At 63.7% G+C, this 57,273-nt stretch carries 52 protein-coding genes (1 of these 52 running past the window's edge); 32 read left to right on the top strand and 20 right to left on the bottom strand.

Translation table 11 applies throughout. The features are described 5' to 3' along the window. Window positions 1-48 precede the first annotated feature (48 nt). From DEM27_RS07685 to DEM27_RS07660, 6 genes are all read left to right on the top strand, one after another. The gene (locus tag DEM27_RS07685) at window positions 49-1,014 is read left to right on the top strand and encodes an acetylxylan esterase (protein ID WP_109457598.1); all 966 of its coding nucleotides are present in this window, start codon (window positions 49-51) and stop codon (window positions 1,012-1,014) included. Beyond that, window positions 1,011-1,739: an esterase family protein gene (locus DEM27_RS07680; protein WP_109457597.1), complete on the top strand. Its 729-nt coding sequence runs from the start codon at window positions 1,011-1,013 to the stop codon at window positions 1,737-1,739. Before DEM27_RS07685 ends, DEM27_RS07680 begins: the two co-directional genes overlap by 4 nt. Window positions 1,740-1,868: 129 nt before the next feature. After that, on the top strand, window positions 1,869-3,296 hold the full coding sequence (locus DEM27_RS07675; RefSeq protein WP_109457596.1) for an aldehyde dehydrogenase family protein: 1,428 nt from the start codon (window positions 1,869-1,871) through the stop codon (window positions 3,294-3,296). A 212-nt stretch (window positions 3,297-3,508) separates the two neighbouring features. Further along, window positions 3,509-4,402 carry a DMT family transporter gene (locus tag DEM27_RS07670; RefSeq protein ID WP_109457595.1) on the top strand — a complete coding sequence of 298 codons (894 nt, stop codon included), beginning with the start codon at window positions 3,509-3,511 and terminating at the stop codon, window positions 4,400-4,402. A 101-nt stretch (window positions 4,403-4,503) separates the two neighbouring features. After that, complete coding sequence (locus DEM27_RS07665; RefSeq protein WP_245445706.1) at window positions 4,504-5,364, top strand: MurR/RpiR family transcriptional regulator; 861 nt, start codon at window positions 4,504-4,506, stop codon at window positions 5,362-5,364. 14 nt (window positions 5,365-5,378) lie between these two features. After that, window positions 5,379-6,695 carry a glutamine synthetase family protein gene (locus DEM27_RS07660; protein ID WP_109457594.1) on the top strand — a complete coding sequence of 439 codons (1,317 nt, stop codon included), beginning with the start codon at window positions 5,379-5,381 and terminating at the stop codon, window positions 6,693-6,695. Between the two features lie 18 nt (window positions 6,696-6,713). On the opposite strand, the gene DEM27_RS07655 is transcribed toward DEM27_RS07660, so the two are convergent. From DEM27_RS07655 to DEM27_RS07645, 3 genes are all read right to left on the bottom strand, one after another. Then, on the bottom strand, window positions 6,714-7,538 hold the full coding sequence (locus tag DEM27_RS07655) for a MerR family transcriptional regulator (RefSeq protein ID WP_109457593.1): 825 nt from the start codon (window positions 7,536-7,538) through the stop codon (window positions 6,714-6,716). 145 nt (window positions 7,539-7,683) lie between these two features. Continuing rightward, a complete protein-coding gene (locus DEM27_RS07650) occupies window positions 7,684-9,063 on the bottom strand; it encodes an aspartate aminotransferase family protein (protein WP_109457592.1) in 1,380 nt (459 codons plus the stop codon). A 147-nt stretch (window positions 9,064-9,210) separates the two neighbouring features. Beyond that, entirely contained in the window at window positions 9,211-9,699 is a 489-nt protein-coding gene (locus DEM27_RS07645; RefSeq protein WP_109457591.1) for an Lrp/AsnC family transcriptional regulator, read from the bottom strand. Between the two features lie 320 nt (window positions 9,700-10,019). On the opposite strand from DEM27_RS07645, the gene DEM27_RS07640 reads away from it, so the two are divergent. The 11 genes from DEM27_RS07640 to DEM27_RS07590 all read left to right on the top strand — a co-directional run bounded on the left by DEM27_RS07640 (window position 10,020) and on the right by DEM27_RS07590 (window position 23,224). Continuing rightward, window positions 10,020-11,531: an alkaline phosphatase family protein gene (locus DEM27_RS07640; protein WP_109457590.1), complete on the top strand. Its 1,512-nt coding sequence runs from the start codon at window positions 10,020-10,022 to the stop codon at window positions 11,529-11,531. Between the two features lie 32 nt (window positions 11,532-11,563). After that, a complete protein-coding gene (locus tag DEM27_RS07635) occupies window positions 11,564-13,120 on the top strand; it encodes an amidase (protein WP_109457589.1) in 1,557 nt (518 codons plus the stop codon). 71 nt (window positions 13,121-13,191) lie between these two features. After that, window positions 13,192-13,848 carry an exopolysaccharide biosynthesis protein gene (locus tag DEM27_RS07630; RefSeq protein WP_109457588.1) on the top strand — a complete coding sequence of 219 codons (657 nt, stop codon included), beginning with the start codon at window positions 13,192-13,194 and terminating at the stop codon, window positions 13,846-13,848. A 90-nt stretch (window positions 13,849-13,938) separates the two neighbouring features. Continuing rightward, window positions 13,939-14,892, top strand: a complete 954-nt coding sequence (locus DEM27_RS07625) for a sugar-binding transcriptional regulator (RefSeq protein WP_109457587.1) — start codon at window positions 13,939-13,941, stop codon at window positions 14,890-14,892. A 147-nt stretch (window positions 14,893-15,039) separates the two neighbouring features. Beyond that, on the top strand, window positions 15,040-16,353 hold the full coding sequence (locus tag DEM27_RS07620) for an ABC transporter substrate-binding protein (RefSeq protein WP_109457586.1): 1,314 nt from the start codon (window positions 15,040-15,042) through the stop codon (window positions 16,351-16,353). A gap of 140 nt (window positions 16,354-16,493) precedes the next feature. After that, window positions 16,494-17,366, top strand: a complete 873-nt coding sequence (locus tag DEM27_RS07615; protein WP_109457720.1) for a carbohydrate ABC transporter permease — start codon at window positions 16,494-16,496, stop codon at window positions 17,364-17,366. 3 nt (window positions 17,367-17,369) lie between these two features. Next, window positions 17,370-18,200 carry a carbohydrate ABC transporter permease gene (locus DEM27_RS07610; protein WP_109457585.1) on the top strand — a complete coding sequence of 277 codons (831 nt, stop codon included), beginning with the start codon at window positions 17,370-17,372 and terminating at the stop codon, window positions 18,198-18,200. Between the two features lie 11 nt (window positions 18,201-18,211). Further along, on the top strand, window positions 18,212-19,222 hold the full coding sequence (locus tag DEM27_RS07605) for an ABC transporter ATP-binding protein (RefSeq protein ID WP_109457584.1): 1,011 nt from the start codon (window positions 18,212-18,214) through the stop codon (window positions 19,220-19,222). A gap of 219 nt (window positions 19,223-19,441) precedes the next feature. Continuing rightward, complete coding sequence (locus DEM27_RS07600) at window positions 19,442-20,923, top strand: mannitol dehydrogenase family protein (protein WP_109457583.1); 1,482 nt, start codon at window positions 19,442-19,444, stop codon at window positions 20,921-20,923. Window positions 20,924-20,944: 21 nt separating this feature from the next. Further along, window positions 20,945-21,622: an HAD family hydrolase gene (locus DEM27_RS07595; RefSeq protein WP_109457582.1), complete on the top strand. Its 678-nt coding sequence runs from the start codon at window positions 20,945-20,947 to the stop codon at window positions 21,620-21,622. 18 nt (window positions 21,623-21,640) lie between these two features. Further along, window positions 21,641-23,224, top strand: a complete 1,584-nt coding sequence (locus tag DEM27_RS07590; RefSeq protein ID WP_109457581.1) for an FGGY-family carbohydrate kinase — start codon at window positions 21,641-21,643, stop codon at window positions 23,222-23,224. An 8-nt stretch (window positions 23,225-23,232) separates the two neighbouring features. On the opposite strand, the gene DEM27_RS07585 is transcribed toward DEM27_RS07590, so the two are convergent. The 3 genes from DEM27_RS07585 to DEM27_RS07575 are packed head-to-tail and all read right to left on the bottom strand — an operon-like array spanning window position 23,233 to window position 26,932. Then, window positions 23,233-24,708 carry an aldehyde dehydrogenase family protein gene (locus DEM27_RS07585; protein WP_109457580.1) on the bottom strand — a complete coding sequence of 492 codons (1,476 nt, stop codon included), beginning with the start codon at window positions 24,706-24,708 and terminating at the stop codon, window positions 23,233-23,235. Window positions 24,709-24,721: 13 nt separating this feature from the next. Then, a complete protein-coding gene (locus DEM27_RS07580; RefSeq protein WP_109457579.1) occupies window positions 24,722-25,984 on the bottom strand; it encodes a nucleotide disphospho-sugar-binding domain-containing protein in 1,263 nt (420 codons plus the stop codon). Window positions 25,985-26,002: 18 nt separating this feature from the next. Next, complete coding sequence (locus DEM27_RS07575) at window positions 26,003-26,932, bottom strand: GntR family transcriptional regulator (protein ID WP_109457578.1); 930 nt, start codon at window positions 26,930-26,932, stop codon at window positions 26,003-26,005. 210 nt (window positions 26,933-27,142) lie between these two features. Between DEM27_RS07575 and DEM27_RS07570 the strand changes: the two genes are divergently transcribed. From DEM27_RS07570 to DEM27_RS07530, 9 genes are all read left to right on the top strand, one after another. Continuing rightward, the gene (locus DEM27_RS07570) at window positions 27,143-28,225 is read left to right on the top strand and encodes a polyamine ABC transporter substrate-binding protein (RefSeq protein ID WP_245445704.1); all 1,083 of its coding nucleotides are present in this window, start codon (window positions 27,143-27,145) and stop codon (window positions 28,223-28,225) included. A 120-nt stretch (window positions 28,226-28,345) separates the two neighbouring features. Further along, the gene (locus DEM27_RS07565; RefSeq protein ID WP_420028803.1) at window positions 28,346-29,215 is read left to right on the top strand and encodes an ABC transporter permease; all 870 of its coding nucleotides are present in this window, start codon (window positions 28,346-28,348) and stop codon (window positions 29,213-29,215) included. Further along, window positions 29,205-29,996 carry an ABC transporter permease gene (locus tag DEM27_RS07560; protein WP_109457577.1) on the top strand — a complete coding sequence of 264 codons (792 nt, stop codon included), beginning with the start codon at window positions 29,205-29,207 and terminating at the stop codon, window positions 29,994-29,996. Before DEM27_RS07565 ends, DEM27_RS07560 begins: the two co-directional genes overlap by 11 nt. Beyond that, window positions 29,993-31,045, top strand: coding sequence for an ABC transporter ATP-binding protein (locus DEM27_RS07555; RefSeq protein ID WP_109457576.1), 1,053 nt, complete (start codon window positions 29,993-29,995; stop codon window positions 31,043-31,045). The genes DEM27_RS07560 and DEM27_RS07555 overlap by 4 nt, the downstream gene beginning before the upstream one ends. 23 nt (window positions 31,046-31,068) lie before the next feature. Then, window positions 31,069-32,367, top strand: coding sequence for a glycosyltransferase (locus tag DEM27_RS07550; protein WP_205908872.1), 1,299 nt, complete (start codon window positions 31,069-31,071; stop codon window positions 32,365-32,367). Further along, window positions 32,360-32,722: a cupin domain-containing protein gene (locus DEM27_RS07545; protein ID WP_245445702.1), complete on the top strand. Its 363-nt coding sequence runs from the start codon at window positions 32,360-32,362 to the stop codon at window positions 32,720-32,722. Before DEM27_RS07550 ends, DEM27_RS07545 begins: the two co-directional genes overlap by 8 nt. A 35-nt stretch (window positions 32,723-32,757) precedes the next feature. Continuing rightward, window positions 32,758-33,105: a cupin domain-containing protein gene (locus DEM27_RS07540; RefSeq protein ID WP_109457574.1), complete on the top strand. Its 348-nt coding sequence runs from the start codon at window positions 32,758-32,760 to the stop codon at window positions 33,103-33,105. Between the two features lie 216 nt (window positions 33,106-33,321). Continuing rightward, on the top strand, window positions 33,322-34,830 hold the full coding sequence (locus DEM27_RS07535; RefSeq protein WP_109457573.1) for an aldehyde dehydrogenase family protein: 1,509 nt from the start codon (window positions 33,322-33,324) through the stop codon (window positions 34,828-34,830). Window positions 34,831-34,854: 24 nt separating this feature from the next. Then, window positions 34,855-36,051: a saccharopine dehydrogenase family protein gene (locus tag DEM27_RS07530; RefSeq protein WP_109457572.1), complete on the top strand. Its 1,197-nt coding sequence runs from the start codon at window positions 34,855-34,857 to the stop codon at window positions 36,049-36,051. 8 nt (window positions 36,052-36,059) lie between these two features. Here DEM27_RS07530 and DEM27_RS07525 read toward each other — a convergent pair whose 3' ends face one another. The 14 genes from DEM27_RS07525 to DEM27_RS07460 form a co-directional block, all read right to left on the bottom strand. Further along, window positions 36,060-36,437, bottom strand: a complete 378-nt coding sequence (locus DEM27_RS07525) for a hypothetical protein (protein ID WP_109457571.1) — start codon at window positions 36,435-36,437, stop codon at window positions 36,060-36,062. 182 nt (window positions 36,438-36,619) lie between these two features. After that, entirely contained in the window at window positions 36,620-38,134 is a 1,515-nt protein-coding gene (locus tag DEM27_RS07520) for an aldehyde dehydrogenase family protein (protein ID WP_109457570.1), read from the bottom strand. Then, a complete protein-coding gene (locus tag DEM27_RS07515; RefSeq protein WP_245445726.1) occupies window positions 38,131-38,643 on the bottom strand; it encodes a (2Fe-2S)-binding protein in 513 nt (170 codons plus the stop codon). The genes DEM27_RS07520 and DEM27_RS07515 overlap by 4 nt, the downstream gene beginning before the upstream one ends. Before the next feature lie 2 nt (window positions 38,644-38,645). Continuing rightward, window positions 38,646-41,825 (bottom strand): molybdopterin cofactor-binding domain-containing protein, encoded by a 3,180-nt coding sequence (locus tag DEM27_RS07510; protein ID WP_109457569.1) that lies wholly within the window; start codon window positions 41,823-41,825, stop codon window positions 38,646-38,648. Beyond that, window positions 41,825-42,694, bottom strand: coding sequence for an aromatic ring-hydroxylating oxygenase subunit alpha (locus DEM27_RS07505; protein WP_109457568.1), 870 nt, complete (start codon window positions 42,692-42,694; stop codon window positions 41,825-41,827). The genes DEM27_RS07510 and DEM27_RS07505 overlap by 1 nt, the downstream gene beginning before the upstream one ends. Window positions 42,695-42,711: 17 nt before the next feature. Then, window positions 42,712-44,091, bottom strand: coding sequence for an amidohydrolase family protein (locus DEM27_RS07500; RefSeq protein WP_109457567.1), 1,380 nt, complete (start codon window positions 44,089-44,091; stop codon window positions 42,712-42,714). Window positions 44,092-44,134: 43 nt separating this feature from the next. Next, a complete protein-coding gene (locus tag DEM27_RS07495; RefSeq protein ID WP_109457566.1) occupies window positions 44,135-45,697 on the bottom strand; it encodes a GMC family oxidoreductase in 1,563 nt (520 codons plus the stop codon). Further along, window positions 45,697-46,305 carry a thiamine pyrophosphate-dependent enzyme gene (locus tag DEM27_RS07490; RefSeq protein ID WP_109457565.1) on the bottom strand — a complete coding sequence of 203 codons (609 nt, stop codon included), beginning with the start codon at window positions 46,303-46,305 and terminating at the stop codon, window positions 45,697-45,699. The genes DEM27_RS07495 and DEM27_RS07490 overlap by 1 nt, the downstream gene beginning before the upstream one ends. After that, window positions 46,302-46,802, bottom strand: coding sequence for a thiamine pyrophosphate-binding protein (locus tag DEM27_RS07485; protein ID WP_109457564.1), 501 nt, complete (start codon window positions 46,800-46,802; stop codon window positions 46,302-46,304). The genes DEM27_RS07490 and DEM27_RS07485 overlap by 4 nt, the downstream gene beginning before the upstream one ends. A 93-nt stretch (window positions 46,803-46,895) precedes the next feature. Beyond that, window positions 46,896-47,828, bottom strand: a complete 933-nt coding sequence (locus DEM27_RS07480; RefSeq protein WP_109457563.1) for a LysR family transcriptional regulator — start codon at window positions 47,826-47,828, stop codon at window positions 46,896-46,898. Further along, the gene (locus DEM27_RS07475; protein WP_109457562.1) at window positions 47,829-49,631 is read right to left on the bottom strand and encodes an adenine deaminase; all 1,803 of its coding nucleotides are present in this window, start codon (window positions 49,629-49,631) and stop codon (window positions 47,829-47,831) included. 17 nt (window positions 49,632-49,648) lie between these two features. Continuing rightward, window positions 49,649-50,281: a glutathione S-transferase family protein gene (locus tag DEM27_RS07470; protein ID WP_109457715.1), complete on the bottom strand. Its 633-nt coding sequence runs from the start codon at window positions 50,279-50,281 to the stop codon at window positions 49,649-49,651. Further along, on the bottom strand, window positions 50,281-50,991 hold the full coding sequence (locus DEM27_RS07465; protein ID WP_109457561.1) for a Rieske (2Fe-2S) protein: 711 nt from the start codon (window positions 50,989-50,991) through the stop codon (window positions 50,281-50,283). Before DEM27_RS07465 ends, DEM27_RS07470 begins: the two co-directional genes overlap by 1 nt. Window positions 50,992-51,021: 30 nt before the next feature. Next, the gene (locus tag DEM27_RS07460) at window positions 51,022-51,255 is read right to left on the bottom strand and encodes a hypothetical protein (protein ID WP_109457560.1); all 234 of its coding nucleotides are present in this window, start codon (window positions 51,253-51,255) and stop codon (window positions 51,022-51,024) included. A gap of 488 nt (window positions 51,256-51,743) precedes the next feature. Between DEM27_RS07460 and DEM27_RS07455 the strand changes: the two genes are divergently transcribed. The 6 genes in view from DEM27_RS07455 to DEM27_RS07430 are tightly spaced (at most 32 nt apart) and all read left to right on the top strand, a layout consistent with a single transcriptional unit that may run on beyond the window. Further along, the gene (locus tag DEM27_RS07455) at window positions 51,744-52,856 is read left to right on the top strand and encodes a BMP family ABC transporter substrate-binding protein (RefSeq protein WP_109457559.1); all 1,113 of its coding nucleotides are present in this window, start codon (window positions 51,744-51,746) and stop codon (window positions 52,854-52,856) included. 32 nt (window positions 52,857-52,888) lie between these two features. Beyond that, window positions 52,889-54,487 carry an ABC transporter ATP-binding protein gene (locus tag DEM27_RS07450; protein ID WP_245445700.1) on the top strand — a complete coding sequence of 533 codons (1,599 nt, stop codon included), beginning with the start codon at window positions 52,889-52,891 and terminating at the stop codon, window positions 54,485-54,487. 2 nt (window positions 54,488-54,489) lie between these two features. Then, window positions 54,490-55,542, top strand: coding sequence for an ABC transporter permease (locus DEM27_RS07445; protein ID WP_109457557.1), 1,053 nt, complete (start codon window positions 54,490-54,492; stop codon window positions 55,540-55,542). A 12-nt stretch (window positions 55,543-55,554) separates the two neighbouring features. Beyond that, complete coding sequence (locus DEM27_RS07440) at window positions 55,555-56,490, top strand: ABC transporter permease (RefSeq protein WP_109457556.1); 936 nt, start codon at window positions 55,555-55,557, stop codon at window positions 56,488-56,490. Window positions 56,491-56,500: 10 nt separating this feature from the next. Then, window positions 56,501-56,764: a hypothetical protein gene (locus tag DEM27_RS07435; protein ID WP_109457555.1), complete on the top strand. Its 264-nt coding sequence runs from the start codon at window positions 56,501-56,503 to the stop codon at window positions 56,762-56,764. A 13-nt stretch (window positions 56,765-56,777) separates the two neighbouring features. Further along, window positions 56,778-57,273: the 5' portion of an aromatic ring-hydroxylating oxygenase subunit alpha gene (locus DEM27_RS07430; protein ID WP_109457554.1), read on the top strand. 362 nt of this gene lie beyond the right edge of the window; 496 of the gene's 858 nt are visible here — the first part of the coding sequence; its start codon is at window positions 56,778-56,780; its stop codon lies off the right edge, out of view.

Raw genomic sequence — 57,273 nt, 5'->3', positions numbered from 1 at the left:
CCCGCTCGTTGCCTTGCATTGCCGCCCGTTTCGCGAAACAAGGGCTGCATGAGCATTCCGACGCCCCATCCCTTCGCCTTCGATCCCGCCTATGGCCTGACGCTTGCCGATCTTCGGGCCATCGCGCCGCCGGAGGCGCCGGCGGGTTTCGAAGCATTCTGGCAGAAACGCTACCTTCAGGCACTCGCGGTCGATCCACATCCGGAACTGAAGGCGAGCGACAGCAAGCATCCGGATTGGCAGGTGCTGGATATCGTCTACACCTCGACGGGCGGCGTCCGGATCGGCGGCTGGCTGCTGTTGCCGAAGGACGGGCCGGTGCGTCGGGGACTTGTCGTCGGCCACGGTTACGGCGGCCGCGACCAGCCGGATTTCGACCTGCCGCTGGAAGAGACGGCGATCCTCTTTCCCTGCTTTCGCGGCCTGTCGCGCAGCCCGCATCCGCCGATCTCCGCGAATGCGTTCTTCCATGTGCTGCATGACATCGACAAGCCGGAACGCTACGTCATCGGCGGCTGCGTCGAGGACCTGTGGCTCGCCGTCTCGGCCCTGCTTGCCCTTTATCCCGGGCTCGACGGCCATATCGGCTACAGCGGCATCAGTTTCGGCGGCGGCATCGGCGCGCTCGCCATTCCCTTCGATGAACGTATCCGGCGCGGCCAGCTGACCGTGCCTACCTTCGGCGACCGCAAGCGCTGGCTCGGCCTGCCGACTACCGGCAGCGCTGCCGCGGTGCAGGCCTACCAGAAGCACCATGGCAGTGTCTTCGAGACCTTGCGCCTCTACGATGCGGCCTGCGCGGCACGCCGGATCACCGTGCCGATGCTGGCGGCGGTCGCCCTCTTCGATCCGGCGGTGGCGCCGCCCTGCCAGTTCGCCGTCGCCAATGCCCTGCCGCAATCAAAATTTAATGAAATCTTCATCCTGGATGCCGGGCATTTCGACTATCCTGAGGCGGCACGGCAAAATGCCGTGCTTCTCGACAGGCTCAGTCTTTTCTTCAAGGCATTATGAATCGCGAATATTTTCGTTGGTACAGCCATCGCCTGAACCGGGATATGGAACTGCTCGTGTTCGGCCACGCCGGCGCGAATGTGCTGATGTTTCCGACGCGCGACGGCCGTTTCTGGGAATACGAGCAGTTGGGAATCGTCGCCAGCCTGGCGGACAAGGTCCGCGCCGGCCAGTTGCAGCTCTATTGCATCGAGGGACTGGCGAACGAGAGTTTTTACGGCCGCCACAGCCATCCGGCCGACCGCATCCGCCGCCATGCGGCACTTGAAGATTACATCCTCCACGAAGTCCTGCCGTTGATGGCCCAGAAGAATGGGCATGACTGCACCATCGTCCAGGGCTGCAGCCTCGGCGCGTTCCAGGCGGCAAGCCTCGTCTTCCGCCATCCGCACCTGTTTCGCAAGCTCGTCGCCTTTTCCGGCCGATACGACCTGACGATGAAGGTCGAAAGTTTTGGCGATCTTTTCGACGGTTATTACGACGATGTAGTCTATTACCACACACCGGCGCATTTCCTGCCCGGCCTGCATTGCGAGCAGCGTCTCCGGCACCTGCGCCAGGTGGACATCGTGCTGACGATCGGCAACGGCGATCCTTTCCTCGACAACAATCATCATCTGAGCCGCATCCTGACCGAAAAGCAGGTCGGCCATCGGCTGCATCTCTGGGATGGCCGCGCCCACCGCGGCAGCGCCTGGAGGCAGATGGCGCCGCTTTACATCTGAGCCCTGCTGCGGGGCGACGACGCGTCGCGCAGGAAAATCTTGCTCTTCGGCTTGCGATGCGCTTGCGCCTGCACGATAGTGCCGGCCGAAATCAGAAGCCGAGGATATTCGGCCAAACGGGAGTGCACGATGAGCAATCACCAGAAATTCTTCATCAACGGCGAATGGGTCGATCCGGTGATCCCGGCAACGCTCGATGTGATCAATCCGGCGACCGAAGAAGCCTACACGCAGATTTCCGTCGGCTCGAAGGGTGATGTCGACAAGGCCGTGGCTGCGGCCAAAGCCGCCTTCGAGACGTTTTCCCGCACGACGCAGGCCGAACGCCTGGCGCTGCTGAAGCGTATCCTGGAAGTCTACAACGAACGTTTCGAAGACATCGCCCAGGCTGTTTCCGATGAAATGGGCGCACCTCTGTCCTTCGCCCGCGATGCCCAGGCCTGGGCCGGCCGCGCCCATATGGAATCGACCATCGCAGCGCTGGAAAACTACGAGTTCAGCCATCAGCGTGGCAAGACGATGGTGGTCAAGGAGCCGATTGGCGTCTGCGCGCTGATCACGCCGTGGAACTGGCCGCTCAACCAGATCGTCTGCAAGGTGGCGCCGGCCATCGCGGCGGGCTGCACCGTGGTGCTGAAGCCGTCGGAAATCGCCCCGATCAGCGGCATCGTCTTTGCCGAGGTCATGGAAGCCGCCGGCGTGCCGAAGGGCGTGTTCAACCTTGTCAACGGCACCGGCCCGGATGTCGGCCAGGTGATGTCCGGCCATCCGGATGTCGACATGGTGTCCTTCACCGGCTCGACCCGCGCCGGCATCATCGTCGCCAAGACGGCGGCCGATACGGTCAAGCGCGTGGCGCAGGAGCTCGGCGGCAAGTCGGCCAACATCATCCTGCCGGACGCCGATCTCGAAACGGCGGTCACCAAGGGCGTCGAAGGCTGCTTCGGCAACACCGGCCAGTCCTGCGATGCGCCGACGCGCATGCTGGTTCCGGCCGATCGCCATGACGAGGCGCTGGATATTGCCCGCAAGGCGGCCGAACCCTTCAAGGTCGGCGATCCGAAGTCGGAAGACACCGTGCTCGGCCCGGTCGTCAGCCAGCTGCAGTTCGACAAGGTGCAGCGCCTGATCGAAAGCGGCATCAAGGAAGGCGCCACCGTGGTCACCGGCGGCCTCGGCCGGCCGGAAGGCCTGAATCGCGGTTATTACATCCGTCCGACCGTCTTCGGCCACGTCACGCCTGAGATGACCATCGCCCGCGAGGAAATCTTCGGACCGGTGCTGTCGATCATCTCCTACAAGGACGAAGAGGACGCCATCCGCATCGCCAACGACACGGTGTACGGCCTTGCCGCCTACATCCAGTCGGGGGATATCGCCCATGCCCGCAAGGTCGCCTCGCGCATGCGCGCCGGCTCGGTCTACCTGAACTATCCGGACTGGGACACCAACTCTTCGTTCGGCGGCTACAAGCAGTCGGGCAACGGCCGCGAATATGCCGATTTCGGCATCCACGATTTCCTCGAAATCAAGAGCGTCGTCGGTTACGAGTCGTAATCGCATCCATCAGTGGCGCCGGCTTCGGCCGGCGCTGCCTCGTCCCTGCCGGGGATGATTTCAGCACGCCGCCCGGCCCGAGCCACTGACATCGAGCGTTGCTTTAAAAGACACACCCGAACGCAATTCTTCTGCAAAGCCTGCCGCCTGCTTGTCGCAACCGTGCGGTGCGGCTAACACGTTGAGGCCTCAAATAGTTTGAAAGCCTTATCATGACGCTGACCGAGCAGAAGCAATATCGCCTGGGCTTGACCTATGTGGCGTTGTCGGCGCTTGCCTGGTCGTCGTCGGGGCTGTTCATGCGGGCGATCCAAGCCGACCTGATGACCATCGTCGCCACCCGCGGCATCGTCTCCGGCCTCGCCACCTTCCTGTTCTTCCTCTATCTCGAACGCAGCCGCGCCTGGGCGATCCTGCGGGCCGTCCGCTGGCCGACCATTGCCGCCACCTTCTTTTCGGCGGCGAGCATGATTTCCGGCCTCGGTTCGATCTATTACACCTCGGTGGCCGATGCGATGGTCATCTATGCGACCGTGCCCTTCGTGACCGCCGGTGTCGCCTATCTCTACATCGGCGAGAAACCCAGCCGGTCGACGCTGATTGCCGCCTCCGTCGCCATGGCCGGCGTGCTCGTCATGCTGATGGACGAAGGCGGCGGCGGCAGCCTGCTCGGCAAGGGGCTGGCGCTGGTCATGACGCTGACGGTCGCGGCACTTGCCACCATCATGCGCAAGCATCGCGACGTGCATATGCTGCCGGCGATGTTTTCCTCCGCCTGGCTCTGCTCGCTCTGCACCATCTGGTTCGCCACGCCGCTCGCCCTCAGCGGCCACGATGTCGGTCTGGTCGTGCTGTTTGCCGTGGTGCAGAATTCCCTCGGCCTCATCCTCTATACCTTCGGCTCGCGCTGGATTCCCGCCGCCGATGCCAGCCTGTTGACGGCGCTCGAAGTGCCGTTGACGCCGCTCTGGGTGTGGATCTTCATGGACGAGGTGCCGGCGCGCTCGACGATGATCGGCGGGCCGATCGTGCTGCTCGCCCTTTTCGGCCACATCTTCGCCGAGATCCGCCGCAACCGCTCGACGGAGGTTGCGGTCCACGCGTGAGGCGGGCGAATATTTTCAGTCATAAAGCTGAAAAATTTTCCGTTTGACTAAATTTTTTCAATGCGTCACTTCTTCTGCAACAACAGGGGAGCGTGACCGGCGTGGCATTGACCATCCGCGAACTCATACAGCAGGCGACGGACAATCTGACCGCCAGCGAACGCAAGATCGCCGGTGCGATCCTTGCGGATTATCCGTTCACCGCGCTGCAGACGATTCAGGATCTGGCGGCCAAGACCGGCGTCAGCGCGCCGTCGATCACCCGTTTCGTTGCCAAGCTCGGCTGTGGCGGTTTCCAGGATTTCCAGCGGCAGCTGATCGCCGAACTGAAGGAGGGCAAGCGTTCGCCGCTCGACCTGAAATCCAGCCAGGTGCCCGTCGGCCATTCGCAATTTCTCAGCGATTATGCCTCGCGCCTCTCCGGCGTCATCGCCGAGATGGCCGAGACGGTGTCGCAGGAGCAGTTCGATACCGTGGCGGCATTGCTGGCCGATCCTGCACGCCATGTTTTCCTGCTGGGCGGGCGCGTCAGCGACAGCCTCGCCGGCTACCTGTCGATCCATCTCCGCCAGATCCGCGCCCGCATCCAGCATATTCCCGCCAATCCGGAAATCTGGCCGGATGCGATGCTGCAGATGCGCAGGAAGGATGTGGTGGTTCTGTTCGATTTCCGCCGTTACCAGCCCAATCTTGCCGAGCTGGCGCATCGCATCGCGACGCATTCTCAGGCGACGATCGTCCTCGTCACCGACCGCTGGCTGTCGCCGATTGCCCGTGACAGCAGCCATGTCATCGCCCTGCCGATCGATTCCGGCACGGCCTGGGACACGGTGGTGGCGGCGATCGCCTTTCTGGAGGCGCTGATCGTCAGGGTTTCGGAAACGGATTGGGAAGCGACGCAAAAACGCCTCAGCCAGTGGGACGGCCTGCGCCTCGACCGGCCGGTCGAAGACGATATCTAGAAAGGGGAATTTCGATGCACCGTGAAGACCTGATGGTGGCCTGCACCAACGACCTGGCCGGAAAGACGCGCGGCAAGGCGTTTCCCGCGTCGCAGCTGGAAAAGCGCCAGCATCGCGGTATCGGCTGGACGCCCACCAATGTCCAGATCACCTGCTTCGATTCGATTTCCGACAGCCCCTTCGGTTCTCTGGGCGACCTCGTGCTTATTCCCGATCCCGCTACCAGGGTGGCGATCGCCACCGAGGGCGACGGTGTTCCGCCGGAACAGTTCGTGCTCGGCAACATCCGTTATACCGACGGCCGGCCGTGGGAATTCTGCACCCGGTCGCTGCTGCAGGCGGCGCTCGATCGGCTGAAGCGGGTCACCGGGCTGACGCTGTTCGGCGCCTTCGAGCACGAATTCCAGTTCGGCGGACCGGTGATGGCGCCGGGCAATTCGTTCTCGCTGGCCGGTTTCCGGATGCGCCGGGCCTTCGGCGAGGCGCTGATCGCGGCGATGCGCGCTGCCGGTATCAGCCCCGACACGTTCATGAAGGAACATGGCGCCGACCAATACGAAGTGACGATCGGTCCCAAGGCCGGCATCCGTTTTGCCGACGAGGCCGTCATCTTGCGCGAGGTGGTGCGAAGCACGGCGCTGGCGCACGATGAAACGGTGACATTCACGCCGATCCGCGATCCGGCCGGCGTCGGCAATGGCGTGCACATCCATATGAGTTTCCTGGATAGCGACGGCAAGCCGGCAACCTGGGACCCGGCCGGCAAACACGAACTGTCGCCGGTCGCCGGCCAGTTCGTTGCCGGCGTTTTGAAATATCTCGATGCGATCACGGCGATCACGGCGCCGAGCGTCGTTTCCTATCTGCGGCTGACGCCGCATCGCTGGAGTGCCGCCTTCAACAATCTCGGTTTCCGCGACCGCGAGGCCTCGGTGCGCATCTGCCCGGTCTCCGATCTCTCTGATATCGCCAAGGCCGCGCAGTTCAACTTCGAATTCCGCGCCGCCGATGCCACTGCCAGCCCCTATCTGCAGCTTGCCGCCATCATCCATGCCGGCGTGCAGGGCATCGAGGAAGGGCTGCCGGTGCCGGAGGCGACGCAGGAGGACCTGTCTCTGCTCGATCCGGCCGCCCTGGCCGAACGCGGCTACAAACGCCTGCCGACGACGCTCGAAGAGGCGCTGAAGCGGTTCGAGGCAAACGACACCGTCACCGGCTGGTTCCCGCAGGGGTTTGCCGACGTCTATGTCAAGCACAAGCTCGGCGAGATCGACCACCTCAAGGGCCGCGAGCTGAAAGACGTCTGCGCCGCCTACGAAGAGGTCTATTGATTTGCCTGATGTCGTCGGTCAGAAGGTCGGCGGCGTGTTGATCCACAGCAGCACGGTCTCGCCGTCATGGCGGTTGCGCCAGGAGTGCTGCCGCTGGCTGGCGAAATAGAGCGAATCGCCGGGGCCGAGATCGAAGAACTGGTCGCCATCGAGCACCATCTCGATCCGCCCGGACAGCACATGGACGAATTCTTCGCCCTCGTGCTTGTAGGCGCCGTCGCTGGAGGCGCCGGGGGCGAGCACGAAGCGATGGCAATCCATCATCAACTGGCCTTCGGCCAGGAGCTGGACGGTGACGCCGGGGGATGTCGCCGGCCAGGCGCGCCACTCGCCGCTGCGCACCACCTCGCGGGCCTCGTGGCTTTCCTCGCCGGAGAGGCGGGAAACGGTGGTGCCGTAATATTCGGCGAGATCGTGCAGCACCTTGAAGGTTACGCCCTGCGACGTACGCTCCAGCGTCGACAGGATGGACGGCGCGATGCCGACCTCGCCGGCAACATCGTCCAGCGTCTTGCCGAGGCCGTGGCGCAGGCTGCGCAGCTTGCGGCCGAGATCGTGCTGCGGCGCGTCTGCGTCGGTTACGCCGTTGTCGGATTTTGCCGGCGGGTCTTCCGCCTCCAGCGCTTCCCGGATGGCGGCAGGGTTGAGGCCTCGTTCGCTGCGCAGCCAGGAAATCCGCTTCAGGCGCGCCACGTCGTCGGCGCTGTATTGCCGGTGGCCGGTTTCGGAACGGTCGGGCACGACGAGACCCTGGCTCTCCCAGAGCCGTAGCGTCGAGGCAGAAACGCCCGCCAGCCGCGCGGCTTCCGCCACCTTGTAGCGCACAGTCTGCATGCTTCTCATCCGCAACCTTTCGCACCGCGTCAAAGTTCTGCTTAACACAGGTTTTGCCGGAAACGGAATTGGGTTGGCCGAAGCAGCGGGGATTTGCTTGAGGGCAGCCGGATGCGGACCGGGTATCTTTCCCGATCCGCATTCTTGCGGGGTATCAGATGTTGGCGAACACGCCGTCGACGGCCTCTGTCGCGGCCTTGACGACGATATCGGCCTCTTCGCGTGTCAGGCAGAGCGGCGGCGCGAAACCGAGGATATCGCCCTGCGGCATGGCCCGGCCGATGACGCCGCGTTCCAGCAGGGCGGCGGCGACCTGCGGGCCGATTTTTTTGCCCGGATCGAAGAAGGCGCGGTCGTCCTTGTCCTCGACGAATTCGACGGCAGCGAGCATGCCGTCGCCACGGACGTCACCGACATGCTTGTGGCCGGCAAGCGCCTTCGTCAGCTCGGAGCGGAAATAGGCGCCGGTCGAGCCGGCATTGTCCACCAGGCCGAGTTCGTCGATCACTTCGAGATTGGCGACGCCGGCGGCAGCGCAGATCGGATGGGCGGCATAGGTCCAGCCATGGCCGATGGCGCCGAGCTGGTCGGAACCCTGCACCAGCACCTGCCAGACCTTGTCGGAGACGATGACGCCGGAGAGCGGCGCATAGGCCGACGTCAGGCCCTTGGCGATGGTGATCAGGTCGGGCTTCATGCCGTAGTGGTCGGAGCCGAACATGGTGCCGAGGCGGCCGAAGCCGGTGACGACCTCGTCGGCGACGAGCAGGATGTCGTATTTATCGAGAACGGCCTGGATCTTCTGCCAGTAACCCGCCGGCGGCGGCACGATACCGCCGGTGCCGAGGATCGGCTCGCCGATGAAGGCGGCGATGGTATCCGGCCCTTCGGCAAGGATCATCTCCTCCAGCCTGTCGGCACAATGTTGCGAGAACTGGTCCTCAATCATCGTGCGATCCGGCCGGCGGAAATAATAGGGTGCTTCCGTATGCAGGATCGGCGCCCGCGGCAGGTCGAAGGCATTGTGGAACAGCGCAAGGCCGGTCAGCGAACCGGTCATGACGCCTGAGCCGTGGTAGCCGCGCCAGCGCGAAATGATCTTCTTCTTTTCCGGGCGGCCGAGGATGTTGTTGTAATACCAGATCAGCTTGATGTTGGTCTCGTTGGCATCCGAGCCGGAAAGGCCGAAATAGACGCGGCTCATGCCTTGCGGTGCACGGTCGATGATCATCTTGGAGAGTGTGATCGAGGCTTCCGTGCCGTGGCCGACATAGGCATGGTAGTATGCGAGGTTCCTTGCCTGCGCGGCGATGGCATCGGCGATCTTCTGCCGGCCGTAGCCGACATTGACGCAATAGAGCCCGGCAAAGGCATCGAGGCTGGTCTTGCCGCTGGCATCGGTGATGTACACGCCTTCGCCGCCCGCTATCACCCGCGTCGGCGTTTCGCCGCGGGCATGCATGCCCATATGTGTCGAGGGATGGAAGAAATGATCGCGGTCCCAGGCGGTGAGTTCGTTGCTTCTGTCGAGCATCGTCGTCCTCTCGGTGTTTTCGTATTGCGTTTCAGGCGGCAGTTATGTTTGTGAAAGTGTCGCAGGATCGAGGGAGAGAGTGAGTCCAATCCCTCTCGCACGAAAAGAGAAATCGACTGAATCCGGTCGCCCGAAGAGAGAAAGTCTCTATGTCGGCTGATCGCCGCCGAGCAGGCTGGCAAGAGGCAGTGCTGTCTCCTCCTTTACGGTTTTGGTGACGATATAGGTGAAGTAGCGGTCGATGCCCAGTTCGCGGTCGAGCAGGCTGTCGACGAGGCGCTGATAGGCGTCGATGTCGGAGGTCATGATCTTGAGGATGTAATCGACGCCGCCGCCGACGGACCAGCAGGCCGTTACCTCCGGGATCGCCATGACAGCGCGCTCGAACTTGTCGAAATCCGCCTGGCGGTGATTGCCGAGGGTGACTTCCATCATCACGCTGGCGACCGGCGCCAGGCGCCGCACGGCGACGGCGGCGTGGTAACCGATGATGATACCTGCCTTTTCCAGCTTGCGCAGGCGCATCCAGCAGGGCGTCGGCGAAAGGCCCACCTGTTCGGCCAACGCCAGCTTGGTGATGCGGCCGTCGCGCTGGATGACGTCGAGAATGCGCAGGTCGATGGCATCGAGTTTCATGCGGGGATGCTCATGCCCGGCATGGCGGCGCAGCAATGCCGGCGTGGTGCGGCAGGACCGATTCTGACCGGTGTGGAGATCATGACGCGCGGGTTTTCCTACCTGTTCCTGGCGGTTGCCAAGCCTGTTTCTGCCTGCGGACCAGATTGCATGTGTTGTCCGGGACGGCAAGCGCACCGACGGCAAGAACGAGCCGGAGCACCGTAAAGATGGTCGTTCGGAAGGCTGCGGCCTTGCCGCAGTTCCTTTCCGGTTGCCGTTGCGGCAGGCGGTGTTTAAACAGCAGGCGTGCTGTTTTCTTTCGGAGTGTCGAGCGTCGTATGAGACCGAATATTCTCCTGATCACTGCCGACCAATGGCGGGGCGATTGCCTGTCCGCCGTTGGACATCCGGTCGTCAAAACTCCGAATGTCGATGCGCTGGCCGGCGAGGGAACCCTGTTCCGGCGCCACTATGCCGGTGCCGCGCCCTGTTCGCCGGCGCGCGCCAGCCTTTATACCGGGCTCTACCAGATGAACCACCGCGTCTGCCGCAACGGTTCGCCGCTCGATGCCCGCTTCGACAATATCGCCTTGATGGCGCGGCGGGCAGGGTACGATCCGACGCTGTTCGGCTACACCGATACCGCACCGGACCCGCGCCGCCTTGCCCCCGGCGATCTGCATCTCACCAGCTACGAGGGCGTGCTTCCCGGCTTTACGGCGCGCCAGCTCCTGCCGGAACATGAAAAGCAATGGCTTTCCTGGCTGCGCGACCGCGGCCATGCGGATGCGACGGACCGCAGCGTCCACAAGCCCGTAGGCGACCTGCCCGAGGTGAACGCCGGAGCGCCTGCCTATGCGCAGGACGAAACGCAGACTGCGTTCCTCACCGGCGAATTCATCCGCTGGCTCGGCGAGCAGGAGGCGCCGTGGTTTGCGCATATCTCCTTTCTCCGGCCGCATCCGCCCTTCGTCGTGCCGGCACCCTACAACACCATGTACGCACCGCCGCAGGACGATACCTTCGTCCGCCATGCCGACCGGGACCGCGAAAAAGCGCAGCACCCCTATCTCGCCTATGATCTCGACCGCCAGCCGAAGGGTGCCTTCGTCTTTGACGCCAAGGGTGGGGTGGGCGACTGGAGCGCACAGGAATTCGCGACGCTCCGCGCGGTCTATTACGGCATGATTTCGGAAGTCGATGCACAGCTCGGCCGCCTCTGGCAGGCGCTGCGGGACAGGGGGGCGTGGGACAACACCGTCATCGTCTTCACCTCGGATCATGCCGAGATGGCGGGCGACCACTGGTCCTTCGGCAAGAGCGGTTTCTTCGACGGCTCCTATCATATCCCGCTGGTGATCCGCGATCCCGCCTCGAAGGTAGGCGGCGGGCAGGTGGAGCAATTCACCTCTGCCACCGATATTTTCCCGACGCTCTGCGAAAGGCTGGGCGAAAGTCCGGAAGGGCATTTCGACGGCGCATCCCTCTCCGGTTTTCTCGCCGGTGAAGCGCCGGCCGTCTGGCGCGACGGTGCGTTCTGGGAGTTCGATTTCCGCGATATCGCCCGCGGGCGGCAGGAGGCGCATTTCGGCCTGCCGTCGAATGCCTGCAACCTTTCGGTCTATCGCGATGCGGCGTTCAAATACGTACATTTTGCCGGCATGCGGCCACTGCTCTTCGATCTCGGCAAGGATCCCGGTGAATTGCGGAATGTCGCCGACGACCCGGCCTATCTCGGCACGCGGCTCGCTTATGCCGAAAAGCTTTTGTCCTTGCGGGCGCGGCACCTCGACCAGACGCTGGCCTATACGGAACTGACGGAAAACGGACCGGTGCGCGGGCGCCGCTAGGCGTTTGGAGTACGGAAAAAGGGGAAGACCGCATGACAGGCATCGATATTGCCGAATTGACCGTGAGCGCGGCGCAGCAGGCATTTGCACGCGGCGAGTTGACTGCGGAAAGCCTTGCCCGGGCCTGCCTCGACCGGATCGCCGAATTCAATCCGTACTACAACGCCATCATCTTCCTCAATGAAAAGGCGCTGGACGAGGCGCGCGATATCGATCGCCGCCGCGCGGCGGGCGAGGCGCTCGGGCCGCTTGCCGGCATTCCCATCGTCGTCAAGGATACGATGGATATGGTCGGTTTCCCGACCACCGGCGGATGGTCGCTGCTGTCCAGCCGCACCGGCGGCATCGACCTCCTTCCGGCGAGAGACAGCGATGTCGTGGCGCGCATGCGCGCTGCCGGCTGCGTCGTTCTCGGCAAGACCAACGTGCCGGTGCTGAGCGCCACCGGCACCCATGCCGATGACAGCTGGGCAGGCCCGACGCTGAATGCCGTCGATGCGACGCTCGTCCCGGGCGGCAGCAGCGCCGGAACGGCCACCGCCGTCGCCGCCGGCTTCGCCATCATCGGCCTTGCCGAGGAAACGGGCGGTTCGATCCAGAATCCGGCCTCGGCGCAGGCGCTGGTCGGCATCAAGCCGACCTTCGGGCTGATCTCCAATACCGGCATCATGCCGCTCGGCGGCAGCACGCTCGACGTGGCCGGCCCGATTGCCCGCAGCGTGACGGATGCCGCCCTGGCGCTGGATGTCATGGCCGGTTTTTCGCCGAACGATCCGAAGACCGTCGCCGGTCTCGGCAGCCGCCCGGCGGGCGGTTATGCCGCCGGTCTCGATGCGCAGTCCCTGCAGGGCAAAAGGCTTGGCCTGTTCGGCCCCGGCTGGCGCCGTCCCGGCGAAAGTTTTCGCCGGCGGCCGCTGCATCCGGAGATCGATGCGGCCTATCGCCGTGCGCAGGACGAATTGCGCGGGCGGGGAGCGACGCTTGTCGAGGATCCGTTCGCGGCAAGCGGTTTTGCCGATCTGATGCGCACCTCCGCCGGCGCCGAAGATTTCGACATCCGCGGCATGGAAGGCCTTCCTTACGACCTGCAGCAATATCTGCGTAATCTCGGCCCCGATGCCGCCCTGCAAAGCTTCGCGGCCTTTGCCGAAGCGACCAAGGCCGAAAATCCGTTCGCACCCGGCGGCGTGCTTGCCTATATGCACGACCTGCCGGAATTCGTCGCCATCCTTGCCGATCCGCTGCCGCGGCCGACGCTCGAAACATTCTTCCTGCTGCGCGATGCCTATTTGCGGATCTTCAACACGGTGATGCAGGACAAGGCACTCGATGCTCTTGTTTTCCCGCAGATGATGGATCCGGCGCCGAAACGCGGCGCGGGCATCTCCATCCGCGAGACGACGGTGGCCGAAATCAATATTGCCGGACTGCCGGGCGTCACCGTTCCCGCCGGTTATCTGGAGGGCGGCGAACCCTTCAACCTGATCTTCATCGGGCGCGCCTGCAGCGAGGCCGGACTGTTGTCCCTGGCGTATGACTACGAGCAGGCGACCCGCCACCGCCGTTCCGCCGTGCTTCGCCAGGCATGATCTTTAACCCCCGTCATGCTGTGATCGTGGACAGCAAGGCACGATGATGGTGAAGATGGAAGCGCCGTTTCATGGACAATGACGACGCCGCCGGCGATACGGCAGAGCAGACCGGGGACCGCCGGACAGGGCGCCATCTTTCACAGATCCTCGCGGCGATCGCGGCGGATGAAAGCCGCCAGCGTGTCTCCGTCGGCGACCTGTTCCAGGCTCTTGGCGACCGCGCCTTCGGCGCCCTGATGTTGATCTTCGCCTTGCCGAACGTCGTGCCGACGCCGCCTGGGACCTCGGCCTTGCTGGGCACGCCGCTGGTGTTCCTGGCCGCGCAGCTGATGCTCGGCTATTCGCCGTGGCTGCCGCAATTCATCGCGAAACGATCGATGTCACGCGCGGATTTCGCAGCGGTCGTGCGCCGCATCGCGCCCTGGCTGGCGAGGGCCGAACGCATGCTGAGACCGCGGCTGACGGTGCTGGTCTATCCGCCGGCGGAATATCTCGTGGGATTCGCCTGTTTCTGCCTTGCGGTCATCCTGGCTTTGCCTATCCCGCTCGGAAACATCTTGCCCGCACTGGCCATCTGCCTGTTTTCCTTCGGCATCCTGGAGAGGGACGGGCTCTGCACCATCATCGGCTGGCTGCTGTCCATCGTCTCCGTCATCGTTGTCGCCGGTGTCCTCTACGCCCTGTTCAAAGTGCTCGTCCTGTTGGTCTCGACGGCTTTCACATGACCCCCGGCGCGGTGATTTCGCACCTGCTCATTTGACAGACTGGCATGAAGATGGCAGCAAACGGCAAGAGGACAATCTCGGATCGGGGTCATGGCAAAACGATCGGATAGTGGCGGACGGCTTGACGAGGCGGCGCGGGCCGGCTGGCTGTATTACGTCGCCGGCCGGACCCAGGACGAGATCGCCACGACCATGGGGATTTCGCGCCAGTCGGCGCAACGCCTGGTGTCGCTTGCCGTCGCCGAGCGGCTGATCAAGGTCAGGCTCGACCATCCGATCGCCGCCTGCCTGGAGCTTGCCCGCGATCTCTCGGAAAAATTCGACCTGAAATATGTCGACATCGTTCCCAGCGATCCGGCCTCGACCTCGACCACGGTCGGTATTGCCGAAGCGGGGGCTGCGGAAATCGAACGCTGGCTGAAGAAGCCGGAGCCGATCGTCATGGCGGTCGGCACCGGCCGGACGCTGAAGGCCGCCGTCGACCAGCTGCCGGTGATCGACTGTCCGCAGCACCGCGTCGTCTCGCTGACCGGCAATATCGGTCCGGACGGCGCGGCCGCCTATTACAACGTCGTCTTCAGCATGGCCGATGCCATCAAGGCGCGGCATTTCCCGATGCCGCTGCCGGTGCTCGTCTCGTCGGCCGCCGAGCGGGAACTGCTGCACGAACAGGCACTGGTGCGCTCGACGCTGGCGCTGGGCGCGCAGGCGAACGTAACCTTCGTCGGTGTCGGCGAAATGGGCCAGGAGGCGCCGCTGTGCGTCGACGGTTTCCTGGCGAAGGATGAAATGGCAAGCCTCGTTTCCGCCGGCGCCATCGGAGAAATCTGCGGCTGGATCTTCGACCGCAACGGCCGGTTGCTCGACAACCCCGTCAACGAACGGGTGGCGAGCGTTCCCGTGCCCTCGCGCGAGACATCGGTGGTCATCGGCATCGCCAAGGGCAAGCGCAAGTTCCAGGCCATCTGCGCCGCCCTGAAGGGGCGCATGCTCAATGGAATCATCACCGACGAGATGACGGCTGAGTATTTGCTCAAATCGTGAGCATAAATTATTTCATTTAAAATCATCGGCTTACCATTATTTTGCGGCGCTGCAGCAACGAATCCGCATTGACTTTTTTCGCGCAAAGATGAGTAATTGCTCATGAGCAAAGCGAATGCTCACTCTTTTTTCTTCTGGGAGGAAGACATGACATTGAAGACTATTCTGCTCGGCGCCTGCTCGGCGCTGGCATTTGCCGGCCTGGCTTCCGCTGAAACGCTGACCATCGCGACCGTGAACAACGGCGACATGATCCGCATGCAGAAGCTGACGGACGATTTCACTTCAAAGAACCCCGGCATCGAGCTGGAATGGGTAACGCTGGAAGAAAACGTCCTGCGCCAGAAGGTAACGACCGACATCGCCACCAAGGGCGGTCAGTTCGACATCATGACCATCGGCACCTATGAGGTTCCGATCTGGGCCAAGCAGGGCTGGCTGCTGCCGCTCGACAATCTCGGCGCCGACTACGACGTCGACGACCTTTTGCCGGCCATCCGCTCGGGCCTGACCGGCGAGGACGGCAAGCTGTATGCCGCGCCGTTCTACGGCGAAAGCTCGATGGTCATGTACCGCAAGGACCTCATGGAAAAGGCCGGGCTGACCATGCCCGACGCGCCCACCTGGGAGTTCATTGCCGATGCGGCGCGCAAGATGACCGACAAGAGCAACGAGGTCTACGGCATCTGCCTGCGCGGCAAGGCCGGCTGGGGCGAAAACATGGCCTTCCTGACGGCCACCGCGAACGCCTTCGGCGCCCGCTGGTTCGACGAGAAGTGGACGCCGCAGTTCGACCAGCCGGAATGGAAGAACGCGCTTGAATTCTACGTCAAGCTGCTGAACGAAGCCGGCCCTCCGGGCGCCTCCTCGAACGGCTTCAATGAAAACCTCGCTCTGTTCCAGACCGGCAAGTGCGGCATGTGGATCGATGCGACTGTGGCCGCTTCCTTCGTGACCAACCCGAAGGAATCCAAGGTTGCCGACAAGGTGGGCTTCGCGCTCGCTCCGGATACTGGCCTCGGCAAGCGCGGCAACTGGCTCTGGGCTTGGAACCTCGCCATCCCCGCCGGCACGCAGAAGCAGGAAGCGGCCGAAAAGTTCGTCTCCTGGGCAACCAGCAAGGCTTACCTCGACCTCGTGGCTTCCAAGGAAGGCTGGGCCAACGTTCCTCCGGGCACGCGCACCTCGCTCTACGAAAACCCGGAATACCAGAAGGCGGCGCCTTTCGCGAAGATGACGCTCGACTCCATCAACGCGGCTGACCCGAAGAACCCGGCCGTCAAGCCGGTGCCTTATGTCGGCGTGCAGTTCGTCGCCATTCCCGAATTCCAGGGTCTCGGCACGGCCGTTGGCCAGCAGTTCTCGGCAGCCCTCGCAGGTCAGGTCACGGTCGACCAGGCGCTGCAGAGCGCCCAGCAGCTGACCACCCGCGAAATGACCAAGGCCGGCTACATCAAGTAATGGCTCCCAAGGACTGGAACGGGGCGTCCTTCACGCGCACCGTTCCAGAATGGGCCGCCGAGTGCCTGAGTGGCTTCGGCGGCCTTTTTTTCACGCGCGAGCGCGCGTTGCCCTCCAAGAATTTCAGATCGGGACTAGCCATGGCGACGTTACACACCCGTTCAGCAGCGCGCCTGATGATGGCGCCTTCCGTGCTGCTTCTGCTGGCCTGGATGATCATTCCGCTGGCGATGACGATTTATTTCTCCTTCCTGCGCTACAACCTGCTGATGCCGGGCATGGAGGAATATGCCGGTTTCTCCAACTACAGCTATTTCCTCACCGATCCGGCCTTCTTCACGGCAATCGCCAATACGCTGCTGATCGTCGTCGGCGTGCTGTTGATCACCGTCGTCGGCGGCATCCTGTTTGCGCTTCTGCTCGACCAGCCGATGTTCGGCCAGGGGATCGTGCGCATCCTCGTCATCGCGCCGTTCTTTGTCATGCCGACGGTCTCGGCGCTGGTGTGGAAGAACATGTTCATGAACCCGGTCAACGGCTTGTTCGCCTGGATCGCCAAGTCCTTCGGTTTCCAGCCGATCGACTGGTTCGCCTCCGTGCCGCTGTTCTCGATCATCATCATCGTCGCCTGGCAGTGGCTGCCCTTCGCGACGCTGATCATGCTGACGGCGCTGCAATCGCTCGACGAGGAGCAGAAGGAAGCCGCCGAGATGGACGGGGCCGGCGCCTTCTCGAAATTCTTCTACATCATCCTGCCGCACATGGCCCGCGCCATCACCGTGGTCGTCCTGATCCAGACGATCTTCCTGCTTTCGGTCTTCGCCGAAATCCTCGTCACCACCAATGGCGGTCCCGGCATTCAGAGCACGAACCTCACCTATCTGGTCTATGCGCAGGCGCTGCTGCAGTTCGATATCGGCGGGGCATCGGCGGGCGGCATCGTCGCGGTCATCCTGGCCAATATCGTCGCCTTCTTCCTCGTCCGCCTCATCGGCAAGAATCTGGAGGCCTGAGCCATGGCACGCAAGGTTACCACACGCCGCAAACTGGTCATGACCGCCATCGCCTGGGTGCTCGGCATCATGATCTTCTTCCCGATCCTCTGGACCTTCCTGACCAGTTTCAAGACGGAAGCCGATGCCATCGCCTCGCCGCCGCAGTTCCTGTTCTTCCACTGGACGCTGGAGAACTATCATGAGGTGCAATCGCGCTCGGATTACTTCAAGCACTTCTCCAACTCGGTGATCATCTCCTTCGGTTCGACGCTGATCGGCCTGATCATCGCCATCCCGTCTGCCTGGGCGATGGCGTTCGCCCCGACGAAGAAGACCAAGGACGTGCTGATGTGGATGCTCTCCACCAAGATGATGCCGCCGGTCGGCGCATTGATCCCGATCTACCTGCTGTTCCAGAGCTTCGGTCTGCTCGACAGCCGCATCGGCCTGGTCATGGTGCTCACCCTCATCAACCTGCCGATCATCGTCTGGATGCTCTACACCTACTTCAAGGAAATCCCCGGCGAGATTCTTGAGGCGGCACGCATGGACGGGGCGTCGCTGATGAAGGAAATCGCCTATGTGCTGACGCCGATGGCGGTGCCGGGCATTGCTTCGACGCTGCTGCTCAACATCATCCTGGCATGGAACGAGGCCTTCTGGACCCTCAACCTGACGGCCTCGAAGGCGGCGCCGCTCACCACCTTCATCGCCTCCTACTCCAGCCCCGAAGGTCTGTTCTACGCCAAGCTTTCGGCGGCATCGACCATGGCGATCGCGCCGATCCTCATCCTTGGCTGGTTCAGCCAGAAGCAACTCGTTCGCGGCCTTACCTTTGGCGCGGTTAAATAAGGACGACAGACATGGGCAGCATTTCCCTTCAAAAAGTCTCCAAGGTCTTCGGCGAAGCCAAGGTCATTCCGTCGATCGACCTCGATATCAACAACGGCGAGTTCGTCGTCTTCGTCGGACCTTCCGGCTGCGGCAAGTCGACGCTTCTCAGGCTGATCGCCGGCCTTGAGGACGTCTCGGGCGGCAAGGTCGTCATCGACGGCAAGGATGCGACGGACGCCGCACCCTCCGAGCGCGGCCTGGCGATGGTGTTCCAGTCCTATGCTCTTTACCCGCATATGAGCGTGCGCAACAACATCGCCTTCCCGCTGAAGATGGCCGGCATGCCGAAGGAGGAAATCGACAAGAAAGTCAGCGATGCGGCCCGTGTCCTGAACCTCACCGATTACCTCGAACGCAAGCCGCGGCAGCTCTCCGGCGGCCAGCGCCAGCGTGTGGCCATCGGCCGGGCGATCGTCCGCCAGCCTTCCGCCTTCCTGTTCGACGAGCCGCTGTCGAACCTTGATGCGGCGCTGCGCGTCAACATGCGCCTCGAAATCAGCGAGTTGCACCAGCAGCTGAAGACGACGATGATCTACGTCACCCACGACCAGGTGGAGGCCATGACCATGGCCGACAAGATCGTCGTGCTCAACCGCGGCAATATCGAGCAGGTCGGCTCGCCGCTGGAGCTCTACCGCAGCCCGCGCAACCTCTTCGTCGCCGGCTTCATCGGCTCGCCGAAGATGAACCTGATTTCCGGCGACTACGCCAGGGCGCAGAATGCGGCGACCATCGGCATCCGTCCGGAGCATGTCAGCCTGTCCACCTCGGACGGCGACTGGCGCGGCACGGTGACGGTCGCCGAACATCTGGGCTCCGACACCTTCCTGCACGTCAATGCCGACGGCGTCGGGCCGATCACGGTGCGTGCCGGCGGAGAGTTCGGCGTGAAGCATGGCGACACGGTGTTCATCACCCCGGACAAGAGCCGCATGCACCGCTTCGACGACAAGGGCCTGGCGATCCCGGCTGCTGCCTGAGCGCTCTTGCAAACAGGAGGGAGGCGGCTTCGTCGCTTCCCCCCTGACCGCTGACAACCCGGTTGCGGCGGGCAGAGCCCCCTCATCCGGCCCTTTGGGTCACCTTCTCCCAGTGGGGAGAAGGTGCCGGCAGGCGGATGAGGGGTTGATACGACTGAAGGCAGCGTCTCGCCGCCTTCTCTACCTTACGACCAGACGACTCCTGATGAGGACCGTGACATGACCTGCAAACTTTCGCTCGCAACGCTCGAAGACGCTTCCGCCACCGCCGCCGTGCCGGCCTATGGCCGGGCCTCGCTCTCCGCCGGCATCGTGCATTTCGGCATCGGCAACTTCCACCGCGCGCATCAGGCCGTGTATCTCGATGATCTCTTCAATGCTGGAGATGATCACGACTGGGCGATCGTCGGCGCGGGCGTGCTGCCCTCCGACGCGGTGATGCGCGACAAGCTCGCGGCGCAGGATTTTCTGACGACCGTCGTCGAACAGGACAACAACAAGACGGCAGCGCGCATCACCAGCCCCATGGTCGACATCCTGCCGACGGGCGACGCCAGGACGATCATCGCCAGGCTTGCCGATCCGCAAATCCGCATCGTCTCGATGACCATCACCGAGGGCGGCTACTTCATCGATGCGTCCGGCAAGTTCAATCCGGGCCATCCCTCCATCGTTTCCGACGGCAACAACCCGTCGGCGCCGAAAACCGTGTTCGGTCTCGTCGTCGCCGGCCTCAAGGCGCGCCGGGCGGCCGGGATCGCGCCGTTCACCGTCATGTCCTGTGACAACATCCCCCACAACGGCAAGGTCACCGCGGCGGCAGTGATCGGCACCGCCCGGCTTTCCGATCCCGCCTTTGCCGACTGGATCGCCGAAAACGTCGCCTTCCCGAACGGCATGGTCGACCGCATTACGCCGGCGACCGGCCAGCGCGAGATCGATTTCCTGCAGAACGAGTTCGGCATCGAGGACAACTGGCCGGTCTTCTGCGAAGAATTCAAGCAATGGGTGCTGGAGGACAATTTCCCGACCGGCCGGCCGCGGCTGGAAAAGGTCGGCGTGCAGTTCGTGCCCGACGTGACGCCCTACGAACATATGAAGATCCGCATCCTCAACGGCGGCCATGCGGCGATCGCCTATCCGGCGGCGCTGATGGACATCCACTTCGTCCACGAGGCGATGGAAGAACCGCTGATCCGCGCCTTCCTCGCCAACCTGGAACGCGACGAAATCATTCCCGTCATCCCGCCGGTGCCGGACACCGATCTCGATGCCTATTTCCAGCTGATCGAGCGCCGTTTCCTCAATCCAAAGATCGGCGACACCATTCCGCGCCTGGCGCAGGACGGGTCCAACCGCCAGCCGAAATTCATCCTGCCGTCGACCGCCGACCGCCTGGCGCGGGGCGAGGATATTATCGGCCTGTCGCTGGTTTCGGCGCTCTGGTGCCGTTATTTCCAAGGCACCTCCGACAGCGGCAAGGAAATCGTCTTCAACGATGCCAGCGCCGAGCGGCTGCATGCCGCAGCCGTCAAGGCGAAGGACGATCCGGACGAATTCCTGGCGCTTGGCGACATCTTCGGCGACGTCGCCAAATCGGATCTTTTCCGCAAACGGTTTGCCCACGCGCTGAAAACGTTGTGGCAGCAAGGCACGCGCAAGACGCTTCAGCTTTACCTCGACGGACAACTGGCTTCATGAGCGGGAGGTTCGATCGGCGCCATGGCGGCATCAGGCAAAAAACTGGTCATCTTCGATTGCGACGGCGTGCTCGTCGATAGCGAGCCCGTGTCCATCAGCGTGCTGGTCGAAGCCATGCGCGAGATCGGCGCCGATATCGACGAGGCCGGCGCCTATGACCGGTTTCTTGGCCGCAGCCTGGCGGCGGTGACCGATTATCTCAAGGACGAGTGCGGGCTGGCCGTCGGCCAGGCGTTTCTCGACCGGATCCGCCACAATCTCCACGACCGTTTCCGGCACGAGTTGAAGCCGATCCCGGGGATCGCCGAGACCCTGGATGCCTTGCCGCTCCGGCGTTGCGTCGCCTCCTCCAGCCAGATGGAGCGCATCCGCCTGTCGCTCACCGTCACCGGCCTGATCGACCGGCTCGACCCCGACATCTTTTCGGCGCAGATGGTGGCGCGCGGCAAGCCGGCGCCCGATCTTTTCCTGCATGCCGCCCGGCACATGGAGACGGCGCCGGAAGACTGCATCGTCATTGAGGACAGTCCTGCCGGCGTAGAAGCGGCGCGGGCGGCGGGCATGACCGTTTTTGTCTTCGCCGGCGGCACGCATGCATCGCAACTTTCCTACCGCAACCGGATCGAGGCGCTGCAGCCGGAGATCGTGTTTGACGCGATGCCGGATTTGTTACACCTTGTTCAAAAATACCAGATGTAGGGACGGGAATTCATCCTGATGCGTGATCACGTGGTTGCGGTGGACGTCGGCACCGGCAGTGCGCGGGCCGGTGTTTTCGATGCCAGGGGTACGTTGCTTGCCAAGGCCGAACATCCGATCCTGATGAACAGGCCGCAGGAAAACCACGCCGAACACGCATCCGACGACATTTGGTCCGCCGTTTGCACGGCGGTTCGCGCCGCCATGCAGGCCGCGGGCATGGTCGCGGAGCGCATCGCCGCGATGGGTTTCGATGCCACCTGCTCGCTGGTGGTGCGCGATCGCGACGGGCATCCGGTCACCGTTTCCACCGGCGGCGAGAGCCGTTTCGACACCATCGTCTGGCTCGACCACCGGGCGGTGAAGGAGGCGGATTATTGCACGGCGACGGCGCACCGGGTGATGGAATATTCCGGCCAGTTCATGTCGCCGGAAATGCAGATGCCGAAGCTGATGTGGCTGAAGGCCAACCTGCCGGCAAGCTGGGAAGCGGCCCATTATGTCTTCGACCTCTCCGATTTCCTCGTCTGGAAGGCGACCGGCAGCCTGCTGCGGTCGCGCTGCACGCTGACGTCCAAGTGGAACTACCTGGCGCATGAGGTTTCCGGCTGGCAGGAGGATTTCCTCGCCCTGATCGGGCTCGAAGATCTTTGCGAGCGCGGCAGCCTGCCGCGGGAAACATTGCCGGTCGGCCAAAGCGCCGGCCATCTGACGGCCGAGGCGGCAGACGCATTGGGGCTCGACACGGATTGCCGCGTATCCGCCGGCATGGTGGATGCTTATGCCGGCGCTCTTGGTGTGCTCGGCGCTTTCGCGGGCGACCCCGACGTGCTGGATCGCCAGCTCGGGTTGATCGCCGGCACGTCGAGCTGCCTCGTCAGCCTGTCGGCGACGCGCAGGCCGACCCGCGGCCTCTGGGGACCGTATTTCGAGGCGGTGCTGCCGGAGCGATGGCTTGTCGAAGGCGGACAGTCGGCAGCCGGCGCCCTGCTGGATCATATCGTCCGCATGCATGCCGCGGGCGGCGAGCCGACGACGGCCGTGCACCAGCGCATTATCGCCCGCGTGCAGGAACTGCGGCAGGTCGAGGGCGCGGCATTCGGCGGGCGCATCCACATCCTGCCGGATTTCCACGGCAACCGTTCGCCATCCGCCGATCCGCATGCCGTCGGCGTCATCAGCGGCTTGACGCTCGATGCCTCCTTCGACGGGCTTTGCCGCCTCTATTGGCGTGCCTGCGTTTCGATCACGCTCGGCATCCGCCACATCCTCGAAACGATGAAGCATTACGGATACGAACCCGAAACGCTGCATGTGACCGGTGGGCAGGCGAGAAACCCGTTGATGACCGAGCTTTATCCCGATGTCACAGGCTGCCGTGTCGTCATACCCGAGATGAACGAGGCTGTGCTGCTCGGCACGGCCATGGGGGCTGCTGCCGCCGGCGGCCTGCATGCCGATCTTGTTGTCGCAGCGCAAAGCATGAAAGCTGCCGGCACCGAACGCCTGCCGGACCCGGCGCGGCAGGCGTTTTATGACCGCGACTATCGCCGCTTCCTCGCCATGCTGCGGCACCGCGCCGAGCTGGAGGCGATGGAGTAGCGCCGCCCTCAGGGCTTGATATACCAGCCCCAGGGCTCCTCGCTGTTGAAGCGGGTGATCTGCTTGGTTTCCAGATAATTCGACAGGCCCCAATGGCCAAGTTCGCGGCCGATGCCCGACTGCTTGTAGCCGCCCCAAGGGGCTTCGACGAAGGTCGGTTGCGAGCAGTTGATCCAGACGATGCCGGCCCGGAAGGCGCGGGCGACGCGTTCGCAGCGCGCCTCGTCCTTCGACATCACGGCGGCGGCAAGACCGAAGCGGCTGTCATTGGCGAGCCGGACGGCCTCCGCCTCGTCGCCGAACGGCTTGACGCAGACGACCGGGCCGAAAATCTCCTCCTTCCAGACGAAATTGTCTTCCGCCATGTCGGTCAGCACCGTCGGCTCCAGGTAATAGCCGGTGTTGAGATCGGCCGGCCGCGCGCCGCCCGTGGCGACCCTGGCACCTTCGGCCTTGCCCTTCTCGATGGCGGCGAGGATCTTTTCGTACTGGCCTTTCGAAACGATCGGCCCGAGCAGCGTGCCGTCGTCCAGGCCGTTGCCGATCCTGATCTTTTTCGCCTCTTCCACCAGCCGTGCTAGCACCGCATCGTAGATCGGCGCTTCGATCAGCACCCGCGAGGTGGCGGAGCAGACCTGGCCCTGGTTCCAGAAAATGCCGAACATGATCCATTCGACGGCTTTTTCGATGTCGCTGTCGGCAAAAACGACGAAGGGCGACTTGCCGCCGAGTTCGAGGCTCACCTTCTTGATGTCCTCGGCGCCCGCCATCATCACCTTGCGGCCGGTCGGCACCGAGCCGGTGAAGGCGAGCTTGTCCACCAGCGGATGCTGTGTCAGCGGTTGGCCGGCCTCGGGGCCTGTGCCGGTGACGATGTTGAGCACGCCGGCGGGCAGGCCGACCTCGTCGGCGATAACGCCGAGTTCGAGCGCGGTGAGCGGCGTCAGTTCGGAGGGTTTCAGCACCATGGTGCAGCCGGCGGCCAGTGCCGGCGCCACCTTCCAGGCCACCATCAGCAGCGGATAATTCCACGGTGTAATGGCGCCGACGACCCCGAGCGGCTCGCGCACCGCCTTGGCGGAAAAACGCGGTTCGCCAAGCGTGATCGTCTCTTCCTCGCCGTCAAGCTCTTCGGCCAGGCCGGCATAATAGGAAAAGCAGCCGGCGACGTCGTCCATGTCCCAGGCGGCTTCCGGCAGCGGCTTGCCGTTGTCCTTCACCTCCAGGCGGGCGAGGAAATCCTTCTTTTCAATGACCTTGTCGGCGATGGCGCGCAGATAGGCGGCACGCTCCTTGCCGGAAAGCCTTGGCCAGGGACCGGTGTCGAAGGCGGCGCGTGCGGCCTTGACGGCGGCATCGATATCGTCGGCCGTGCCTGCCGGCGCCCGGTGAAACACCTCTTCGGTGGCGGGATTGACGACGTCGAAACTGCCGCCCCTGGTGGGGGCTTTCCATGCGCCATCGATATAAAGCTTGTCCTGCATCTTTGCTCCCCGTCTATTTCAGGATCTTCAAGATCTCTGTTGCCGCCCGCGTAACGCCGGCTGCGGCTTTCATGCGCACCGAATTCTCCTTCAGGCGCTTTTTCATATTCTCGTCGTCCAAAAGCGTCTTGATGGACGCTTTCAACTCGTCTCCGGTCCAGCGATAGCGGTCCAGGCTCTTCCCGACGCCGGTTTCTTCGGCGCGGCGGGCATTGTCGTGGCCATCCCAGCAATAGGGCATGACGATCGACGGGACGCCGAAATACAGCGCCTCGCAAAAACTGTTGTTGCCGCCATGGTGGATGAACAGGCTGGAACTTTCGACCACGGAGGGCTGCGGAAACCAGTCGTCCAGATAGACGTTGTCCGGTACGAGGCCGTAGTCGTCCCGCCACGGCCCGACATTGACGAGGAACCGATAGGGCAGGTCGGAAAAGGTGGCGATCATCCGCTTGATCATCGCCACGTCCATGGCGCCCAGGCTGCCGAAGCTGACATAGATCACCGGCTTGTCCTGTCGCGCCGCAAAGGCCGGCATCGTATAAGGCGCCTCGTGGCGCACGCAGCCGTCGAGATAGACGAAGCGTTGCGGATCGAGCGGTTCGGCGCGGTCGAAGCGGACAATCTCCGGTGACAGCAGCAGGTTGAGATAGGGCGATTCTTCCAAAAACTCGTTGACCGGCAAGGGCTTGTGGCCGCCTTCGGCAAGGAAGTTGTTCATGCGCTTGTGTGCCGGCGCCGTTGCCTTCGCGTAGCGTTCGGAAAAGCGCTGCCAGTCCGGTCCAGGTGTCGCGGAACAGCCGGAAAGGTAAGGTGGAACTTTCGCATCCGGCAGCTCCGTTTCGGCGCAGGAGATGATCCTGACCCACGGCACGCCGACATTGGCGATCGCCGGGAACATCACGACGTTGTCGAGCACGATGGCCGAGGGTTTCAACTGTCCCAGCAATTGCCGCAGCGGCTCCTCCACCTCGATGGCCGTATCGACGATGGCTTCCCAGGTCGGGCCGACGTAGCTTTCGACCTGCTCCAGCGGGCTCTGGCGAAAGGCATCCTGGTGGCGGTTGATGAAATCCGTCCAGTCGGTCGATTTCGCCCTGGTGCCGGTTGCGAGGTGATATTCGGCAAAGCCGTATTCGCTGAAAATGCCCTGGAAGCCGGGGTGACAGATGAAGACAGGGCGGGCGCCCAGGCGCCGCAATTCCTGGGCGATGCCGACGCAATTCAGCGCCGCGCCATAACTTGCTTCCGGAAACAGGGCGATGGTCTTGGACATCAATAAACCGACAAAATCCTAGCCCGCCACCTTGAAGAGCGACGGGACACCACGGCCGGCAAGCCGCGGGCGCTGCGAATGGGAAAGCTGGATATGCACGCGCATCAGGTCGCCCGCAAGGTCCATCTGCCCGCGTTCGATCTGTTCGAGGATCTGGATATGCTCGATGTTGGACTGCGCCAACCGGAAGACGTTGACATGCACGGCCAACTGGCTGTTGCGCCGGCGGCGGTGATGGTTGAGCAGCGTTTCCGACATGAAGGGATTGCCGCAGCTTTTCGCCACCAGCATGTGGAAATCGAAATCGGTGCGCTCGAAAAGTTTCTGGTCGAACGCTGCCTCGCCCATGCCGCGCAGGATCTCCATCGATTGCCGGAGCGAGGCAAGGGCGGCGAGATCCTTGCGAAAACCCGGCATCGTCAGCGCCAAGGGTTCGCAGGCGAGGCGGAATTCGAGGCTCTTGGCCAATGCATCACTACTGATCGCAAATTGCTTCATCAGCCACTGCTGGCCCGGCGCCCGTTCGACGAGATTTTCCTCGGAAAGTTTTATCAGCGCATTTTGTACCGTGCTGCGCGGTGCATTGTAGCGCCGCTGCAGGGCGGCGATGGTCTGCGATTCCGGCAGGCGGCCGGCGGAGAGGTCGCGCAGGATGGCATTGTAGAGTTCCGCCTCCTCGTTGGAGGTGGCTTCGTCTTCCAGCCCGGGAAAGGAGGCGGGGTCGATGGCCAAGACATAACCGCCCTCGCTGTCGGCGGTGACGACGGAGCGCTCGCCAAGCACTTGAAGCGCCTTGCGGATCGGGGTGCGGGATACGTTGCAGCGCGAGGCCAGCGCCTGTTCAGGCAGGCGGTCGCCACGCGCCATGCCGCGCTCGATGGCGATGTCCAGGATCTTCTGGGCCAGTTCGATATGGCGATGTCGTACCTTCTTGGTCTCTGCTTCCATGATGTGCCTGCCTGCTCTCGAAAGTCCATGCTGCCTTGTGCCGCAAGGCTCCGCAAGCGGCTAGCAGAAAAATTCTTCTGCCTGCAGAATCGGTATTGACGTATTTTTTTTATAAATAATACTATCGTCAAAATTCGCGAACACAGACCGGAGGAACCGGCGCCGCGAATGGGAACAGTCGTCTGATCAATCAGCAGCGGGAGTTACTCGGTGACATCAGCAATCGTATCTACGCATGCCGGCGCGTGGCGCAAGGCAGCCAAATGGGCATCCGTCGCCATAGGCGCCGTTGTGCTGCAGGCCGGCACGGCATTTTCCGCCGATCTGGTGATTTCGAATTGGGCCGGCTACATGGCGCCCGATATCGCCGAAAGTTTCAAGGCCGCCACCGGCCTGGAGATCGAGGTGGTGAACCACGCCACCAACGAAGAAATCATGGGCAAGCTGATGGCAAGCCAGGGCAAGGGTTTCGATATCGTCTTCGTCTCCTCGCCTTTCGCCGAAATCCTCAACTATCAGGGCCTCGTCGAGCCGCTGGACAAGGCGGCGGTTCCCAATCTCGCCAACCTCTATCCGGAAGCGGCGGCGCTCGCCTACGATCCGGGCAATGCCTATTCCGTGCCCTACACCTGGGGGACCACCGGCCTCTGCTACCGTTCTGACGTCGTCAAAACCACGCCGGACAGCTGGCTGAACCTCTTGCAGCCTTCCGACGACCTCAAGGGCAAGGTGACGATGCTCGCCACCGACCGCTGGCTGATGGCCGCCGGCCTGCTCGCCAAGGGTTATTCGGTCAACGAGACCGATCCGGCCAAGATCGACGAGGCCAAGGCCCTGCTGATCGAGGCCAAGAAGACCTTGCTCGCTTACGACGACACCACCTTCTATTCCAAGCTGGTCTCCGGCGAGGCATCGCTGGTGCATGCCTGGGACGGCTGGTGCAACTACGGGATCACCGAAAACAAGGACATCAAGTTTGTCGTGCCGAAGGAAGGCTCCGATCTGTGGGTCGATACCATCGTCGTCTTGAAGAGCTCGGAGAAGAAGGATGCGGCGATGAAGTTCATCAACTTCATCCTCGACGCCAAGAACCATGCCTGGGCGGCGCAGAACATCCTCTACAAGGTGCCGAACAAGGCGGCGATGGAAAGCCTCGACCCGGCTCTGTCGCAGCAATATCCCAACATGGCGATGAGTGCGGCGGAACTGGCGAAATACGAATTGCTGCGTGACCTCGGTGCGGCACAGCGCGACTATTCCCGCGCCGTCAGCGAGATCAAGGCCGCCAACTGAGCCGATGACGTTCGGGTGAGGGCGCAGGCCATGGCGCTCTCACCTCTTTCTCCTTTTGTTTTTTCGTGAATTGTCCATCCGGTCCGGCCGAAGCCGGTATCGTCATGCGGAGACGTGTCTTTGACCCATCGGGCTTCCCATCCCAATCTGCTGGTGTTGCCGGCGGTGGCATGGCTTGTGGTATTCATGCTGATACCCTGCCTGATGGTGCTGTTTTATGCCTTTCTCACCCGCGGCATCTATGGCGGCGTCGATTACATCTTCACCTTCGAGAATCTCGCCCGTGTCTTCGATCCGTTGTATGCGAAGATCTTCTTGACGTCGGCGCGCATCGCCGGCCTGGCGACGCTGCTTGCCATCCTGATCGCCTATCCTGCCGCCTACGCCATCTGCCTGGCGCCGAAGAAATGGCAGCCGGTGCTTTTGTTCTTCGCGGTCCTGCCGTTCTGGAGCAACTACCTCATCCGCACCTATGCCTGGATCGTGCTGCTCAATCGCGAGGGCCTGGTCAACAACCTTTTGAAATCGCTGGGATATACCGGCGAGCCGCTGAGCCTGCTCTACAGCGAAGGCGCCGTCATCACCGGCCTCGTCTACAATTACCTGCCCTTCGTCATCCTGGCGATCTATTCCAGCCTGTCGCGGCTCAATCCGGAGCTTCTGGAGGCTTCGCGCGATCTCGGTGCCAATGCGCTCACCACCTTCTGGCGGGTGACGCTCAGGCTCACCATGCCCGGCATCGCCGCCGGCGGCGTCTTCATCTTCGTGCTGTCGATCGGCAATTTCGTCACGCCGGCGGTGCTCGGCGGCGGCCGGTTCCAGATGATCGGCAATGTCGTCTACGACCAGTTCCTGACGGCGAACGACTGGCCGTTCGGCGCCGCCCTCGGCATGGCGCTGATCGTCATCATGATCGTGCTTCTGCTGTTGCAGGCGCGTCTCACCGCCCATTTTGCCGGCGAGCGGCGGGAGGCGAACGATGGAGCGTGACGTGAAGACGCGCTGGCCCGGACGGTTGATCCTGCTTGCGCTATTCAGTTTCCTCTACCTGCCGATTGCCGTGCTGGTGTTGCTTTCCTTCAACGACAGCGGCCTGCCGACATCGTGGTCCGGTTTCTCGACGCGCTGGTATCGCTCGCTGATGGGCAACCAGGATATCCTGCATGCCGCCTGGAACACGCTGGTCGTCGCGCTCTTTGCGACGCTGATCGCAACCGTGCTCGGCACCCTGCTGGCGCTCGGCATGGAAACGCGTGCCCGCCGCTCGAACGGGCTGGAAGCCTTGGTGTTCTCGCCGATGGTGATCCCGGATATCGTGCTAGCGGTGGCGCTGCTCACCTTCTTGTCGCGGCTCAACGCCACCATGGGCCTGCACACCATCATCCTCAGCCATGTGATCTTCGATCTCGCCTTCGTCTGCTCGGTGGTGCGGGCGCGGCTGAAAACCTTCGATTTCTCCATCGTCGAGGCGTCGCGGGATCTCGGGGCCTCACCGTTCCAGACTTTCTGGCGCATCACCTTTCCGGTGCTGCTGCCGGCCATCGTCGCCGGTGCACTGCTCGCCTTCACGCTGTCGGTGGACGAATTCATCATCGCCTTCTTCACCGCCGGCGCCGGCCGCTCCTCCATCACCCTGCCGATGCAGATCTATTCGATGATCCGTTTCGGCATCACGCCGGAGATCAATGCGCTGGCCACCATCGTCATGGCGGTCAGTGCCGGCGCGCTGGTGCTGTCGCAATGGCTCAACAGAGAAAACAGATCGCAATGACCCCGTCTCCTCGCCCCATCCTGTCGATCGACGGCGCCGTCAAGCGGTTCGGCAAGACCGTCGCCGTCGACGGCATTTCGCTCGATATCCGCGAGAACGAGTTTTTCGCGCTGCTCGGCCCGTCCGGCTGTGGCAAAACCACGCTTTTGCGGATGATTGCCGGTTTCGAGACGCCGAGCGCCGGCCGCATCCTGCTCGACGGCGCCGATATATCGCCGCTGCCGCCGGAGAAGCGGCCGCTGAACCTGATGTTCCAGTCCTATGCGCTCTTCCCGCATATGAGCGTGCGCCAGAACCTCGGCTACGGGCTGGAGATGGAAGGATTACCGAAGGCGGAGATCGCCAGGCGTGTCGATGCCATGCTGGCGACGACCGACCTGTCGGCGCTTGCCGACCGCAAGCCCGACCAGCTCTCCGGCGGCCAGAAGCAGCGCGTGGCGCTGGCGCGCGCCCTCATCAAGCGGCCGAAGGTGCTTCTGCTCGACGAACCGCTGGGCGCGCTCGACAAGAAGCTGCGGGAAAAGATGCAGCTGGAGCTGAAGCGGCTGCAGCACGAGGTCGGCACCACCTTCATCATCGTCACCCATGACCAGGAAGAGGCCTTGGTCATGGCCGACCGGCTGGCGATCCTGAAGGACGGCAAGGTGCTGCAATGCGGCGGCCCGGAGGAGATCTACGAACGGCCGGCCAACCGCTTCGTCGCCAATTTCATCGGCGTGATGAATTTCATCGAGGGCAGCATCGAAGGTGGCGTGTTCCGCGCCGGCGGTCAGGCGATCGAGGCGGATACGTCCGGCCTCGCCACCGGCCGGCCGGCGACGTTGGCGATCCGCCCGGAAAATATTGCCGTCCATTCGGCCGGCAACGGGTTTGCCGGCGAGGTGGTGGATATCGCCTATCACGGCCTCGACCGGCAGCTTTATGTCAGGACCGGGCTTTGCGACACGCCGCTGCAGGTGCGTGTACCGGCCAGTAACGGCGCCTTCGCTGTCGGCGCGACGGTGTCGCTCGGTTTTGCACCGGCCCATTGCCGGCTGTTTCAGGACTAATCGAAGAATACGATAAGAGGGGAATGCCCATGAGCAAGACAATCGCGTTTTTCCCGGAAGCCGCCTTCGGGCCGGCGCTGAATTCGGTCGGCATCGCCCAGGCCGTCGAAGCGCTGGGCCACAAGGCCGTCTTCCTTTCCGATCCGGGTTTTGTCTCGGTTTATGAAGGCTACGGTTTCGAGGCACATCCGGTAAACCTTTCCGAACCGATGCCGCCGGAGCAGATGGCGAAATTCTGGGAGGATTTCATCAACGGCCATATCCCGAATTTCCGCAAGTCGCCCTACGACCAGATCGACAACTACGTCAAGGATTGCTGGACGGCGATCGTCGACAGCGCCAAATGGGCGCAGAAGGACCTGCCGGGCGTGCTGGCGAAGATCAAGCCGGACCTGATCTGCGTCGACAACGTCATCCTCTTCCCGGCGATCAAGCAATACGGCACGCCGTGGGTGCGTATCATCTCCTGCTCGGAAAACGAGATCGAGGACCCGAAGATCCCGCCGCACCTTTCCGGCTGCAGCGAAAGCGATTACGCCGGCCATGCGGCCTATCGCGACAAATTCAATGCGGTGATCAAGCCGATCCATGAGGATTTCAACGAATTCCTGGCCGGGACCGGCGAGGCCGCCTATCCGATCGGCCAGTTCTTCGAAGCATCGCCGTTCATGAACCTGCTGCTTTATCCCGAGCCGGTAAAATTCACCCGCGAGCATCCGCTGCCGCCGTCGCAGTTCCAGTATCTCGAAGGTTGCGTGCGCAAGGAAAAACCCTACGAGGTGCCGACCTTCACTGAGAACAACGACAAGCCGTTGCTCTACGTCTCCTTCGGTTCGCTGGGCGCCGGCGATACCGAACTTCTGAAGCGGATCATCGCCACCGTGGGCAAGCTGCCCTACCGGGCGCTGGTCAATGTCGGCGACTACAAGGATCAATATACCGACCTGCCGGGCAACGTCATCATCGACAGCTGGTTCCCGCAGCCTTCGGTCATCCCGCAAGTCGATGCCGTCATCCATCACGGCGGCAACAACTCCTTCACCGAGTGCCTCTATTTCGGCAAGCCGGCGATCATCATGCCTTATGTCTGGGACGGCCACGACAACGCCACCCGCGTCGACGAGACCGGCCACGGCTTCAAGATGCCGCGTTACGACTGGACCGATGCCGATCTTGCCGCCAAGCTCGATGCCTGCGTCAACGATCCCAAGATGAAAGCGAAGCTTGCCGCCACCAGCGCCCATATGCAGGCCGAGAACGGCCCGCAGAAGGCCGCCGGCATTCTCGATCAGATCGTCAGGACGGGGAAATTCGATGGTTGAGACGCTGAAATCCTCCGCCCCGCATATCCGCAATGCGACCGTGTTCAACGAGCTCGTCGATTGGGGTGCGCAACCGGATATGGTCGAGGGGCAGTCGCATTCGACCGGGCGCCTCCTGTTCAAGGGACCGAACAACCAGCCGGAAACCGGCATCTGGGTCTGCACGCCGGGCCGCTGGCGGCTGTCGATCCCCCGCGATGAATTCTGCCATTTCGTCGCCGGCCGCGCCACCTATACGTCTGACGACGGCGAGGTGATCGAGGTCGAGCCGGGCACCGCCGTCACCTTCCTGGCCGGCTGGACCGGCGAATGCGTGGTCCACGAGACCATGCGCAACATCTACATGCTGGCCTGATCGGCCGGTTGCAACGATAAAGAAAGGAAACACCGATGACCGCGACACCTCTGATGCGCAAGCCGCTGGAACAGACGGAGCTGAAAGACTGGGGCATCATCCCGACGATGATCGAGGGCGAGTCGCACACGTCGGGCAAGCTGATCCACAAGGGGCCGAACGGCGAATCCGAATGCGGCCTGTGGGTCTGCACGCCCGGCAAGTGGAATTGCCATGTGACCCGCGACGAGTTCTGCCACTTCCTCGAAGGCCGCTGCACCTATGTGCATGAAAGCGGCGAGGTGATCGAGATCACCCCGGATACCGCCGCCTTTTTTCCGCAGGACTGGAAGGGCGTGTGCACGGTGCATGAGACGGTGAAGAAGGTTTATATGATCCGTTAATGCTGTTTGGATGATGGGTACAAGCCCCTCTCCACCTGCGTCCTGCGGCCCCTTCTTTCCGTGATTGCGGCAAGGAGGAGATATGTCGCCCCGTGTCGCCATTTTCGACATCGGACGTGGCACGTCCTTTCTCCCCGCAAGCGGGGAAAGATTTAGGGTGAGGGGTCGCCACCGACGGCACCTTACCAACACAATACCCCAATTCCGGAGCAAGCCATGTTCGATCCCGCCAAACCCTCCTATTACATCCACCCCGCCCACCACGCGGCCGGCGGGGAAAGCAAGGCGGTGATCAACCCGGCGACGATGCAGACGGTCGGCCATATCGCCGATGCGATGCCGCAGGAGATTGAGCAGACGCTTTCCGCCGCCACCGCCGCGCAAAAGCGGTGGAAGAAACTCGACGCCAAGTCGCGCGCAACGATGTTGCACCACATCGCCAATCGCATCGAGGCGACCGACATGCGCCGCTGTGCCGAGCTGATGTCGCGGGAGATGGGCAAGCCTTATCCGGAAGCGATCGGCGAGGTGGCCAATTGCGCCGGCGCCTTCCGCTATTTCGCCGAGATGGCCCGCGACGACGGCGGCAAGGTGGCCGGCACGACGCAGACAGGCTCCTTCCAGCATGCACGGTACGAGCCGCTTGGCGTCAGCGTCCACATCATGCCGTTCAATTTTCCGATCCTCCTGATGTGCTGGACGGTTGCCGCCTCGCTGGCCTCCGGCAACGGCTGCATCGTCAAGCCGGCGCCGGCGACGACGCTCTCGACCCTGGAATTCATGCAGATCTTCGAGGCGCTGCCGGACGGTCTGATCGCCTGCCTGCCGGGTGGCGCCGCCGTCGGCGAAGCGCTGATCGCCTCGCCGAAGACGCATGCCATCGCCTTCACCGGTTCCGTCGCGGCGGGCAAGGCGGTTGCCACCGCCGCTGCCTCGTGCATGAAGCCGGCCGTCATCGAGGCGGGCGGTTCCGATCCGATGATCATCACCGCCAATGCACCGATCGATGTCGCCGCCGCCGGTTCGGTGACCGCCGCTTTCCATATGTCGGGGCAGGTCTGCACGTCTGCGGAGCGCTTTTTCGTCGTCGACAGCGTCCACGACGAATTCATCGCCGCCTTTGCCCGCGAAACGAAGCGGCTGCGCATCGGCAATGGCCTGACCAAGGCCGAAATCGGCCCGCTTGTCAGCGAAGCGGCGCGCGAAAAAGTCATCCGGCTGGTCGAGGACGCCAAGGCGAAGGGCGCCACCGTCGTCACCGGGGCTAAGATCCCCGAGAGCCAGCCGGTCGGCTGGTTCTACGAGCCGACCATCCTCACCGGCTGCACGTCCGACATGGCGATCATGCGCGAGGAATGTTTCGGCCCGGTCGCCGCCGTCATGCGGGTCGCCGATTTCGACGCCGCGATCGAAGCGGCCAACGACAGCGCGTTCGGTCTCGGCGCATCCGTCTTCACCACCTCGCTGGAAGAGGCGATGGAGGCGGCGGACCGGCTTGAGGCCGGCATGGTCTGGGTCAACAACCCGTTGATCGACAACGACGCCTTGCCCTTCGGCGGCTGGAAGAATTCCGGCATCGGCCGCGAACTCTCTCGCCTCGGCCTCGACACGTTCCGGCGCTCGAAGATGGTGATCATCGATCACAAGCCGGTCGTGCAGGGCTGGTGGTATCCCTATCCCGACGACTGGTTCTACGACGACGCCACCGGCCGCCGGCATGTTTGATTTCTTGAAAAGGCAGGACCTATCATGACCACCATCACGCTTCTCGGCGGCGCCGGCTTCATGGGCGCGGGCATTGTCCGTGACCTCGTGTCCGACCGCGCCATCATCGACATCACCACGATCCGCCTCTGCGATGCCTCGCGCCCGCGCATGGAAAGCCTGGCGGCGGAGCTTGCCGATCCGCGCATCGTGCTGGTCGATCTCGACGTCACCGATCCGGCGCAGCTCAACGCCGCCATCGCCGGCGCCGATATCTGCATCAACTGCGTGCCGACGCTGCTCGGTTTCCAGATGGCGATCTTCGAGGCTGCTTTTGTCGCCAAGGTGCCCTATATGGATCTCGGCGGCCTCGGCACCTTCACCGTCAAGCAGATCGCCGAGCATGAGCGCTTCAAGGCCGCCGGCGTCACGGCGGTGCTCGGCGCCGGTTCCGATCCGGGCATGTCGAATGTCATCTGCCGCGCCGTTGCCGACGAACTCGACGAGATCGACCGCATCAACCTCTATTGGGCGGCAGAATTGATCGGTGACGAGAACCCCATCCTGGTGCCGCCCTACAGCGTCTCGACCGTGCTGGCGGAATATGCCCATCCGAGCACGCAGTTCCTCGATGGCGCCCACGTCACCTGCGCACCGATGACCGGCGTCGAGATCGTCGACCTGCCGGAGCCGTGGGGGCGCTGCGAATTCATGTATTCGCCGCATTCCGAACAACTGACCGTGCCGCTGGCCGAAGGGATCAAGGAAAAGGGCATCCGCGAATTCACATGGAAGCTGCACCTGCCGCATCGCGAACATGAGGCCTGGGTCGGTCTCGTCAAGGCAGGCTTCGGCGAATTCGACGATCCGGTCGAGGTCAACGGCGTCAAGGTGAAGCCGCTCGACGTCTTGAGCAAGGTGATCCAGCGCAATATCGAGCGCCATGGCGACCGGATTCCGGAGCAGCAGAGCCACGAAATCCATTTCGCCATCGGCCATGGCCGCAAGGACGGCAAGCAGGTGGTCGCCCGCTGCGACGTGGTGGTGACGCCGGACGCAATGTATGCGCCTTATGTCGACGCCTGCACCTCGATGAATGCCTCCATTGCCGCCCAGCTGATCCTGAAATATCCGAAGAAGCCCGGCGTCTACGCTCCCGAGAGCTATTTCGACGCCGAGACCTATTTCCCCGAACTCGACAAGCGTAAGTTCAAGGTGACGAAGACGGTTGTTGAGGCCTGAGGGCTGGCTTAGTTTTTAACGGCTTCAGCGTAGTCCACGAGTTCGACGGCGGCGAGGATTTCCGTACCTTCCGGGAAGTCTTCGGCGTCGAAGGCGCCGTTGGGGAAGAAGGCATCGAGGGCCACCACGTCGGAAAGCTTGCCGACTTCGAGGTAACGCGGCTCGAAGCTGAGGTAACGCTGGCTGTCGGAGTGGATCACCACGCCGCTGACAAGATCATTGCCATGGCTGTTGACCAGGGCATAGGGCTCGACGATGACGCTTGCGCCTTCGTAGTCGGCTTTGAAGCGCAGGCGGTTTTCGATGATCTGGATGATATCTTCGGCGGATGCATTGCCGCGGTTCTGGTTGCCGAGAAGATCGGAAATATTCAAACGAATCGACATGACGATACCTCTTCAATCGGTGTTAAATACCGGCCGCACGGGACCACATCGCCGCTGCTTTGGCAATTGAAACCACTGTCATGCTGGCAATAGAGTTACCCGTTTCTTCGACTATTATTGGGTAGGCCGTCGCGGATGGCGATGGCATCTCCGTCGCAGTGCAAGGATTTGCCTCTTCGCTTTCAGATCACCGCGCAGACCGTCTTCGTTTCCAGGTAGTTTTCCAATCCCGGCGCGCCGTTCTCGTAGCCCCAGCCGGATTCCTTGTGCCCGCCCTTCGGCAGTTCCGGCGAAAAATACGAGTGGCAGTTGATCCAGACGGTGCCGGAGCGGATGCCGGCGGCGAGGCGGTGGGCGGCGCTGAGGTTTTCGGTCCAGACGCTGGCGGCCAGGCCATAGGGGCTGTCATTGGCGAAAGCGAGTGCTTCCTCGGGCTCGTCGAAGGGCGTGACGGCGACCACCGGGCCGAAAATCTCCTCGCGCATCAACCGCATGTCGGTGCGCACGCCGGTGATGACCGTCGGCTGGAAGAAGGTCGAGAACTCGCCGTCCTGCCGTCCGCCGGCGACGATTTTCGCGCCATCCGCGGCGCCCTCCGTCACGAAACCCGCGACCCGGTCGGCCTGCTTGCGGTTGACCAGCGGGCCGAGGTCGATATCGGGATCGAGGCCATGGCCGAGGCGCATGGCGCTCGCCGCCGCGGCCAGGCCCTCCACTACCTGCTCATGGATGGAGCGGTGGGCATAGACGCGCGACCCGGCGACGCAGACCTGGCCGGCATTGGCGAAGATGCCGCGCGCCACGCCGGCAATGGTGATCGCCATGTCGGCATCCGGCATGACGATCGCCGGGGATTTGCCGCCGAGCTCCAGCGTCAGTTTCTTCAGGTTGCTGCGGGCGGCGCCGACGATCAGCTTGCCGACCTCCGTCGAGCCGGTGAAGGCAACCTTGGCGACATCAGGATGGGCCGTCAGCGCCGCGCCGACCGTCTCGCCGAAACCGGTGACGATGTTGACGACGCCGGGCGGCAGCCCGGCTTCGAGCATCAGTTCGCCGAGGCGCAGCGCCGTCAGCGAGGTTTCTTCGGCCGGTTTCAGCACCACGGTGCAGCCGGCGGCGAGCGCCGGCGCGAGTTTCATCGCCGCCATCAGCATCGGCGAGTTCCATGGCGTGATCGCCGCCACGACGCCGATCGGCTCGCGGGTGGTATAGGCGAAGACCTTCTTGGCCGGAGGCTGGTAACCGATCGATGTCGGGATGGTGGTGCCGAGGATCTTTGTCGCAAAGCCGCCGAAATAGCGGAACTGTTCGGCCGAGGCCGGGATTTCGCCGAAACGGCCTGTCTTGAAGGATTTCCCTTGGTCCAGCGTTTCCAGTTCGGCCAGTTCGTCGGCATGGGCGTCGATGAGATCGGCGATCCGCCACAGCAGTTTTCCGCGTGCCGATGGCGTCATGCCGCGCCAGGCATCGCTTTCGAAGGCGGTGCGGGCTGCCGCGACGGCGGCATTGACATCCGCAGCCGTGGCTTCGGCCAGGTCGACAAGATGCCGGCCGCTGGCCGGATCATGGCTGGCAAAGGTGCCGCCGCCGCTAGCCGCCAGCCATTGTCCGCCGATCAGCAGTTTTTTCTGCTTCTCGGCCAGGAATGATTTGGCACCCGCTGTCTGCGGTTCGAAAAGGCGGATGGAAAGGGTCATGTCGGTCTCCCGGCCTGGGCGGCCTGTTGGTGTGCCTGCTGCAGCAGGCCGGCGGCCCGCAGGGCGCCGCGAATGATCGAATGATAACCGGTGCAGCGACAGAGATTGCCTTCCAGCGCGGCGCGGATATCCGCCTCGCCGGCATGGGGGTTGTCGCGTAGCAGCGCCGTCAGCGCCACGACGAAACCCGGGGCGCAATAACCGCATTGAAAGGCGGCCTCCTCCACCAGGCCTTGCCGGATGAAGCGGGTTTCCGGAAAGGCGTCGAGCCCCTCCGGGCTGACGATGTCGCTGCCGCCGACCTGCCAGGCCATGACCAGGCAGGCATTCACCGGCACGCTATCCTTCAGTACGGTACAGGCGCCGCAGCGGCCGATGCCGCAGGCGGTTTTCGAGGCCGATTGGCCAAGATGGTCGCGCAGGATTTCGGAAAGCCGCGTTTCGGGTTTTGCCATACAGGCCTGTGGCATGCCGTTGAGGCGGAAGGTCACCGGAATGGTCGGCATCATCGTCAAGGCATGGCCTCCATGGCATCAAGAACCGCTTCCGGTGAGAAAGGCGACATCGGCGGCCGGTAGCCGATGGCATCGGCCACGGCATTGGCGATGGCCGGCGTCACCGCGCCGATGCCTAGCTCTCCGGCGCCGCGCGGGCCGAAATCGTCGCCCGCATCCAACCCTCCCAGCGCATGGATGCGCATAGTCTGCGGCGTGTCGGCAATGCCGGGCAGCATGTAGGTGTCGAGATTGGCAGTGATATAGCGGCCCTCTTTCATCACCGCATCTTCGCTGAGCGTGAAGCCGATTCCCTGCACCGCTCCGCCCTCCATCTGGCCGAGATAGGCGGCGACATCCATCACCGGGCCGGCGGCCGTGTGCTGCACCAGGTCGAGCACGCGCACCTGGCCCGTCAGGCGGTTGACGGCCACCCGCGCCAGGCAGGCGCCGAAGGCGAAGATGTAGCGGGCATTGCCCTCTGTATAACTGTTCTTCGGGAATTCATAAGCGACGGTGACGCTTGGACGCTCTTCCGGTGGAAGCGCCGCGGCCAGTTGCGTGTAGGTCATCAGCAAATCGCCGCTGTTGCTCAGCCGTTCGGCGATGCCGCCGGGTGCAAGGCGCAGGTCGTTTGCGTTCCGCGCAAGCAGCCCGGCCGCAGCTTCGCAGATTGCCCGTGCGAATTGCGGCGCGGCCATCTGCGCCGATTTCCAGACGACGAAGGTGCCGCGCGAGGCGGTGGTCGAGCCGGATTCCGGAGCCAGCGCCGTGTCGCCGGTCACTGGCCGGATGTCGTTGCGACCGCAGCCGAGCTCCGTCGAGACCGCGGACTGGATGGTGACGAGCAATCCCTGGCCCATCTCGTCGAGCCCGTAGGCTGCCTCGATCGTGCCGTCGCCTGAAAGCGACAACCGTCCGCCGGCCGGATCCGGCACCAGCGAGCCGAGGCCGTTGCCCTGGTAGTTCATAGCCATGCCGATGCCGACGATCTCGGTGCCGTCGGCGGAAAGGCCGCGCGGCTGTCGCCAGAGCGGGCTGGTTTCCGCCGCCAGCAGCATTTCGGTCAGCCGTTCGGAAGGCGCGACGTCCTGGCCGAGATAACCCGGCGCACCGACCGGCTTGAGGTTGCGGCGGCGGATCTCCACCGGCGTCAGGCCGCAGCGTTCGGCGAGGCGATCCATCTGGCATTCCAGCGCATAGGTCATCTGGTTGGCGCCGAAACCGCGAAAGGCGCCGCAGGTGCCGTTGTTGGTGTAGGCAAGCCGGCCGCGGGTCGAGACATTGTCGATGACATAGGGGCCGCCGGCATGTTCCAGCGCCGTTTCCAGCACGCCGGGGCCGAGCGAGGCATAGGCGCCGGCGTCGGCCAGCACGTCGACCTCCTGCGCCAGCAGCCGTCCGTCGGCATCGCAGGCGGTGCGCATGCGGATGGTCATCGGGTTGCGCTTGGTGCCGGCGAGAACCGATTCGGCGCGGCTGAGCTGCAGGCGCACCGGTCGGCCGGATTTGATGGCCAGAAGCGCCAGCGCCGGCTGCACCGTCAGCTCGTCCTTGCCGCCGAAGGCGCCGCCGGTCGGGCTGGTCACCACCCGGATCCTGTCTTCCGGCATGGCGAGGATGCGGGAGAGTTGCAGCCGGTCGCGCGAGCCGTGCTGGCCACCGACGAAAACGGCAAGCGAACCATCCGGCTCGATGCGGGCATGCCCGCCCTCGGTTTCCATGAAGCCATGCATCTGGCGGGGCGTGACATAGGTGTCCTCGACGACATGCGCCGCCGCCGCAAAACCGGTCTCGATGTCGCCACGCGAAAAATGCAGGATACGCTGCAGGTTGCCGGTCGCATGAATGGCGGGCGCGTCATCCGCCAATGCCTGTTCCGGCGTGGTGACGACGGGAAGTGTTTCATAGTCCACCTTTATCAATGCCAGCGCCCGTTCCGCCGTGGCCGCATCGATTGCTGCTACCGCGGCAACGGCATCGCCGACATACCGCACCTTGTCGCCGCAGAAAGCCGGCTGATCCTGCACGACGATGCCGAAGGCATTTTCCCCCGGTACGTCGCGATGGGTAACGACGGCGACAACGCCAGGAAGGGCTTCCGCGGCGCGTGTGTCGATGGCAAGGATGCTGGCATGCGGAACGCCGGCGCGCAGGATGCGGCCGACCAGCATGTCCGGAGCCCGGTGATCGGTGAGATAAGCGAAGGTGCCGTTCACTTTCGGCGGCAGGTCGGGGCGTGTAAACCACCGTGCCTGCTGTTCCTCGCGCGCGAGCCGGATTTCCCCGGGGAGGGGAGGAGCGAGAGAAGAAGCGGCGGAAGGGCTGTGATGTCCTGGCATCTCTGCTGATTTCGGCAAGGCGCCGGCAAGACCGCAGGCCAGGGCATTGGCGGCAACCGTGCGACGGTAGCGGCCGCTGCGGAAATCGTCGTCCGGCGCTTCGATGGCGCAGAACAGGTCGTGCCGGAGTTTTTGCCAGTCGCAGGCCGCAAGCGATTGCCCGGCAAGGGATGTTTCGACGGCACGCAGACGCATCGGGCGGACGATGCCGCCGCCGACCGCAAGGCGCGCCGCCAAAATCCTGTCGCCGTCGATGTCGAGGATACCGGCCACGCCGATGATACTGGGGGTGAAGGCTGCCCGCAGCCCGATCTTGCGTTGTGTCCAGCGGCACTCCGCCGTCATCGCCGGCAGGCGGATGGCGGTGATGATGTCCGCCTTATCCGCTGTACGCCCGAGCCAATCTGCAAGTTCTTCGCGAAAAGGCCCGTTGCGGCCAAAAATATCCAGTTCGGCATTCAGCGCAAGCAAGGGCGGCAGCAGGCAGCCGGTGCGGCCGGCGACATTGCCGCCGATGGTGCCGAGATTGCGCACGGCGGGTCCGGCCACGGTGCGTGCTGCCGCCGCGAGCAGTGGCGATGCCGCGCGGATCCGGCGGTCGGTGACCAGCGAGGCCAGCGGCGTCGAAGCGCCGATGCCGAGATATCCCTGTTCGGCGGTGATGCCGGCAAGCCCGGGAATGTGGCCGAGATCGACCAGCGCGGAAGGTTTTGCCAGGCCGCGTGCCCATTCCAGCTGGATGGCTGTCGCGCCGGCGGCATAACGGCGAGTACCGGTCGCCTCGTCCCGAACCATCGCCACGGCATCGACGAGCGATGCCGGGTGGAGGACGGATAGCGCCGGCTCCTCCGCCATCAGGCCGCCCCTGCCGTCGTGCCGAAGCGCACGCCCTTTTCCTTCAGCCAGCGGCGATAGGCGATCGACGAGGAGTCGGCGCGCGTCGGGATTTCCGCCCGCGGTTCGAGCGGCAGCAGCAGCGGGCGCTGGTTTTCAACGATGATGCGGTCCTGCAAGAAGATCACCTGCTCGAAACGCAAGAGGCTGGCATGGCTCGATTCCCGGTCGACGAGATACATCACCGGCTGGGCACGGCAGAGATCCTCCTCGATCGGCTGGATGAACAGCGCAATGGCATCCAGCCGCTCCGGCGCCGTCGGACAGACGCGGTACAGCATCACCACGAAGGGGTTGGGCACGCGGTAGGTCAGGTGCACGAAGGCGCCTTCGCTTTCGGTGGCGGCGATGCGCGGCTGGAAGAAGGTGCAGTTGGTCGCCCAGACCTCGTCGACATCGCGGCGGATCTCGCTGAGATAGGCCGGCACCTCGGTATGTGGTTCGGAGCCGAGGATATCGGTATGGACGAAGGGGAAATGCGCCATGTCGAGGAAGTTTTCGACGACGCGCAGGCCGGAGGCGCGCATCTTCACCCAGCCGCAGGGCACGAAGCGGCGGTCGCTTTCGGCGGCTTCCGATATCTCGAAGATATCCTTGTTCGGCGTGCCGAGCGTCGTCCAGATGCAGCCGTATCTTTCCTGTGCCGGCCGGGGGAGACCATAAGAACCGTTGGAGAGCATTTCGCGCACCACCGGCTCGCCGGCCTCGTTGCGGTAAAGCTCGATGTCCTGCCCGAGAAGGCGGGTGCGGACGGGGCGCGCGGTGACGTCTGCGGCGGTTTCGACCGCATACCATTCGTTGAGCGCCGCCTGATCGGTAGTCTTCGCCATCCCTGTCGTCTCCCTGGTTACGCCTTGGTCCACTGCATCGTGCCGCCCCGGTTTTGCGCAAGCCAGTCGGCACGGCGGGCGAAGAGGCCGGGGGCGACGCGGTGGATCTCGGCGATGATCACCTTGATGTCGGCAGTCTTCAGCACGCCGTCCTCGACCAGCACCTTGCCGTCGACCATGGTCATGGCGACATCGCTGCCGCGCACGGCATGCACCAGATTGTGCTGCAGGTTGAAATAGGGGCCATCGGCGAAGAACGGCGTCATGCGCGGCGTATCGCAGCGCACGGCGATGATATCGGCCCGCTTGCCGACCTCCAGCGAACCGATCTCATGGTCGAGGCCGATCGCCTTCGCGCCGAGGATAGTCGCCATGCGCAACACCTGCCAGCTGTCCATGGCGGCGGCGTCGCGGTCCTTCAGCTTGCCGAGCAGCGAGGCGACCTTCATCTCCTCGAACATGTCGAAATTGTTGTTTTCCTTCTCGCCATCCGTGCCGATGCCGACGGCGACGCCGGCCTTGATCATGTCGTCGACCAGAGCGATGCCGCTTGCGAGCTTCATGTTGCTGACCGGATTGTGGGCGACCGAGACATTGTATGTCGAGATCATCTCGATCTCGGAGGGATCGATCCATACGCCGTGAGCGATCATCGCCAACGGTGTTTCGAAGAAGCCCAGTTCTTCGAGCGCAAACATCGGCCGCTTGCCGAAGCGCTTCAGGAATTCGGCGACCTCGATTTCCGCCTCGCTGCAATGCGTATGGAAACCGGTCTTATGTTTCTTCGCCATGTCGATGGCGCGGCGCTGGCCGGCCTCGTCGGCATAAAACAGGTGTTCCAGGCCGACCCAGACGTTGACGCGGCCATCGGCCTTGCGGTGCCAGCTTTCGATCAGCGCCTCGTTCATGTCGAGCGTATCGAAATAGTCGTAATCGGGATGTTCGCCGACATAGGGCACGGCGACGAGCCGGCTGCCGATCGCCTCCGCCACTTTGGCGCTGCCCTCCATGTAGCGCCACATGTCGACGACGGTCGTGGTGCCCGAAAGCAGCGACTCGGCATAACACAGCCACGAGGCGGCCTCGGCCTCGTGCGGCTGCAGCATGCGGTGCATCGGGTTGATGTGCAGCGTCAGCCAATCCCAGACCGGCAGATGTTCGGCGGTGCCGCGCAAGAAACCGGAATGGGCATGGGCATTGACGAGGCCGGGCATCAGCACCGTGTCGGCCGTCTTGTGGACGGCAACGGTGGGATGCGCGACCGTCAGTTCGGCGAGCGTGCCCACGGCGGCGATGCGGCCGGCTTCGATCAGGACTGCGCCGTCGGCGATGACGCGGTTGCCGGCATCCATGGTCAGCAGCGCATCCCCGGCGATGATTTTTGTCGTTTCGGTCATGGCCGTTTACGGTCCCCGTGTTTTGTCGTTGGACATGCAATTCTCAGGCCGAACCGAGGAGGAAGGCCGCGGCGCGCTCGCCGATCATCGTTGCCGGCGCATGGGTGTTGCAGGTGGGAATGATCGGTATAACGGAGGCATCGGCGATGCTCAGTCCTTCGATGCCGTGGACGCTAAGCCGGTTGTCCACTACGGCCATCTCGCCCTTGCCCATGGCGCAGGTGCCGCAGGTGTGGAAGAAGGTGGAGCAGCCGTTGCGGATGAACTCTATCGTCTCCCGCCGGGTCATCCGCCGGTCGGGCGCGGCATAACCGGCAAACAGCTCGGCATAGGCCCGGGTTGTCGCCAGTTCCATCACCGTCTCGACGGCAAAAACGAGGGCATCGAGGTCCTCCGGCTCGGCCAGGTAATTCGGCTGGATTTCCAGCGGGCCGAGCGGCTCGCCGCTCAGCAGGCGCAGGTATCCGGCGCTTTTGGAGTGCATTAGCCCGGCGCCGATGGAAAAGACGTCGCCGGACGTGTCGTAGAGCTGGCGCAGGCGCGGTTCGGCGCTGTTGCCCTGCACCGGGAAGGCGTGGAGGTCGGGTTGCGACAGGCCGGCGCGGGATTTCCAGTTGATCATCGTACCGCCGCCATTGCCGATCACCGGCCCGAGCGGCTGTTTGGCGCGGAAGACGCAGGCCTGCACCAGCGGATGATCCTGCAGGTTCTGCCCGACACCCGGCAGTGCAGCGACGACCGGGATGCCGAGCCGCTTCAATTCTTTGGGGTCACCGATGCCGGAGAGCATCAGCAGCCGCGGCGTATCGATGGCGCCGAGGGCGAGAACGATGCCGGAGGTGGCGCGGGTTTCGCGGGCGATGCCGTCGACCAGATGGCGCACCGCCGTCGCCCTGCCGTTCTCGACCGTCAGGCCGATGGCGAGCGAGCCGGTCAGCACCGTCAGGCGGTCATTGTCGAGAATCGGATGGAGATATCCTTTCGCCGATGTCCAGCGCTTGCCGGCGGAGATGTTGAAATTCGCCGGCGTGGCGCCCTCGTTGCTCTCGCCGTTGGGATCGTCGATGACGGGGATGCCGAGTTCGGCCGAGCCGCCGAGCATGGCTTCCGCCACCGGGTGGAGAGCCGCAGGCCGCTCGATGCGCAAGGGTCCGCCCGCACCGCGGAATTCCGTTTCTCCACCCTCCCAGTCTTCGCAGCGCTTGAAGTAGGGCAGTACGTCCTTGAACGACCAGCCGTCGCAGCCGGCGGCCTGCCAGGCATCGTAGTCCATCCGGTGGCCGCGATACCACATCATGGCGTTGATGGCGCTCGACCCGCCCAGCACCTTGCCGCGCGGAATGCCGATGGTGCGGCCGTTGATGCGCGGCGTCGGGGCGTAATCGTAACCCCAGTCGTAGTGGCTGCGGCCGAGCGGCACCCAGGCGGCCGGATCGTCGATCTCGGTCACCCCGATGCCGGGCTCGCCCGCTTCGATGACCAGCACGGTGGCATCGCAACCGTCGATCAGCCGGCGGGCGACGGCGCAGCCCCCGGAACCGCTGCCGACGACGATGTAGTCATAGGCCTTTTCGAGCGGGCGCTGGGGGATGAAGGGTGTGGTCATCAGTTGTGCTCACTTGGCCCCATGATGACGATACCTTCCGTTGCCTCGACATGGCGGACGAAAATGTACTTGTCCTCGCGGCCATCGGAATGCTTGCGCTTGATGTCGGGCTGCACCGTGCCGGCCACCTTGGCAACGACGATGTAAGGTAACTCGGCCTTCAGGCCTGCTTCGCAATGTGCCTCGAATTCCTCCAATGTGCGCGCCGTGTAGGCATGCTCGACACCGGCGCCACGGGCGATGGCGGCGATATCGACGCGGCCGAAGGCGGTGTGGGTCGGCGGGCCGCCGATGGACTGGTAACACTCGTTGTCCCAGACGACGGTGAACAGGTTCTCCGGCTGCTCGTTGCCGAGCGTCGCCAGGATGCCGAGGTTGAACATCATGCCGCCATCGGTGTCGAGCGAGACGACGCGGCGGTGCGGCAGGCCGGCGGCGAGGCCGAAGGCCTGCGGCGTGACGCAGCCGAGCTGCTGCTGGAACAGGCTGGCGGCGCGCATATGCGGCGCGGCATTGTACCATTCGTCGACGCTGGCGCCGAGGGAGAGGATGACCAGTTCGTCCTTCAGCCTGGCGGCAAGTTTCGTCATGCAGTCGAAACGTTTCATCGGACGATGCTCCCCCCGAGCGCGATGGCGGAGTGGTAATAGGCGTTGTAGGACCAGTTGTAGGCATCGACGATCGACTGCTCGATCGCCTCTTCCTCGCGCACGATGCGGTAGGGGATGCGCAACGCATCCAGCACCGGCTCCATGGTGATGCCGTGCGGAATGGCCCACCAGTTGTTCTCGCCGAGTTCTCCGCGATAGCTCATCAGCATGACGACCGGGATGCCGGCACCGAGGCCCATGCGGGCGAGCGGTTCGACCGAGGCGCGCAGGCCGGAATTTTCCATGACGAGGGCGGCACGCTTGCCGGAGAGGAAGACGCCGCCGCAGATTGCTGCGCCTTCGCCCTCGTTGGTGACGCGGATGGTGCGGATGTCGGGATCGGCATCGAGCGCCGGATAGAGTTCCTTGAACAGCGAATCGGGCAGGTAGCAGACGATGCTCACCCCCGCCTTCTTCAGCCCGCGAATAACGGCATCGACCGCAGATGTCTTCATGCTAAATCCTCACTTTGAAAAGAGGATCGCAGCTGCACGGTGTTTCGAATAGCCCATCATTTCCGATCGACATGTTGCGCGACGCGCAACACTTTACCGATCCTCGGCCGCGCCGATGCGCTCGATCATCTGCGCCAGCAGCTTGCCGAGGGCCGAGGCGGCGTCGGGCATCTCCTTCTCGGAGCGGGAGAGCAGCATCAGCTTGCGCGGATTGAACTTCGAATCGCGCAGCGGCACGAAAATCAGCGCGCCGTCGGCGATTTCCTGCTCGATGCCGACCCGCGTCTGCAACACCGTGCCGAGCCCGCGTTTGGCCATCTCGATCATCAGGCCGATGGAATTGGTGCGTGAACGGCGGTTGAGATCGGTCAGCGAGCGGGAGAAGGTTTCCTCGATCGAACTCGACAGCATCAGGCTGGTATCGGAGAGGATCACCTTCTCGCCGGCGAGGTCGAAGAGCCGCAATTCCTTCTTCTGCGCCAGTTTGCTTCCCGGCACGGCGAGAACACCGAGCGGCAGGGAAACGGTGGCAATGCGGCGGATGGTGCGCGGCACGCGGACGTCGAAGACCATGGCGAGGTCGCATTCGCCTTCCGCCACCATGTTGGCCGCCTGCTGCGAGCCGACCACCTTGACGTTGACGGTGATCGCCGGATGCCGGCCCCAGAATTCCTCCAGCGCCGCCGGCATGATGCCGCGCGCAACGCTTTCGATCACCGCGATGGAAACCGTGCCGCGATGCAGGCCGTGCAGGTCATTGATTTCGTTGCAGGCGCGGTTGAGTTCGGAGAGACTGACGCGGGCGTGGTAGAGCATCAGCTCGCCGGCGCTGGTGAGTTTCAGCCGCTGCCGCACCCGCTCGAACAGCGGCGTGCCGAGCTCGTCCTCGAGCTGCCGCAAAATACGGCTGACCGAGGACGGCGCGACGTTGAGGGCTTGCGATGCCTGCCGGATCGAGCCGAGCCGTGCCACCAGCTGGAAATAATGGATGCGGGTGGCGACCAGTCCGAGCCGGTAGGGATCCATTTACACCGCCTCGAACAGCGGCTGGATCGCCATTTCCGGCACCAGCACGTTGCCCTTGTCGGTGATGCGGATTTCCGGGATCACCGACAGCGGGATGAGGTTGAAGCCCATGTAGGCGATGGTGCAGCCGGCCTTTTCCCACTCGACCTTCAGCGCCTTCACCTCGTCGGCAACGTCATGGACGCGCTTGTCGGAGAGCAGGCCGGCAATCGGCAGGGCCACATGCGCCGTGACCTTGCCATCGACGACGACGCAGACGCCGCCTTGCGTTTCGGCGACCGCCTGCAACGCCACCTGCATGTCGGCCTCGTTGGTGCCGGCAATGATGATGTTGTGGCTGTCATGGCCGACCGAGGAGGCGACGGCGCCGTTCTTCAAGCCGAAATTGTTGAGCAGGCCGTAGCCGACATTGCCGCTCGACTTGCCGTGGCGCTCGATGACGGTGACGAAGCACAGGCCGTGGCGGTCGAAATGTGTCTGCCAGTCGTTGGCCGGCTCCAGTGCGACCTTGATATGGCCGAGCGTGATGCCCGGAAGCTCGGTTTTTATCGTGTGGGCGATCACCTTTTCGGTCGGCAGTTCCGGCGTCAGCTTGATCGCCTTCGGCAGCTTGACGGTGTGGTAGGCCGCCTCCGGATAGCGGTACGGCTTCGAAAGTGCGGCATCGAGTGTCGAGGTGATCTTGCCGCCCTCGACCACCAGTTCGCCGCCATACCAGGTGTTGACCGGCTTGAGGTCGTCGGAAAGCAGCACGATGTCGGCGCGGCGGCCGCCGCCGAGTCCGCCGATTTCGTTCTCCATGCCGAAACGGGTGGCGCCGTGCAGTGAGCCCATGGCCCAGGCCTGTTCCGGCTTCATGCCGTATTTGATCGCCTCGCGGGTGACCCAGTCCAGACCGAAGAGCAGCAGGTCGTCGGCGTCGCGGTCGTCAGTGCATACGGCAATACGCTTGTGCGAGGCGCCGAGCTCGGTGATCGTCTTGATCGCTTCCGGCAGCGAATGCCACGGCGTCGTCGGCGGGCCGCCGCGCAGGAACAGCCATACGCCGGCCTCGAGCAGGTCGTCGGCGATGTCGCGGTCGATGGCCTCATGCGTGTCGCTGACACCCGACGCTGCGTAAGCGGCGACGAACTCGCGGCCGTAGACATGGCCCGAGACCGGGCGGCCGCGCGACAGGGCGGCGGCGAGGATGGCATGGCTACGCTCGTCGCCCATGGCGACCGGCACGAAATCCATCTTTTCGCCGAGTGCCACGGCTTCCGGCCATTTGTCGAACAAAGCGGCTATCTTTTCCGGCGTCAGGTCGCCGCCGGCGGTTTCCAGTTCCGGCGAGGTGGCCGGCACGGTGCTCGGCACCGTCAGGAAGATCGACAGCGGCGCCTCGCGGGCATCCTCCAGCATCGCCTCGACGCCGGCGACGTCCATGACGTTGCCGATCTCGTGGCTGTCGCAGAAAATGGTGGTCGTGCCGTTCAGAAGGGCGGCTTCCGCGTAAGCGCAGGCCGTCACCATCGACGATTCGATGTGGATATGCGGATCGACGAGGCCCGGCGCGATGATGCCGCCGCGGGCGTCGTAAAGCTTGGCCGAACCGCTTTTGTAGGTGCCGGCCGGCTTGACGGCGGCGATGCGGCCGTTCGCCAACCAGATCTCCTTGCCCGGCAGGATCCGCTCGGAATAGGTGGAGAGCACGCGGGCGTCCCTGATCACCAGGTCCGGCGCGGTGCGGCCGGAAGCGACGTCGGCGAGCCGGCGGGTCATGGTCGACAGCGGCGCGACGGAAAAGCGGGTCAAACTGCTCATGGGGTCATCCAATCGGGTCAATGGTAATCGGGAATGCCCGGCATCGTGAAGAAACCGGGCAAGGCGCGAAATTTGCGAATCCACAGCCGAAGCGCCGGGAACTCGTCATGATCGATACCAAAATCCCGGCTCAAGGCGAAGGAGGGGAACAGCGTCAGATCCGCCAAACTCGGCTTGTCCCCGACAAACCAGTCCGCACCGTCGAAATGCCGCGCCGTCATGTGGTCGTCCATGATGCGGAAGGCTTTTCGCGCCGCGGCGCGCAGGGCCGTTTCATCGCCCGGCGTGTCGAACAGAGCCTGCAGGCGAGCCTGCTTGGCGTTTTCGAGCATGGTGGCTGAAAAATGCAGCCAGCCCTGGACGCGGCCGAAACCGGCGGCATCTTCGGGCAGCCAAGTCCGGGCCGGGTCGTATGCTTTGGCAAGGTAGGAAAGAATCGCCTCGGTGCCGGCAAGCGTTAGATCGCCATCCACGAGCACGGGCAGGGTGCCCTGCGAGTTGATGGCCAGCATCGCCGGCCTCGTCTGCTCCTGTCCGGGAAACATGTCGATGGCGATGGTCGCGTGCTCCAGCTTCAGCATGGCAAGCATCAGGCGGACGCGAAAACTGTTTTCGTCGAGATCGTAATTGTAGAGGGTGATCGCCGGCATCATGCCACCTCCGCAACGGGTGTAGAGGCGGTTTCCAGCAGCAGGCGGAAGGTTTCCGCCCAGCGGGCGAAGTGTTTCTGCCCGGCACCGCCATAGGTTTCCGCCGACCCCTGGATGACGAGGTGCAGCGCTGTACGCGTCGGGTTGAAGGGCTGGCAGGCGATCAGCAGGCGGTCGGCGCCGGTGGAGACGATAACGATCCCGTCGGCGATGGTTTCGAAGCGCGGCGCGGTATCACCGGTGAAGGCGGGGATGTTGGCGTTTGTCAGCGCCGCAAGCACGGCCGCGAACGGGCGATCGATGTAGATGCTGCGGACGGGCACCACTTCGCCATCCTCGACCGGGATAGCGGCTTCCGCTGCTTCCGAGGACGGCGCCGCCCAGATGATGCCGCCCTTTTCCGCCGCCGTATAGGTCGGCACCTTGATGGTCTTCGGCACGTCGAGGGTCGGGTGCGCCGGGATATATTGGCACTGGCCAGCGGTGTCGTATTGCCAGCCGTGATAGAGGCAGGCGATGTGGTCGCCGCGCACGAAACCGAAACTCATGCGCATGCCGCGATGCGGACAGCGGTCTTCCCAGACATGCGCGGCACCCCTGGTGTCGCGCCACACCACCAGTTCGCCGCCGCCGACCAGCGTTCCTGCCGAGGTTCCCGGCTCCAGCGCGGTGGAAAGTGCCACCGGTATCCAGCTCTTGTGTTCAATCATATCAAACGCTCCATAAGCGCCGGCCGGCCATCAATGGCCGGTGCGCACGACATCCAGAATTATGCAGTCATAAGGCCCGAGGCTGCAGGCCATCTCGAAGGCGTCGACCAGCACCTCGTCGCCGGCAACGGAAAGCTCGATCGCCGCCGCGCTGCAGGCACCGATCGTCAGGGCGATATCCAGGCGGCGGGCGCGGTGGCGGGCGAACTCCAGGAAGCTCTCCGGTTCGAGGCGGCCGAGAAAGGTGAAGCTGGCTTCTTCCATTCTCAGTCCCGTCCCGCGTCGATTCGACAGATCGATGTCATTCCATTCCCTTTGCCGTATTCATGAGCTGCAAGCCTAAAAAATAGCCATGCCGCTGATTTAGGCATTTTAGGCACTGGGGCAGCCGGAGTTCAAGCGGTTTTTTTGATCGGGATGTTGCCTTCTGCGCATTGCCGGGCTGCAAAAATTGGCTCTATTGCGAACAACTCATATCTGAAACAGTTTTCCCATCGGCCGCCGACAGGCGTCAGCAAGCGAAGATCCAGCGTTTTTTCGGGCGAGGCGCACAGGCGTTTCTGCTGCCTTTAGGCGTGGCCGACGGCTTTCGGTCTCGTTCAAGGCGCGTTCCGGTCCGCACCAACGGCCGGAGCGCAGCCTGCCGGGATTGCCGGCAACTGGCACGGTTGTTGCGTCGGAAAAGGACGAGACTCCCGTGCCGCTTCGCAAAAGTTTTCATGTCTTGGACATTACAATCAAAAGGGGAACACATGATCGACCTGCGTAATCTCTCCCGCCGCGGCTTTCTGAACATGGGCGCTGCCGCCGGCACGTCGCTGTTGCTGCCGGGCGGCCTGATCCGTCCGGCACGCGCCGCCGAGCCGCTGGCGGCCGTGGCGGAAGAAAACGCCGTGATCGCCTTCGGCCATACCGGCCCGGTGACCGACGAAGGCTGGACCTGGAGCCATGACCAGGGCATGAAGGCGGTGCAGGAGGCCTTCCCCAAGCTGAAGACCCTGTTCGTCGAAAGCATTCCCTATTCGGCCGATGCCACCCGTACGTACCGCCAGTTCGTCTCCGAAGGCGCCAACATGGTGTTCGCCACCTCGAACTACGGCGATTTCCTCTACGACGTCGCCAAGCGCTCGCCGGAGGTTGCCTTTTATGAGTGCGACGGCCGCAATCCGCTCGAAAACCTGTCCACCTATTACCTGTCACACTGGTATCCGACCTATGTCACCGGCGTCGCCGCCGGCCTGATGAGCAAGACCGGCAAGCTCGGTTACGTCGCTTCCTTCCCGGTTCCTTCGGTCTTTTCCGGCACCAACGCCTTCCTGATGGGCGCCCGCTCGGTCAATCCCAATGCCACGATCCAGGTCGTCGTCATCAACTCGTGGTTCGATCCGCAGGCTGCCACCCAGGCCGGCACGGCGTTGCTCGACAACGGCTGTGACTTGCTGTTCGGCATCATGGACGAGGCGGGTTACCTGCAGGTCGCCGAACAGCGTGGCGCCAAGGCGGTGATGTGGAACACCGACATCCGCCGTTACGGCCCCAAGGCCTATGTCTCGTCGATCGTCATCGACTTCAAGAAATATTACGTCGAGCAGGTGCGCCTGCGCCTCGAAGGCAAGTGGACGCCGTCGCAAACGTTGCTGGCCATGGGTGCCGGCGTCGATCGCGATGCCTGGGGCGAGACGGTTCCGGAAGAAGCCCGCAAGCAGGCCGATGCCATCCGCGAAAAGATCCTCGGCGGCTGGAGCCCGTTCACCGGCGAAATCAAGGATTCGAAGGGCAATGTGAAGGTCGCCGCCGGCCAGACCATGACCGAAGAAGAACTCTACAACTGGGATTGGTCGATCGAAGGCGTCGTCGGCCTCTGAGGCCAGCACGATCGAAAGGTCCGGAGAACAGCATGACAGCGTCTGCCGCAACACCTGCCACCATGGAGATTGCTCCGGGAACGCCGCCGCTCGTGCTGCTCAAGGGTATCTGCAAATATTTCCCCGGCGTCATCGCCAACAAGGACGTCGATCTCGACGTGATGCCGGGGGAAATCCATGCATTGCTGGGCGAAAACGGCGCCGGCAAGTCGACCCTGATGAACATCCTCACCGGCATTTACCAGCCCGATGCCGGCGAGATCATCATCGACGGGTATGCCAGGACGTTCGCCTCGCCGGTCGAGGCGATCGCGTCCGGCATCGGCATGGTCCACCAGCATTTCAAGCTGGTGAAAGCCTTCACCGTGGCGGAAAATATCCATCTCGGCTGGGATGAGACGCCGAAGCGCATCAGCGCCCAGGCGCTGGAGGCGCGCACGGCAGACCTTGCCAAGGCGCTCAACCTCGCCGTCCGGCCGCAGGCGCGTGTCGGCGATCTTTCCACCGGCGAACAGCAGCGTGTCGAAATCCTCCGCGTCCTGACCCGCAACGCCCGCGTCCTGATTCTCGACGAACCGACCGCCGTGCTGACGCCGGCCGAGGCGCACGAGCTTTTCAAGGCGCTGAAGGAATTCGTCTCGCGCGGCAATGCCGTCATCTTCATCAGCCACAAGCTGGACGAGGTTTTGGAGATATCCGACCGCATCACCGTGCTGCGCGGCGGCCGCAAGGTGACGACGGAACTGACGAAGGACTGTTCGCAGAAGATGCTGGCCCGGCTGATGGTCGGCCACGACATCGTGCTCAGCAATTTGCGCGCCCGCGGGCCGAATGCAGCTCCTGTCTCCACAGCGCCGGTCATGCGCCTGCGCTCGGTTTCCGCCCGCAACGGCGACGGCAATACGGTGCTGAAGGGCATTTCGCTCGATATCCATGCCGGCGAAATTCTGGGGATCGCCGGCGTTGCCGGCAACGGCCAGAAGGAGTTGAGCCAGGTTCTGACCGGCATGCGGCCGGCGGCATCGGGCGAAATCGTCGTCGGCGGCAAGGATTTTTCCGGCGCCGGCGCGGCCGAGTTCGCCGCCTTCGGCGTCGGGCATATCCCGGAGGACCGGCTTTACAGCGGCCTTGCGCCGGCGCTCAGCGTCACCGACAATGCGGTGATCCGTGAATATATGAAACCGCCGGTCTCCGCCGGCCGCTTCTTCCGTCCGCGCGCCGCCATCGGCCTCGCGCGGCAGATCGCCGAGGCGGCCTCCGTCATGGTGCCGGATTTCGGCATGCCGGTGCGCAACCTCTCCGGCGGCAACCAGCAGCGCCTCGTCGCCCGTCGCGAGATGCGCATCGCCGACAAGGTGCTGATCGCAGCCTATCCGAGCCGCGGCCTCGACGTTGGCGCCATCAACACGATGATGCGTTATTTCGTCGAGCTGCGCGATCTCGGCGTCGGCGTCATCCTGATTTCAGAAGAGCTGGAGGAATTGTTGAACCTCTCCGATCGCATCGCCGTGATGTTCCATGGCGAAATCATGGGCATTGCCGAAACCGGCAGCGCCAGCATCGAAGACATCGGCCTGATGATGGGCGGCCAGCGCGGCGGTTTTGCCGCCGCCAGCACTGCGGAGGCCTGATCGTGTCCGTTCGTGTCCAGCGTTTTCCGTCCGCCCCGCCATCCGCTGCCCTTGCCGCCCGCGTTGTGGCGATTGTGCTGGCGCTGCTGGTTGCCGGCATCATCCTCGCCGGCACCGGCGCCAGCCCGCTGAAACTTGCGGGCCAGGTGATCAAGGCCACCTTCGGCTCCAGCTTCGGGCTGGAGGATGTCGGCCTCCTGGTGACGCCGTTGATCCTCACCGGCCTCTCCGTCGCCGTCGCCCAGCGCATCGGCGCGTGGAACATCGGCGGCGAGGGCCAGTTTTATGCCGGCGCCTTCGCGGCGACCGGCGTGGCCCTGTTCATCCCCGGCCCGAGCATTGTGATGCTGCCGCTGATGTTCGTCGCCGGCGCCATCGGCGGCGCATTGTGGATCCTCATCCCGACGCTGGCGCGGGCCTATGCCGACGTCAACGAGCTGATCACCACGCTGCTCCTCAACTTCGTCGCCACCCTGCTGGTCTACTGGGTGGCGACCGGCCCATGGCTCGATCCGGGCGGCCAGGCGCTCGCCACCACGGCGCGGCTGCCGCACGACATTCCGGAATTCTGGGGCATCGTCCATTGGGGTTTTCCGCTGGCGGTGGTGATCACCATCCTGGTCGCAGCCGTGCTTGCCTTCACCCGCTGGGGTTATGAGGTGCGGATTGCCGGCTCCAATCCGCAGGCGGCGAAATATGCCGGCATGCCGTTTCGCCGGCACCTCATCCTCGTCATGCTGCTGTCGGGCGCCATTGCCGGCATTGCCGGCATGTTCGAGGTGGCCGGCACCGTGCATCGCCTGCAGGGCGGCATTTCCAACAATTTCGGCTATCTCGGCATCATGGTCGCCGTTCTGGCGCGCGGTTCGGCGCTGGGTGTGCTGGCGGGCGCGGCGCTGATGGGCATCATCCTCAATTCCGGCATCATCCTGCAGACGCAGGGGCTGAACGTGTCCACCGTGCTCGCCATCACCGGCCTCATCCTGTTCTTCACCGCCATCGGTGACGAGCTGGCGCATTACCGCATCATCCGCACCGAACCGGCCAAGGCCTGAGGATTTTTCGCCATGGATCTTATCGCCGGCCTCATCCAGACATCCATCCTCGCCGGCGGCGTGCTGGCGCTCGCGGCACTCGGCGAAGTGCTGGCCGAGCGGGTGGGCGTGGTCAATCTCGGCGCGGAAGGCCTGATGGCGCTCGGCGCCATCACCGGCATCGCCACCGTCGTCGCCATTCCCAATCCGGCGCTCGGTTTCCTCTGCGCCCTGCTGGTCGGCCTCATGGTCGGCTGCGTCTTCGCTTTCGTCACCGTCTATATCCGCGCCAACCAGGTGCTCTGCGGCCTTGCCCTGACGCTGATGGGCACCGGTTTCGCCGCCACCATCGGCAAGGCCTATTCCGGCATGCCGGCGCCGGCCACCTTCGCGCCGATCGCCATCCCCTATCTCAGCGAGATCCCGGTCATCGGCCGCGGCCTGTTCACCCAGAACATCCTCGTCTACCTGATCTACATCGTGCTGCCGATCGCCTTGCATTACCTGATGTTCCGTACCCGCCACGGGCTGAATATGCGCGCGCTCGGCGAAAATCCGGCCGCCGCCGATGCTGCCGGCATCCCGGTGCAGAAAATCCGCTTCTGGTATGTCGCGGCCGGTTCGGCGCTGGCTGGCGGGGCAGGCGCCTACCTGACGCTCGCCTTCGTGCCGTCCTGGTCGGAGGGCGTGGTGGCGGGGCGTGGCTGGATCGCGGTGTCGCTGGTCATTTTTGCGGGATACCGGCCGCTGAATGCGGTGGGCGCGGCGCTGCTGTTCGGCCTGATCACCTCGCTCGGTTTCGTCGGCCAGGCGCGCAACTGGCCGATCGCGGCGCCGATCCTGTCGATGCTGCCGTACCTTGGCACCATCGCCTTCATCATCGTGCCTGTTGTCGCCTGGCAGCGCATGCGCCGCATCATGGCCGCACCCGCCGCCCTTGGTGAACCCTATTATCGCGACGTACGCTGAGGATTTTACGATGCCGACTCTGCTGGTCAAGAACATCAGCCATCTGGCGCCCGGTATGAGCGCCGATGTTATTGCCATCGATCGGAGCCAACTCGGGCTGTCCGGCACCCAGCGCGATCCCCTGGCCGCACTGGTGATGTGCGGCCCGTTCAAGGCCGACTATTCCTATATCAACGGACGTCAGATCATCGGCTCGAGCGAGTTCCGCCACACCGATGTTGAAAGCCTGCTCGCAAAACACCAGACTGTCATGGACAGGATTTACAGCCAGTAGAAAGGCAGAGGCTATGGGCACATGCACCGACAAGGCCGCTCTCGACCAGTGGCACGTCATCGATACCGAAACGCTGATCCCCTACGGCGCCTCGCGCAACCGGCTGCTCGGCACCGATCTCGACGTGACGCGCACGGCTGACGGCACGATCACCATCACGCCGGAGGGCGAGGAGCGGCAACTGCCGATCATCCGCCGCTACGGTTTCATCTGGACGACGCTCGGCAGCCCGAACCACGATCTGTTTCCCATTCCCGAGGCCCATGAGCCGGACCGGCGCGTCGTCAATTGCGGCGTGGTGTCGGTCAAGGCGTCGGCGCTGCGCATTGTCGAGAATTTCCTCGACATGGCGCACTTCCCCTTCGTGCACACCGATATCCTCGGCGCCGAGCCGCATACGGAAGTGCTTCATTACAATGCCGAGATTCGCCGCGACGTCGACGAGGTCTGGGCGACGAACTGCCAGTTCTTCCAGCCGCAGGCGGCGTTGTCGGCCACCGGCGGCCTGA

The organism is Rhizobium album, assembly GCF_003122325.1.
GTDB lineage: Bacteria > Pseudomonadota > Alphaproteobacteria > Rhizobiales > Rhizobiaceae > Metarhizobium > Metarhizobium album.
The sequence above is the reverse complement of the archived record's forward strand: the minus strand, read 5'-3'. Positions and strand labels throughout refer to the sequence as shown.

Bases quoted from the DNA above. Each gene is read 5' to 3' on its own strand.
- DEM27_RS07680 (WP_109457597.1), top strand. From the start codon at position 1,011: ATGAATCGCGAATATTTTCGTTGGTACAGCCATCGCCTGAACCGGGAT.
- DEM27_RS07595 (WP_109457582.1), top strand. From the start codon at position 20,945: ATGGCGGCATCAGGCAAAAAACTGGTCATCTTCGATTGCGACGGCGTG.
- DEM27_RS07480 (WP_109457563.1), bottom strand. From the start codon at position 47,828: ATGGATCCCTACCGGCTCGGACTGGTCGCCACCCGCATCCATTATTTC.
- DEM27_RS07440 (WP_109457556.1), top strand. From the start codon at position 55,555: ATGGATCTTATCGCCGGCCTCATCCAGACATCCATCCTCGCCGGCGGC.
- DEM27_RS07450 (WP_245445700.1), top strand. From the start codon at position 52,889: ATGACAGCGTCTGCCGCAACACCTGCCACCATGGAGATTGCTCCGGGA.
- DEM27_RS07585 (WP_109457580.1), bottom strand. From the start codon at position 24,708: ATGCAGGACAAGCTTTATATCGATGGCGCATGGAAAGCCCCCACCAGG.
- DEM27_RS07535 (WP_109457573.1), top strand. From the start codon at position 33,322: ATGTTCGATCCCGCCAAACCCTCCTATTACATCCACCCCGCCCACCAC.
- DEM27_RS07550 (WP_205908872.1), top strand. From the start codon at position 31,069: ATGCCCATGAGCAAGACAATCGCGTTTTTCCCGGAAGCCGCCTTCGGG.
- DEM27_RS07485 (WP_109457564.1), bottom strand. From the start codon at position 46,802: ATGAAGACATCTGCGGTCGATGCCGTTATTCGCGGGCTGAAGAAGGCG.
- DEM27_RS07555 (WP_109457576.1), top strand. From the start codon at position 29,993: ATGACCCCGTCTCCTCGCCCCATCCTGTCGATCGACGGCGCCGTCAAG.
- DEM27_RS07435 (WP_109457555.1), top strand. From the start codon at position 56,501: ATGCCGACTCTGCTGGTCAAGAACATCAGCCATCTGGCGCCCGGTATG.
- DEM27_RS07640 (WP_109457590.1), top strand. From the start codon at position 10,020: ATGAGACCGAATATTCTCCTGATCACTGCCGACCAATGGCGGGGCGAT.
- DEM27_RS07685 (WP_109457598.1), top strand. From the start codon at position 49: ATGAGCATTCCGACGCCCCATCCCTTCGCCTTCGATCCCGCCTATGGC.
- DEM27_RS07590 (WP_109457581.1), top strand. From the start codon at position 21,641: ATGCGTGATCACGTGGTTGCGGTGGACGTCGGCACCGGCAGTGCGCGG.
- DEM27_RS07615 (WP_109457720.1), top strand. From the start codon at position 16,494: ATGGCGACGTTACACACCCGTTCAGCAGCGCGCCTGATGATGGCGCCT.
- DEM27_RS07470 (WP_109457715.1), bottom strand. From the start codon at position 50,281: ATGCCGGCGATCACCCTCTACAATTACGATCTCGACGAAAACAGTTTT.
- DEM27_RS07455 (WP_109457559.1), top strand. From the start codon at position 51,744: ATGATCGACCTGCGTAATCTCTCCCGCCGCGGCTTTCTGAACATGGGC.
- DEM27_RS07610 (WP_109457585.1), top strand. From the start codon at position 17,370: ATGGCACGCAAGGTTACCACACGCCGCAAACTGGTCATGACCGCCATC.
- DEM27_RS07655 (WP_109457593.1), bottom strand. From the start codon at position 7,538: ATGAGAAGCATGCAGACTGTGCGCTACAAGGTGGCGGAAGCCGCGCGG.
- DEM27_RS07560 (WP_109457577.1), top strand. From the start codon at position 29,205: ATGGAGCGTGACGTGAAGACGCGCTGGCCCGGACGGTTGATCCTGCTT.
- DEM27_RS07510 (WP_109457569.1), bottom strand. From the start codon at position 41,825: ATGGCGGAGGAGCCGGCGCTATCCGTCCTCCACCCGGCATCGCTCGTC.
- DEM27_RS07630 (WP_109457588.1), top strand. From the start codon at position 13,192: ATGGACAATGACGACGCCGCCGGCGATACGGCAGAGCAGACCGGGGAC.
- DEM27_RS07490 (WP_109457565.1), bottom strand. From the start codon at position 46,305: ATGAAACGTTTCGACTGCATGACGAAACTTGCCGCCAGGCTGAAGGAC.
- DEM27_RS07580 (WP_109457579.1), bottom strand. From the start codon at position 25,984: ATGTCCAAGACCATCGCCCTGTTTCCGGAAGCAAGTTATGGCGCGGCG.
- DEM27_RS07495 (WP_109457566.1), bottom strand. From the start codon at position 45,697: ATGACCACACCCTTCATCCCCCAGCGCCCGCTCGAAAAGGCCTATGAC.
- DEM27_RS07660 (WP_109457594.1), top strand. From the start codon at position 5,379: ATGCACCGTGAAGACCTGATGGTGGCCTGCACCAACGACCTGGCCGGA.
- DEM27_RS07525 (WP_109457571.1), bottom strand. From the start codon at position 36,437: ATGTCGATTCGTTTGAATATTTCCGATCTTCTCGGCAACCAGAACCGC.
- DEM27_RS07505 (WP_109457568.1), bottom strand. From the start codon at position 42,694: ATGGCGAAGACTACCGATCAGGCGGCGCTCAACGAATGGTATGCGGTC.
- DEM27_RS07670 (WP_109457595.1), top strand. From the start codon at position 3,509: ATGACGCTGACCGAGCAGAAGCAATATCGCCTGGGCTTGACCTATGTG.
- DEM27_RS07520 (WP_109457570.1), bottom strand. From the start codon at position 38,134: ATGACCCTTTCCATCCGCCTTTTCGAACCGCAGACAGCGGGTGCCAAA.
- DEM27_RS07515 (WP_245445726.1), bottom strand. From the start codon at position 38,643: ATGATGCCGACCATTCCGGTGACCTTCCGCCTCAACGGCATGCCACAG.
- DEM27_RS07460 (WP_109457560.1), bottom strand. From the start codon at position 51,255: ATGGAAGAAGCCAGCTTCACCTTTCTCGGCCGCCTCGAACCGGAGAGC.
- DEM27_RS07475 (WP_109457562.1), bottom strand. From the start codon at position 49,631: ATGAGCAGTTTGACCCGCTTTTCCGTCGCGCCGCTGTCGACCATGACC.
- DEM27_RS07540 (WP_109457574.1), top strand. From the start codon at position 32,758: ATGACCGCGACACCTCTGATGCGCAAGCCGCTGGAACAGACGGAGCTG.
- DEM27_RS07575 (WP_109457578.1), bottom strand. From the start codon at position 26,932: ATGGAAGCAGAGACCAAGAAGGTACGACATCGCCATATCGAACTGGCC.
- DEM27_RS07625 (WP_109457587.1), top strand. From the start codon at position 13,939: ATGGCAAAACGATCGGATAGTGGCGGACGGCTTGACGAGGCGGCGCGG.
- DEM27_RS07635 (WP_109457589.1), top strand. From the start codon at position 11,564: ATGACAGGCATCGATATTGCCGAATTGACCGTGAGCGCGGCGCAGCAG.
- DEM27_RS07530 (WP_109457572.1), top strand. From the start codon at position 34,855: ATGACCACCATCACGCTTCTCGGCGGCGCCGGCTTCATGGGCGCGGGC.
- DEM27_RS07600 (WP_109457583.1), top strand. From the start codon at position 19,442: ATGACCTGCAAACTTTCGCTCGCAACGCTCGAAGACGCTTCCGCCACC.
- DEM27_RS07500 (WP_109457567.1), bottom strand. From the start codon at position 44,091: ATGACCGAAACGACAAAAATCATCGCCGGGGATGCGCTGCTGACCATG.
- DEM27_RS07545 (WP_245445702.1), top strand. From the start codon at position 32,360: ATGGTTGAGACGCTGAAATCCTCCGCCCCGCATATCCGCAATGCGACC.
- DEM27_RS07620 (WP_109457586.1), top strand. From the start codon at position 15,040: ATGACATTGAAGACTATTCTGCTCGGCGCCTGCTCGGCGCTGGCATTT.
- DEM27_RS07650 (WP_109457592.1), bottom strand. From the start codon at position 9,063: ATGCTCGACAGAAGCAACGAACTCACCGCCTGGGACCGCGATCATTTC.
- DEM27_RS07605 (WP_109457584.1), top strand. From the start codon at position 18,212: ATGGGCAGCATTTCCCTTCAAAAAGTCTCCAAGGTCTTCGGCGAAGCC.
- DEM27_RS07645 (WP_109457591.1), bottom strand. From the start codon at position 9,699: ATGAAACTCGATGCCATCGACCTGCGCATTCTCGACGTCATCCAGCGC.
- DEM27_RS07465 (WP_109457561.1), bottom strand. From the start codon at position 50,991: ATGATTGAACACAAGAGCTGGATACCGGTGGCACTTTCCACCGCGCTG.
- DEM27_RS07675 (WP_109457596.1), top strand. From the start codon at position 1,869: ATGAGCAATCACCAGAAATTCTTCATCAACGGCGAATGGGTCGATCCG.